59 protein-coding genes (2 of these 59 cut by a window edge) are annotated in these 55377 nt (G+C 63.6%); 41 read left to right on the top strand and 18 right to left on the bottom strand.

Annotation, left to right across the window (positions count from 1 at the left end; genetic code table 11):
* Both NKH59_RS06515 and NKH59_RS06520 read left to right on the top strand, forming a co-directional pair.
* Positions 1-791, top strand: partial view of an SMP-30/gluconolactonase/LRE family protein gene (locus tag NKH59_RS06515; protein WP_352767356.1) — the 3' portion only. It extends 127 nt beyond the left edge of the window; 791 of the gene's 918 nt are visible here — the last part of the coding sequence; the start codon falls outside the window, past its left edge; the stop codon is at positions 789-791.
* A 32-nt stretch (positions 792-823) separates the two neighbouring features.
* Positions 824-1033: a tautomerase family protein gene (locus NKH59_RS06520; protein WP_352491643.1), complete on the top strand. Its 210-nt coding sequence runs from the start codon at positions 824-826 to the stop codon at positions 1031-1033.
* A gap of 107 nt (positions 1034-1140) precedes the next feature.
* Here the strand turns inward: NKH59_RS06520 and NKH59_RS06525 are convergent, their stop codons facing one another.
* The 8 genes from NKH59_RS06525 to NKH59_RS06560 all read right to left on the bottom strand — a co-directional run bounded on the left by NKH59_RS06525 (position 1141) and on the right by NKH59_RS06560 (position 8255).
* Positions 1141-1674, bottom strand: a complete 534-nt coding sequence (locus NKH59_RS06525; protein ID WP_353021424.1) for an NADPH-dependent FMN reductase — start codon at positions 1672-1674, stop codon at positions 1141-1143.
* Positions 1675-1714: 40 nt separating this feature from the next.
* A complete protein-coding gene (locus tag NKH59_RS06530) occupies positions 1715-2335 on the bottom strand; it encodes a pyridoxamine 5'-phosphate oxidase family protein (protein ID WP_353021361.1) in 621 nt (206 codons plus the stop codon).
* Between the two features lie 90 nt (positions 2336-2425).
* Complete coding sequence (locus NKH59_RS06535) at positions 2426-3091, bottom strand: septation protein A (protein ID WP_352493215.1); 666 nt, start codon at positions 3089-3091, stop codon at positions 2426-2428.
* 60 nt (positions 3092-3151) lie between these two features.
* Entirely contained in the window at positions 3152-4741 is a 1590-nt protein-coding gene (gene ftsY, locus NKH59_RS06540; protein WP_353021363.1) for a signal recognition particle-docking protein FtsY, read from the bottom strand.
* A gap of 11 nt (positions 4742-4752) precedes the next feature.
* Positions 4753-6054, bottom strand: coding sequence for a tRNA (N(6)-L-threonylcarbamoyladenosine(37)-C(2))-methylthiotransferase MtaB (gene mtaB, locus NKH59_RS06545; protein ID WP_353021365.1), 1302 nt, complete (start codon positions 6052-6054; stop codon positions 4753-4755).
* Positions 6054-6938, bottom strand: a complete 885-nt coding sequence (gene dapF / locus NKH59_RS06550) for a diaminopimelate epimerase (protein ID WP_352470815.1) — start codon at positions 6936-6938, stop codon at positions 6054-6056. Before dapF ends, mtaB begins: the two co-directional genes overlap by 1 nt.
* 74 nt (positions 6939-7012) lie before the next feature.
* Positions 7013-7174: a DUF1328 family protein gene (locus tag NKH59_RS06555; RefSeq protein ID WP_031195454.1), complete on the bottom strand. Its 162-nt coding sequence runs from the start codon at positions 7172-7174 to the stop codon at positions 7013-7015.
* Between the two features lie 70 nt (positions 7175-7244).
* Positions 7245-8255, bottom strand: coding sequence for an MBL fold metallo-hydrolase (locus NKH59_RS06560; protein WP_352540819.1), 1011 nt, complete (start codon positions 8253-8255; stop codon positions 7245-7247).
* A 306-nt stretch (positions 8256-8561) separates the two neighbouring features.
* On the opposite strand from NKH59_RS06560, the gene NKH59_RS06565 reads away from it, so the two are divergent.
* Together NKH59_RS06565 and zapE are read left to right on the top strand one after the other, a co-directional pair.
* Positions 8562-9101 (top strand): protease inhibitor Inh/omp19 family protein, encoded by a 540-nt coding sequence (locus NKH59_RS06565; RefSeq protein ID WP_352540820.1) that lies wholly within the window; start codon positions 8562-8564, stop codon positions 9099-9101.
* Between the two features lie 144 nt (positions 9102-9245).
* Entirely contained in the window at positions 9246-10448 is a 1203-nt protein-coding gene (gene zapE, locus NKH59_RS06570; protein ID WP_353021368.1) for a cell division protein ZapE, read from the top strand.
* 31 nt (positions 10449-10479) lie between these two features.
* Here zapE and NKH59_RS06575 read toward each other — a convergent pair whose 3' ends face one another.
* Positions 10480-10908: a GNAT family N-acetyltransferase gene (locus NKH59_RS06575; RefSeq protein WP_352540822.1), complete on the bottom strand. Its 429-nt coding sequence runs from the start codon at positions 10906-10908 to the stop codon at positions 10480-10482.
* A gap of 232 nt (positions 10909-11140) precedes the next feature.
* Between NKH59_RS06575 and mdh the strand changes: the two genes are divergently transcribed.
* The 12 genes from mdh (at position 11141) to lpdA (ending at position 23388) form a co-directional block, all read left to right on the top strand.
* Positions 11141-12109, top strand: coding sequence for a malate dehydrogenase (mdh, locus tag NKH59_RS06580; RefSeq protein WP_352456335.1), 969 nt, complete (start codon positions 11141-11143; stop codon positions 12107-12109).
* Positions 12110-12150: 41 nt separating this feature from the next.
* A complete protein-coding gene (gene sucC / locus NKH59_RS06585) occupies positions 12151-13347 on the top strand; it encodes an ADP-forming succinate--CoA ligase subunit beta (RefSeq protein ID WP_353021370.1) in 1197 nt (398 codons plus the stop codon).
* A complete protein-coding gene (locus tag NKH59_RS06590) occupies positions 13347-13838 on the top strand; it encodes a hypothetical protein (RefSeq protein WP_352540825.1) in 492 nt (163 codons plus the stop codon). Before sucC ends, NKH59_RS06590 begins: the two co-directional genes overlap by 1 nt.
* A 32-nt stretch (positions 13839-13870) precedes the next feature.
* Positions 13871-14242 carry a cupin domain-containing protein gene (locus NKH59_RS06595; RefSeq protein WP_352615464.1) on the top strand — a complete coding sequence of 124 codons (372 nt, stop codon included), beginning with the start codon at positions 13871-13873 and terminating at the stop codon, positions 14240-14242.
* Between the two features lie 2 nt (positions 14243-14244).
* Entirely contained in the window at positions 14245-14742 is a 498-nt protein-coding gene (locus NKH59_RS06600; protein WP_353021372.1) for a DUF1579 family protein, read from the top strand.
* A 12-nt stretch (positions 14743-14754) separates the two neighbouring features.
* Positions 14755-15657 (top strand): succinate--CoA ligase subunit alpha, encoded by a 903-nt coding sequence (gene sucD / locus NKH59_RS06605; protein WP_352832377.1) that lies wholly within the window; start codon positions 14755-14757, stop codon positions 15655-15657.
* A gap of 126 nt (positions 15658-15783) precedes the next feature.
* Positions 15784-18771, top strand: a complete 2988-nt coding sequence (locus NKH59_RS06610; protein WP_353021373.1) for a 2-oxoglutarate dehydrogenase E1 component — start codon at positions 15784-15786, stop codon at positions 18769-18771.
* 29 nt (positions 18772-18800) lie between these two features.
* Positions 18801-20102: a 2-oxoglutarate dehydrogenase complex dihydrolipoyllysine-residue succinyltransferase gene (gene odhB / locus NKH59_RS06615; RefSeq protein ID WP_352470805.1), complete on the top strand. Its 1302-nt coding sequence runs from the start codon at positions 18801-18803 to the stop codon at positions 20100-20102.
* Between the two features lie 9 nt (positions 20103-20111).
* Positions 20112-20693 (top strand): hypothetical protein, encoded by a 582-nt coding sequence (locus tag NKH59_RS06620; RefSeq protein ID WP_353021375.1) that lies wholly within the window; start codon positions 20112-20114, stop codon positions 20691-20693.
* A gap of 65 nt (positions 20694-20758) precedes the next feature.
* Positions 20759-21211: a hypothetical protein gene (locus NKH59_RS06625; protein ID WP_353021425.1), complete on the top strand. Its 453-nt coding sequence runs from the start codon at positions 20759-20761 to the stop codon at positions 21209-21211.
* Positions 21208-21963: an SDR family oxidoreductase gene (locus tag NKH59_RS06630; RefSeq protein WP_353021377.1), complete on the top strand. Its 756-nt coding sequence runs from the start codon at positions 21208-21210 to the stop codon at positions 21961-21963. The genes NKH59_RS06625 and NKH59_RS06630 overlap by 4 nt, the downstream gene beginning before the upstream one ends.
* Before the next feature lie 18 nt (positions 21964-21981).
* Positions 21982-23388, top strand: coding sequence for a dihydrolipoyl dehydrogenase (lpdA, locus tag NKH59_RS06635; RefSeq protein WP_353021379.1), 1407 nt, complete (start codon positions 21982-21984; stop codon positions 23386-23388).
* 918 nt (positions 23389-24306) lie between these two features.
* Here lpdA and NKH59_RS06640 read toward each other — a convergent pair.
* Together NKH59_RS06640 and NKH59_RS06645 are read right to left on the bottom strand one after the other, a co-directional pair.
* Positions 24307-25374 (bottom strand): TraB/GumN family protein, encoded by a 1068-nt coding sequence (locus NKH59_RS06640; RefSeq protein WP_352832385.1) that lies wholly within the window; start codon positions 25372-25374, stop codon positions 24307-24309.
* An 85-nt stretch (positions 25375-25459) separates the two neighbouring features.
* Complete coding sequence (locus NKH59_RS06645) at positions 25460-26398, bottom strand: tyrosine recombinase XerC (protein ID WP_352540833.1); 939 nt, start codon at positions 26396-26398, stop codon at positions 25460-25462.
* Between the two features lie 115 nt (positions 26399-26513).
* Here NKH59_RS06645 and rimM point away from each other — a divergent pair, with 115 nt between their 5' ends.
* Together rimM and trmD are read left to right on the top strand one after the other, a co-directional pair.
* Entirely contained in the window at positions 26514-27113 is a 600-nt protein-coding gene (rimM, locus tag NKH59_RS06650) for a ribosome maturation factor RimM (protein ID WP_352540834.1), read from the top strand.
* Positions 27110-27808, top strand: a complete 699-nt coding sequence (gene trmD, locus NKH59_RS06655) for a tRNA (guanosine(37)-N1)-methyltransferase TrmD (protein ID WP_352540835.1) — start codon at positions 27110-27112, stop codon at positions 27806-27808. Before rimM ends, trmD begins: the two co-directional genes overlap by 4 nt.
* Here the strand turns inward: trmD and NKH59_RS06660 are convergent.
* On the bottom strand, positions 27790-28542 hold the full coding sequence (locus NKH59_RS06660) for a sulfite exporter TauE/SafE family protein (RefSeq protein WP_023679781.1): 753 nt from the start codon (positions 28540-28542) through the stop codon (positions 27790-27792). The two genes, trmD and NKH59_RS06660, sit on opposite strands and share 19 nt — an antisense overlap.
* A gap of 366 nt (positions 28543-28908) precedes the next feature.
* Here NKH59_RS06660 and rplS point away from each other — a divergent pair, with 366 nt between their 5' ends.
* The 5 genes from rplS (at position 28909) to leuC (ending at position 33937) form a co-directional block, all read left to right on the top strand.
* Complete coding sequence (gene rplS, locus NKH59_RS06665; protein ID WP_254817835.1) at positions 28909-29448, top strand: 50S ribosomal protein L19; 540 nt, start codon at positions 28909-28911, stop codon at positions 29446-29448.
* 262 nt (positions 29449-29710) lie between these two features.
* Positions 29711-30508, top strand: a complete 798-nt coding sequence (locus tag NKH59_RS06670) for a transporter substrate-binding domain-containing protein (RefSeq protein WP_031212709.1) — start codon at positions 29711-29713, stop codon at positions 30506-30508.
* Between the two features lie 266 nt (positions 30509-30774).
* The gene (locus tag NKH59_RS06675; protein ID WP_352470797.1) at positions 30775-31590 is read left to right on the top strand and encodes an amino acid ABC transporter permease; all 816 of its coding nucleotides are present in this window, start codon (positions 30775-30777) and stop codon (positions 31588-31590) included.
* Positions 31591-31642: 52 nt separating this feature from the next.
* Positions 31643-32278 (top strand): class I SAM-dependent DNA methyltransferase, encoded by a 636-nt coding sequence (locus NKH59_RS06680; RefSeq protein ID WP_352615448.1) that lies wholly within the window; start codon positions 31643-31645, stop codon positions 32276-32278.
* A 249-nt stretch (positions 32279-32527) separates the two neighbouring features.
* Positions 32528-33937, top strand: a complete 1410-nt coding sequence (gene leuC, locus NKH59_RS06685) for a 3-isopropylmalate dehydratase large subunit (RefSeq protein WP_352615446.1) — start codon at positions 32528-32530, stop codon at positions 33935-33937.
* Positions 33938-33995: 58 nt separating this feature from the next.
* Here the strand turns inward: leuC and NKH59_RS06690 are convergent, their stop codons facing one another.
* Complete coding sequence (locus NKH59_RS06690; RefSeq protein WP_023679773.1) at positions 33996-34307, bottom strand: hypothetical protein; 312 nt, start codon at positions 34305-34307, stop codon at positions 33996-33998.
* 161 nt (positions 34308-34468) lie between these two features.
* Here NKH59_RS06690 and NKH59_RS06695 point away from each other — a divergent pair, with 161 nt between their 5' ends.
* Together NKH59_RS06695 and NKH59_RS06700 are read left to right on the top strand one after the other, a co-directional pair.
* Positions 34469-35665, top strand: coding sequence for a GGDEF domain-containing protein (locus NKH59_RS06695; RefSeq protein ID WP_352615444.1), 1197 nt, complete (start codon positions 34469-34471; stop codon positions 35663-35665).
* A gap of 75 nt (positions 35666-35740) precedes the next feature.
* Positions 35741-36961, top strand: a complete 1221-nt coding sequence (locus NKH59_RS06700; RefSeq protein WP_352470793.1) for a GGDEF domain-containing protein — start codon at positions 35741-35743, stop codon at positions 36959-36961.
* Here the strand turns inward: NKH59_RS06700 and NKH59_RS06705 are convergent.
* The gene (locus tag NKH59_RS06705; RefSeq protein WP_352450158.1) at positions 36945-37304 is read right to left on the bottom strand and encodes a hypothetical protein; all 360 of its coding nucleotides are present in this window, start codon (positions 37302-37304) and stop codon (positions 36945-36947) included. The genes NKH59_RS06700 and NKH59_RS06705 overlap by 17 nt on opposite strands.
* Before the next feature lie 256 nt (positions 37305-37560).
* On the opposite strand from NKH59_RS06705, the gene NKH59_RS06710 reads away from it, so the two are divergent.
* From NKH59_RS06710 to NKH59_RS06740, 7 genes are all read left to right on the top strand, one after another.
* Entirely contained in the window at positions 37561-37941 is a 381-nt protein-coding gene (locus NKH59_RS06710; protein ID WP_352470792.1) for a hypothetical protein, read from the top strand.
* Positions 37942-38183: 242 nt separating this feature from the next.
* On the top strand, positions 38184-38603 hold the full coding sequence (gene sdhC / locus NKH59_RS06715; protein ID WP_292663224.1) for a succinate dehydrogenase, cytochrome b556 subunit: 420 nt from the start codon (positions 38184-38186) through the stop codon (positions 38601-38603).
* Position 38604: 1 nt separating this feature from the next.
* Complete coding sequence (gene sdhD / locus NKH59_RS06720; protein ID WP_292663226.1) at positions 38605-39000, top strand: succinate dehydrogenase, hydrophobic membrane anchor protein; 396 nt, start codon at positions 38605-38607, stop codon at positions 38998-39000.
* A gap of 4 nt (positions 39001-39004) precedes the next feature.
* Complete coding sequence (gene sdhA, locus NKH59_RS06725) at positions 39005-40843, top strand: succinate dehydrogenase flavoprotein subunit (RefSeq protein WP_352832396.1); 1839 nt, start codon at positions 39005-39007, stop codon at positions 40841-40843.
* A gap of 1 nt (position 40844) precedes the next feature.
* Complete coding sequence (locus NKH59_RS06730; protein WP_352470790.1) at positions 40845-41285, top strand: DUF3052 family protein; 441 nt, start codon at positions 40845-40847, stop codon at positions 41283-41285.
* Positions 41285-42064, top strand: coding sequence for a succinate dehydrogenase iron-sulfur subunit (locus tag NKH59_RS06735; protein ID WP_292663232.1), 780 nt, complete (start codon positions 41285-41287; stop codon positions 42062-42064). Before NKH59_RS06730 ends, NKH59_RS06735 begins: the two co-directional genes overlap by 1 nt.
* A gap of 251 nt (positions 42065-42315) precedes the next feature.
* Complete coding sequence (locus tag NKH59_RS06740; RefSeq protein WP_352470789.1) at positions 42316-42957, top strand: YceH family protein; 642 nt, start codon at positions 42316-42318, stop codon at positions 42955-42957.
* A 47-nt stretch (positions 42958-43004) separates the two neighbouring features.
* On the opposite strand, the gene NKH59_RS06745 is transcribed toward NKH59_RS06740, so the two are convergent.
* The gene (locus NKH59_RS06745) at positions 43005-43430 is read right to left on the bottom strand and encodes an OsmC family protein (RefSeq protein WP_352470788.1); all 426 of its coding nucleotides are present in this window, start codon (positions 43428-43430) and stop codon (positions 43005-43007) included.
* A gap of 222 nt (positions 43431-43652) precedes the next feature.
* Between NKH59_RS06745 and NKH59_RS06750 the strand changes: the two genes are divergently transcribed.
* The 3 genes from NKH59_RS06750 (at position 43653) to NKH59_RS06760 (ending at position 44922) form a co-directional block, all read left to right on the top strand.
* Positions 43653-43892, top strand: coding sequence for a hypothetical protein (locus tag NKH59_RS06750; protein WP_352450153.1), 240 nt, complete (start codon positions 43653-43655; stop codon positions 43890-43892).
* Positions 43893-43894: 2 nt separating this feature from the next.
* On the top strand, positions 43895-44251 hold the full coding sequence (locus NKH59_RS06755; RefSeq protein ID WP_352470787.1) for a YciI family protein: 357 nt from the start codon (positions 43895-43897) through the stop codon (positions 44249-44251).
* A 143-nt stretch (positions 44252-44394) separates the two neighbouring features.
* Positions 44395-44922, top strand: coding sequence for a hypothetical protein (locus NKH59_RS06760; protein WP_352818400.1), 528 nt, complete (start codon positions 44395-44397; stop codon positions 44920-44922).
* A gap of 136 nt (positions 44923-45058) precedes the next feature.
* Here NKH59_RS06760 and NKH59_RS06765 read toward each other — a convergent pair whose 3' ends face one another.
* Positions 45059-46303 (bottom strand): ubiquinone biosynthesis hydroxylase, encoded by a 1245-nt coding sequence (locus NKH59_RS06765; protein ID WP_352818429.1) that lies wholly within the window; start codon positions 46301-46303, stop codon positions 45059-45061.
* A 100-nt stretch (positions 46304-46403) separates the two neighbouring features.
* Here NKH59_RS06765 and tesB point away from each other — a divergent pair, with 100 nt between their 5' ends.
* The 6 genes from tesB to NKH59_RS06795 all read left to right on the top strand — a co-directional run bounded on the left by tesB (position 46404) and on the right by NKH59_RS06795 (position 54155).
* Positions 46404-47279, top strand: coding sequence for an acyl-CoA thioesterase II (gene tesB / locus NKH59_RS06770; protein ID WP_031212697.1), 876 nt, complete (start codon positions 46404-46406; stop codon positions 47277-47279).
* Positions 47280-47498: 219 nt separating this feature from the next.
* Positions 47499-47837: a P-II family nitrogen regulator gene (locus tag NKH59_RS06775; RefSeq protein WP_023679755.1), complete on the top strand. Its 339-nt coding sequence runs from the start codon at positions 47499-47501 to the stop codon at positions 47835-47837.
* Positions 47838-47886: 49 nt separating this feature from the next.
* Entirely contained in the window at positions 47887-49209 is a 1323-nt protein-coding gene (locus NKH59_RS06780) for an ammonium transporter (RefSeq protein ID WP_502893763.1), read from the top strand.
* Between the two features lie 343 nt (positions 49210-49552).
* Complete coding sequence (locus NKH59_RS06785; RefSeq protein ID WP_352470784.1) at positions 49553-52210, top strand: FtsK/SpoIIIE family DNA translocase; 2658 nt, start codon at positions 49553-49555, stop codon at positions 52208-52210.
* 132 nt (positions 52211-52342) lie between these two features.
* Entirely contained in the window at positions 52343-53026 is a 684-nt protein-coding gene (locus tag NKH59_RS06790) for an outer membrane lipoprotein carrier protein LolA (RefSeq protein ID WP_352818395.1), read from the top strand.
* A gap of 322 nt (positions 53027-53348) precedes the next feature.
* Positions 53349-54155, top strand: coding sequence for an exodeoxyribonuclease III (locus tag NKH59_RS06795; RefSeq protein WP_353021382.1), 807 nt, complete (start codon positions 53349-53351; stop codon positions 54153-54155).
* 12 nt (positions 54156-54167) lie between these two features.
* Here the strand turns inward: NKH59_RS06795 and NKH59_RS06800 are convergent, their stop codons facing one another.
* A complete protein-coding gene (locus tag NKH59_RS06800) occupies positions 54168-55019 on the bottom strand; it encodes a TIGR01459 family HAD-type hydrolase (protein ID WP_352770217.1) in 852 nt (283 codons plus the stop codon).
* A protein-coding gene (locus NKH59_RS06805; protein ID WP_353021385.1) for an FGGY-family carbohydrate kinase crosses the window boundary here: on the bottom strand, positions 55016-55377 show its end. The gene runs 925 nt beyond the window's last position; only the last 362 of its 1287 coding nucleotides appear in the window; its start codon lies off the right edge, out of view; it ends in the stop codon at positions 55016-55018. Before NKH59_RS06805 ends, NKH59_RS06800 begins: the two co-directional genes overlap by 4 nt.

The following is a 55377-nucleotide window of genomic DNA, read 5'->3' on the forward strand; positions in this document are numbered from 1 at the left end:
GCTATGTGGTTTGGTCCGACATCCCGAACAATCGCATGCTGCGTTACGACGAGACCGACGGCAGCGTCAGCGTGTTCCGTCAGCCGTCCGGCAATTCCAACGGCAACACCGTCGACCGGCAAGGCCGGCTGGTTACTTGCGAGCATTCCGGCCGCCGCGTCAGCCGCACCGAGCATGACGGCTCGGTCATCACCATCACCGACAAATGGCGCGGCAAGCGGCTGAACTCGCCCAATGACGCGGTGGTCAAGTCCGATGGCTCGATCTGGTTCACCGATCCGAGCTACGGCATCGATACCGATTACGAGGGCGACAAGGCCGAAAGCGAAATCGGCGCCTGCCATGTCTACCGGGTCGATCCCGGCACCGGCGAGACCGAGGCGGTGATCACCGACATGGTCAGGCCCAACGGGCTCGCCTTCTCGCTCGACGAGCGCCAACTCTATGTCGCGGATACCGGCCGCACGCATGGTGCGCAAAATCCGGCACACATCCGGGTGTTCAATGTCGGCCAGGGCGGCAAGACGGTCTCAGGCGAAAAGGTCTTTGCCGACTGCACCGCCGGCCTGTTCGACGGTTTCAGGCTGGATGCGGACGGCCGCATCTGGACCAGTGCCGCCGACGGGGTCCATTGCTACGATCCAGACGGGACGCTGATCGGCAAGGTCAAGGTACCGGAAGTCGTTGCTAATTGCGTGTTCGGCGGCAACAAGCTGAACTGCCTCTACATCGCCGGCACGACCTCGCTCTACATGGTCCGGCTCATGGTCAACGGCGCCAAAACCTACTGAGCGGCTGCCAAGCATATGCAAGGGAGGGAACCATGCCATTCGTGAATATCCGCCTGGTCAAGGAGGTGATTGCCGACGACCCGGCCGGCAAAAAGGCCGCGATCGCCGCCCAAGTGACAGCGGCCATCACCGGCGTCACCGGCCTGACCAACAACGATGTCTGGGTGGTTTTCGAGGAGGTCGCTGCACGCGACTGGTTCGTCGGCGAGACCGACGTCGAGACGCGGAGGAGCAAGGGATAGTTCCCGGCACAGATTGGCCGCAGCTCCTAGCGTCGTCATCCCGGGGGCGGAGCAGGAGCGAAACTCCGTCGCGGAGACCCTGGGATGGCGAAAGCACGGTCCGGCGTTCACCGCGAGCGGATGAACTCCGCGAAGGCGGATAGGGCATCGCGCATCGTCAGCCGGTTTTCCGGCTGCGATAAGATATCCTCCACCTCCGGCGGCTTCTTGCCGAGCAGCGCTATTTCGAGCGCTGCTTCCTCATGGAGCGCAAAAGACATTGTCCGCACGATCTCGATCAGTGCGGCGCGGGCAAACAGCGAGCGCGGCGAGGCATGCACCAGCATGGCTGGCTTGCCAACGGCGGCATCGCGCGACACCAGCCAGTCAAGCGCGTTCTTCAGGCCGCCTGGCACACCGTGAGCATATTCCGGGCAGGAGACGATGACGCCGTCAGCGGCGGTGACCGCATCGATCAGCACTGCTGCTTGCGGCGGCGTCCGCTCGCCTTCGTCGTCGGGGTTGAAGATCGGCAGCCGGCCAAGTCCATCGTAGACGGAGACGTGACAGTCCGGCGGCGCGTTTTGCGCGAGTGCCGCGACCAGGGCCGAATTGGTCGAGGCGGCGCGCAGGCTGCCGGAGATGGCGACGATGTTCAGCAAAGGAATGGAGACCGGTTTGGGCGATTCGTTGCCGGGCACGCTACCACATGGTCTCCCTGTATTCCTCATCCAGCCAGCGGTCGGTCGCCTCGGCCGAATCGGCGAGCGCCAGCTGGTCGCGCAGGATCTGGCCGAGCGTCGGCAGCGTCGCGCGGTCGTACCAGCTCTCCGGCTTCCACAGTTCGGAGCGCATGAAGGCCTTGGCGCAATGCATATAGGCGGCCTTGACCGTCACCACGACGACGCTTTGCGGCGCCTTGCCGTCGACCGCCAGCCGCTCGCGTAACGCCGCATCGACGGTGATGCGGGCATCGCCGTTGACACGCAGCGTCTCGTTCATGCCGGGAATGAGGAAGAGCAGCCCGACCGAGCGATTGAGAAGGATGTTCTCCAGCGTGTCGAGCCGGTTGTTGCCCGGCCGGTCGGGGATGGCGATGGTCTTCTCGTCGAGCACTGCCACAAAACCCGGCCTGTCGCCCTTGGGCGTCACATCGGCATTGCCGGCGCCGTCGGACGAGCCGATCAGCACCAACGGGCTCTTGCCGATGAATGAACGGCAGTGGCCGTCCAATGTCTTCAATTCCTTGCGGATCGAGCCGTCGGTCAGCCGAGGCGTCTTGTAGATCGTCCTCAACTCGTCGCGCGTGGTGATGAATTCCATGCCCCTCTCCCCTTATTCTGATGCAATTCCCTAGGGAAAACGCTACGCGCTTTTCCCGGGAAAACCGCTACACACTTTCCTGGAATTGCTCTATTTGCCGGCCTTCTCTTCCTTGCCGGCCTTGTCCTCGAGCGAATGGCGCAGGATCAACGGCATTTGGCTTAACGTGAAGACAAGGGTAATGGGAATCGTGCCCCAGACCTTGAAATAAAGCCAGGCTTCCTCAGAAAAGTTGCGCCACACGATCTCGTTCAGCGCAGCCAGAAAAAGGAAGAAGAGTCCCCATCGGAAAGTGAGCTTGCGCCAGCCTTCGGCGTCGAGATTGAAGGCGGAATCAAAGACATAGCCCAACAGCGATCTGCCAAACGCCAACCCGCCAAGCAACGTGATGCCGAACAGGCTGTTGATGATTGTCGGCTTCATGAAAGCGAAGGTCTTGTCCTGCAGCCACAGCGCCAGCGCGCCAAACACAAACACCACGATGGCCGAGACCAACGGCATGATCGGCCAGCTACGCGTCAAAATCCACGAAACGCTGAGCGACAGTGCCGTCGCCACCATAAAGAACGCTGTGGCAATCAGGATAGGCTCGCCGATATGGCCGAGGATCGGAAACTTCCCGACAAGCCACGCGCCGCGGATGGTGGTGAAAAAGAACACCAGGCCAGGCCCGAGTTCGAGCAGGAATTTCAGGCCGGGGTTCAACGCCCTGCGGCGCGGATCGGACGGGTCGCCTTCGAGGATGGGTGGGTTCATAGCGTCCTTCTTACGCATGATCCAATCCAAAGAGCCTGCAACTTTTCGGAATCATGCTCGTCAAGCCACTCCAGCGATCGCCCTGGCGAATTCGCTTGCGGAAAAGGGTTCGAGGTCGTCGACCTGTTCGCCGACGCCGATGAAATAGACCGGCAATTTGTGCTTTGCCGCGATCGCCACCAGAATACCGCCGCGCGCCGTGCCGTCCAGCTTGGTCATTACCAGGCCGTTGACGCCGGCGACATTGCGGAAGATCTCGACCTGGTTGAGCGCATTCTGGCCGGTGGTGGCATCGACCGTCTGCAGCACGGTGTGCGGCGCTTCCGGATCGAGCTTGCCCAGCACCCGGACGATCTTTTCCAGTTCCGCCATCAGTTCGGTCTTGTTCTGCAGCCGCCCGGCGGTGTCGATGATCAGCACGTCGGAGCCGGCCTCCTTCGCGCGCTCGAATGCATCGTAGGCGAGGCCGGCGGCATCGGCGCCGAGCTTCGAGGCAATGACCGGCGAGTTGGTACGCTCGCCCCAGATCTTCAGCTGCTCGATCGCGGCGGCGCGAAAAGTGTCGCCGGCGGCGAGCATCACCGAGAGGCCGCCATCGGTCAGCTTTGCCGCCAGCTTGCCGATGGTTGTGGTCTTGCCGGTGCCGTTGACACCGACGACCAGGATGACATGCGGCTTGTGGCTGAGATCGAGTTCTAGCGGCATGGCGACATGGGTCAGTACCTTCTCTACCTCGGCCGCCATGATGGCGCGGACTTCGGTGTCGGAGACGTCCTTGCCGTAGCGGCTGGCCGAGAGCGCGTCGGTAACGCGCAAAGCCGTCTCCATGCCGAGATCGGCGCGGATCAGCACATCCTCCAGGTCCTGCAGCGTATCCTCGTCAAGCTTCCGCTTGGTGAAGACGCCGGCGATGTTGCCGGACAACTCCCGGGAAGACCGGGCAAGCCCGTCTCGCATGCGCTGGAACCAGGAACGCCTCGGCGCCGGTTCGGGCGCCTTCTGCGGCTCGGCTTTCTGCTCGACCTTCTTGGTTACGGTGACTTTGCCGGGGGCGGGCTTTGGCTCCAGCGCTGGTTGCGGAACGGCTTCCGGCTCGGGCTTTACCTCCCCCTCGATGGGAGGGTGGGGCGCCGGCACGACCTCCGGTTCGGGCGCGATCTCGGTCAAGATCGGTTTCGTCTCGACCGGCGCTGGCTGGCGGATCGGGGGCGGTATTTCGGCGGGCGGGACTTCGTGCACTGGCGCTGCTGAGGGAGCCTCGGTGGGCACTACCGGCACTTCGACGGGTGCAGGTTCCGGCTGGGAGGGGACGATTTCTGGCTGCTGCGGCCCGGCCCGGATCTCCTCCGGTTCCTCAGCAGGCGTTTCCGGCTCGGGTGGAATGGTCGGCGGCGGCTCAGGCTTCTGCTCTTCCGGCGCCGGTTGCGGTGCCGGAGGCAACTCTGGTTCGACTGGCGGTGGAGGTACGGCTTCGACTTCGGGCCGCGATTCTTCGCGTTTCAAAAACTCCGGGACGGCCTGCTCGGCGGCCGGTTTCAGCGCCTCCAGTTCGTCCCATTTGATCGGCGGCAGCGGCGCGGCCTCGTCGGGCCGCTCCTCGACGACTTCCTTCTTGCCGAACGAAAATATCTTCTTGAAAAACCCAGCCATGTCTTGCGCTCTCAGGCGGCGCGGGCGGCAAGCGGCGCGGCGATCAGTCGGATACCGTCATGGCCGGCGATATCAGCCTCGACAATGTCGCCCGGAGCGCCGGCAGAGACCGCGGCCAGCGTAAACCCTTCGGTGCGGCCAAGGCCGTCACGCTCGACCAGGATCGACTGATGCGTTCCAGCGAGCGAGGCAAGATGGCGGCGATAGGCGGCCTCGCCGGCGGCGCGCAGGCGTGCCGCGCGTTGCTTGACGACGTCGCGGCGGAGCTGCGGCATGCGCGCGGCGGGCGTGCCCTGGCGCGGCGAAAACGGGAAGACGTGGAGATGCGTGAGGCCGCATTCCTCGACGATCTCCAGCGAGTTTTCGAACATGGCGTCCGTCTCGGTCGGGAAGCCGGCGATGATGTCGGCGCCGAAAACAATGCCGGGGCGCAGTTTGCGCACATCCTCGCAAAAGCGGATCGACTGGTCGCGGCTGTGCCGGCGCTTCATCCGCTTCAGGATCATGTCGTCACCCGATTGCAGCGACAGATGCAGATGCGGCATCAGCCTCGGCTCGGTGGCGATGGCGTCCAGCAGATCGTCGTCGGCTTCGATCGAGTCGATCGAGGAAAGCCGCAGGCGTTTCACGTCCGGCACCTGCTTCAGGATGGTCTTGACCAATTTGCCGAGCTTCGGTGCGCCCGGCAGATCGGCGCCAAAACTGGTCATGTCGACGCCCGTCAGCACGATCTCGGCATAACCATTGCCGACGAGTCGCTTGATCTGCTCGACCACGGCGCCCATCGGCACCGAGCGCGAATTGCCGCGACCGTACGGAATGATGCAGAAGGTGCAGCGGTGGTCGCAGCCGTTCTGCACCTGGACAAAAGCGCGCGCCCGGCCCTCGATGGCGTCGACCATGTGGGCGGCCGTCTCGCGCACCGAAAAGATATCGTTGACGCGCGCCTTCTCAGTGTCGTTGACGCCGAAATCCGGCAACGCGCGATAGGAATGCGCCTTCAGCTTTTCCTCATTGCCGAGGACGAGATCGACCTCGTCCATGGCGACGAAATCCTGCGGGCCGGTCTGCGCGGCGCAGCCGGTAACGATGATGCGGGCAGCCGGGTTCTCACGGCGGGCTTTTCTGATCGACTGCTTGGCCTGGCGTACAGCCTCGCCGGTGACGGCGCAGGTGTTGAAGATGATGGCGCCGCCTTCGAGGCCGCCGAGGCCCGCACTTTCGGCTTCACGCCGCATCACCTCGGATTCATAGGTGTTCAGCCGGCAGCCGAAGGTGACGACCTCGATATCCTTGTTGCCAAGAGGAGCCATCAGGCGGCGCTTTCGGTGTCGCGCGCCCACGCCCCGGTCGACGGATCGAAGCTGCCGGAAAATTCCCATTCGGCGGCACCGGTGAGGATGACGTGGTCGTCGTCGCGCCACAAAACATGCAGCGAGCCGCCGCCGGGCGTCATCAGCGTGACGCCGCGGCCGGTACGCCGGGTGCGGGACGCGGCGACTACAGCGGCGCAAGCAGCCGTGCCGCAGGCCTTGGTCAGGCCGGCGCCGCGCTCCCAGGTGCGGATGGCCATGGTCTCCGGCGAGGTCACCTGCGCGATGGTGATGTTGGCGCGCTCGGGGAAGATCGGGTGGTTTTCGAGCAGCGGGCCGAAGCGCTCGAGCTCGTACGACCAGACGTCGCGGTCGACCCAGAAGATGGCGTGCGGATTGCCCATCGAGACGACCGACGGCGAATGCAGCACCGGAGCATCGATCGGGCCGATCTGCAGCTCGATCATGCGGGTGTCGCGGAATTCCTCGGCCAGCGGGATGTCCTGCCAGCCAAAGCGCGGCCTGCCCATGTCGACCGAGATCATTCCGTCGGCATGTTCCTCGGCATTGAGGATGCCGGCGACTGTTTCAAAGGCAAATGTCTTCTGGCCGGTCTCGGCGGCGAGCGCCTGGACGACACAACGCATGCCGTTGCCGCAGGCTTGCGCCCTGGTTCCGTCGGAATTCAAGATGTCGATGAAAAAGGCGGTGCCCGGCGTCCTGGGGTCGTGGATCGCCATGATCTGGTCGAACCTGGTCGCCGCATCGGCATTAAGCGCGACGGCTGCCGCAGGCGTCACGCGATCGGCACGGCCACGCATATCGGCAACGATGATTTCGTTGCCGATGCCGTTCATCTTGGCGAAAGGGGCCGCGCTTGCCATCGATCGAAAGGTCTCTTGCCGGTTTGGCGCCTATATGGCGGATAGCGGCAGAAATTACCAGCGCGGCGTGATTTTCAAGTCACCGCGAAGACGCCAAGCACGATCAGCAGGAAGATAATCAGCACGATGCCGATGAGGATGCGTGCGCCGGTGGCAGCGGCTCCGGCCAGTGCCGGCATGCCGAGCAGGCTCGCCGCGGCCGCGATAATCAAAAGAATGATGATCCACCTGATCATGAGAGACACCTCGCAGGCGACAGGTTTGAACACCTACAAACGTCTATGTGATGCCTTAGGTTCCGCCGCGCTAGACCGCCGGCACGTCCCAGACTTCGCCCGGCCGCAAGGCGCGAAAACGTTGCCGCGGCAGGCCGGCAGCATCGAGCGCTTCGCCGAGCTTTCTGGGCGGCTCGTCGATCGGCTCGTTGGTGAGCCGGAACGTGCCCCAGTGACAGCCGGCTGCATAGGCGGCGTTGCACAAAAGCATGCCTTGCACCGCCTCCTCCGGATCCTGGTGATGTGGCGCCATGAACCAGCGCGGCTCGTAGGCGCCGATCGGCAGGATGGCGAGGCGGAAGCCGCCGTGCTTTTGCGCCATCAGCCGGTAATTGATGCCACCGTGGAAGCCGGTATCGCCGGCGAAATAGATCTTTGCGTCGGGTGTCTCGACGACGAAACCCGCCCACAGCGCCATGCGCCGGTCGCGAGTACCGCGGGCCGACCAGTGGTGCACCGGCTCGACATGGACGGCGACGCCATCGCCGATATCGACCCGGTCGCCCCAGTCATGCGCGGAAAGCCTCATACGGGGCACGGCAGCGCCGATGATCGTGTCGTTGCCGAGCGGCGTCAGCAGCAGCGGGTCATGTCTTGTCTTCAGGCGCTTCAGCGTGGCGAGATCGAGATGGTCGTAATGGTTGTGACTGACCAGCACGAGGTCGATCGGCGGCAAATGCGAAAACGCGATGCCCGGCGGATTGACACGTTTCGGCCCGGCGAAGGAGAGCGGCGAGACGCGTCGCGACCAGACTGGGTCGGTCAGGATGTTCAGGCCGGCTGTCTGGACGAGCAGCGAGGAATGACCGACCATGGTGAGGCGCAGCGCAGAACCATCGATGCGCTCGACCGGTCTTGCCGGTGGAAACGGGCTCGGATCCGCCGCCGGCCATTTCGAGCGCTCGCGGCTCAATTGCCATTTCAACAGATCGGCAAAGCGACCCGGCGGCCGTCCGTCGGGATTGAAGAACAAGGTGCCGTCGAAATGATCGCTGGGCGGCCCGCTGTAATAGCGGTTGGCGGCTCTCTTTCTCGCGGCCAAGAAATCGGCTCCCTGCAGTTTGCTGATCGCCAAGAGATAATGCCGGCGCCGGCCCGCACAAGCATTTGAGGTGAACGCCAGGGATTTGGCGCCAGCGCGCCGTATCGAAATCAACCGGAGGTGTCGGCCAAACGGCCAAGGCGTAACGCAATTTCAGGCAATGTGAATTTTGCGATAAATTTGCAACATTACCGGCGCAAACCGTATTTTAACCATATCGGGTTGAAATTTCGCCACCTTCTCCATCTTGGTGAGGGGGACATTGCGCGGACGGCATCCCCAGCCCGATCCGACGGAGGTTGAAGAATGAAATTTTCGAAAACCGGCCCGCTGGCCGTATCGTTGGCCGTGCTCGTTGCGAGCGGCTGTTCAACCTCACGGTTCACATCGATGGACGAGCAGCAGCCGGCGCCGCTGGAAGCTGCGCCCGCCGGCAAGGTGACTGCAAACCAGCTGCCGCCACCGGCGACACCCGGCCCGGCCGACCCGTCGAAATTTCCGACCGCGCCGCAGAACACGCAGGTCGCCTCGCTGCCGCCCGACGGGACGGCGCCGGCCGGTGCAGCCGACCTGACCGCGTCCAGCGTCGCCGGTGTTTGGAAGGCAAGCGTGTCCGGCCAGAGCTGTCAGGTGGCGACGCCGCAGACCAAATTCGGGTCGGGCTACCGCGCCGGACCGCTGCATTGCCCGGCGCCGCTCGATGGCATCAAATCCTGGAACGTCGCCGGCAAGCAACTGACGCTCTACGACGAGAATGGCGGCACGCTGGCACGGCTTTATTCCTCAGGCGGCGAGAAATTCGACGGCCAGACTTCCAACGGCCTGCCGATCTCGCTTACAAGGTAAGAAAACGGCCCCCATTGTTACGCAATTCCGGATGGAAAACCGTTACACACTTTTCTTGGAATTGCTCTCTTTTGTTTTTTACGCAATTCCGGACAGAAAACCGCTGCACACTTTTCTTGGAATTGCTCCGGAACGACGTGACCAATGCATCTGCGTGACGGCCTCCAGACTCATGCGACCGTCAAGCAGCGCTATGACCATCTAGTCGAGACGTGCGCCATCGGGCGCGATCCGGCGCAGGAGCGGATCGCCGCTGCGCTCGACCGGCTGATCGAAGAGATATCGGCAAAGCGGCTGGCGCAGAAATCAAGCGCGCTGGGGTGGTTGTTCGCCCGCAAGCGCGAGGTGCACGAGGCGGTCAAGGGCCTTTATATCCATGGCGGCGTCGGCCGCGGCAAGACCATGCTGATGGACATGTTTTTCGAGCTGCTGCCGGTGCGGCGCAAGCGCCGGGTGCATTTCAACGACTTCATGGCCGACGTGCAGGACCGCATCCAGAAGCACCGACAGGCTCGCAAGAACGGCACGGCCAAGGAGGACGATCCGATCCCGCCGGTGGCGCGCGCGCTGGCCGAGGAAGCCTGGGTGCTATGCTTCGACGAGTTCTCCGTCACCGACATCGCCGATGCGATGATCCTGTCAAGGTTGTTTTCGGCGTTGTTTGCCAATGGCGTGGTGCTGGTTGCCACTTCCAATGTTGCGCCGCAGGATCTCTACCGCGACGGCCTGAACCGTCAGTTGTTTTTGCCGTTTGTCGCTATCCTGGAGCGCCACGCGCAGGTGCTGGCGCTGGACGCCGATAAAGATTACCGCCTCGACAAGCTCAGCCGCATGCCGGTCTACATCACCGCGGCCGATGCCGCCGCCGACCATGCGCTCGACCACGCGTGGGCGGTGATGACGCATGGCAGGCCGACGGCCGAGACGATGTTGACGGTGAAGGGCCGGCACGTCGTGGTGCCGCGTTCTGCCGGCGAGGCGGCGCGGTTTTCCTTCGCCGATCTCTGCGAGAGGCCGCTCGGCGCCCGCGACTATCTTGCCATTGCCAGCCGTTTCTCGACCATCTTCATCGACCGTGTGCCGGTGCTCGGCGAAGGCAAGCGCAACGAAGCCAAGCGCTTCATCCTGCTGGTCGATACGCTCTACGATCATCATGTACGGCTGGTGCTGAGCGCCGCGGCACCGCCGGCGCAGCTCTATACGGCCAAGCGCGGCAACGAAGTCTTCGAGTTCGAGCGCACCGCATCGCGGCTGATCGAGATGCAGAGCCACGACTGGCTGGAGAACTGGGCGGAGAGGCAGGGGGCGCAGGGATCATCGACCGAGGCACGGCAGGCTCAGGCGTGAGGGATAGTACAGAAGGGGTCGCTGCCGCCGGCTATAACCGATAAACATACATGACGAACCCCTCCGCCGGCCCATGCGGCTCTTTTCGCGACTCGTAAAGTGCGCGAGCAGCAACATTGTCCGGCTCGGTGCCGACCCACGCCTCCTCACAGCCATGCTCGCGACCGAGTGCCAACATGGCGCCGAGCATCCTCGTCGCAATGCCCAGGCGTTGAAAGGCCGGCGCCACGCCGACCTCGTCTATGTAGAGTTCGCTCACCTTGTCCGGGTGGCGGTGGATGACGGCTGCGCATTGGCCAACGACGATGCCGTCGGCGACGGCCACGACCATGAAATGACCTGGCTCCGCGAGATAGGCGGAGAGCCGATCCGGCCTGACCGGCTCGTCGAAGACTTCGTCGGCAACCCGCATCACAAGGGCGTCATCGCCAGGAAACAGCCTTCTGATTTCCAGTGCCATTGTGTAGAATTCCTCTAGTCGGCTTCAGAATTTTGACGTTTACGTAATTCCCATTGTTTCTAACCGATTGAAATTACTCACTCCAAAATAATCGTTTGAATTTTTGTGCGGCCGGGGCTATTGCGTGCGGCGAATTTCGCGGTTCCGCAGCATTCCGGCCTCTTCCTCCGACGCCGTCATCAAATCGTCAAGGATTTGGGCGCCGTCATAGTCAAAGGGAAAACATCCTGACATGGCACGCAACAAGATAGCGCTCATCGGCTCGGGCATGATCGGCGGCACCCTCGCCCACATGGTCGGCCTCAAGGATCTCGGCGACGTCGTGCTGTTCGATATCGCCGAAGGCATCCCGCAAGGCAAGGGACTGGACATCGCGCAGTCGTCGCCGGTCGATGGGTTCGACTCGAGGCTGACCGGCGTCAACGACTATGCCGGCATCGAGGGCGCCGATGTCTGCATCGTCACCGCCGGCGTGCCGCGTAAGCCCGGCATGAGCCGCGACGATCTTCTAGGCATCAATCTGAAGGTGATGGAGCAGGTCGGCGCCGGCCTCAAGAAATACGCGCCGAAAGCCTTCGTCATCTGCATCACCAATCCGCTCGACGCCATGGTCTGGGCGCTGCAGAAGTTTTCCGGCCTGCCCAAGAGCCATGTCGTCGGCATGGCCGGTGTGCTCGACAGTTCGCGCTTTCGTTATTTCCTGGCCGAGGAATTCAAGGTCTCGGTCGAGGACGTCACCGCCTTCGTGCTCGGCGGCCATGGCGATTCCATGGTGCCGATGATCCGCTATTCGACGGTTGCCGGCATCCCGCTGCCCGACCTCATCAAGATGGGCTGGACCTCGAAAGAGCGGCTCGACCAGATCGTGCAGCGCACCCGCGACGGCGGCGCCGAGATCGTCGGCCTGCTCAAGACCGGCTCCGCCTTTTATGCGCCGGCCGCCTCGGCCATCGCCATGGCCGAAGCCTATCTCAAGGACAAGAAGCGGGTGCTGCCCTGTGCGGCGTACCTCTCCGGCCAATATGGCGTCAAAAACACCTATGTCGGCGTTCCCGTGGTAATCGGCGCCGGCGGCGTCGAGCGGATCATCGAGATCGAGCTCGCGAAGAGCGAGCAGAAGATGTTCGACAATTCGGTCGCGGCGGTGCAGGGCCTGTGCGACGCCTGCGTCAAGATCGCTCCGCATCTCGCGGCCAAGTAAGCCGGTACCCAAGCCCGCCAAGCAAGCTGGAGACATAGCGCATGAACATCCATGAGTATCAGGGCAAGGCGCTGCTGAAAGGCTTTGGCGCACCCGTGGCCGAGGGCGTGCCGGTGTTCAAGGCGAGCGAGGCGGAAGCTGCCGCCAAGGCGCTGCCCGGCCCACTCTATGTGGTCAAGAGCCAGATCCATGCCGGCGGCCGCGGCAAGGGCAAGTTCAGGGAGCTCGGGCCCGATGCCAAGGGCGGCGTCAGGCTGGCGAAGTCGGTGGCCGAGGTCGTCGCCAACGCCGAGGAGATGCTCGGCCATACGCTGGTCACCAAGCAGACCGGCCCGGCCGGCAAGCAGGTCAACCGGCTCTATATCGAGGACGGCGCCGACATCGAGCGCGAGCTCTATCTGTCGATCCTGGTCGACCGCTCGGTCGGGCGCGTCGCCTTCGTCGTCTCGACCGAGGGCGGCATGGACATCGAGGCGGTCGCCCACGACACGCCGGAAAAGATCATCACCGTCGCCATCGACCCGGAAAAGGGCGTGACTGCGGACGATGTGAGGAAGCTCAACGCGGCGCTGAAGCTCGACGGCGACGCCGCCAAGGATGGCGCCACGCTGTTCCCCATCCTCTACAAGGCCTTTGTCGAGAAGGACATGAGCCTGCTCGAGGTCAACCCTTTGATCGTCATGAGGAGCGGCCGGCTGCGCGTTCTCGACGCCAAAGTGTCGTTCGACAACAATGCGCTGTTTCGCCACCCGGACGTGCTCGAATTGCGCGACACCACCGAAGAGGACGAGAAGGAGATCGAGGCGTCGAAATACGACCTCGCCTATGTCGCGCTCGACGGCAATATCGGCTGCATGGTCAACGGCGCCGGCCTCGCCATGGCAACGATGGACATCATCAAGCTTTATGGCGCCGAGCCCGCCAACTTCCTCGATGTCGGCGGCGGCGCGTCGAAAGAAAAGGTGACGGCGGCGTTCAAGATCATCACCAAGGATCCGGCGGTCAAAGGCATTCTGATCAACATCTTCGGCGGCATCATGAAATGCGACATCATCGCCGAGGGCGTCATCGCAGCAGTCAAGGAGGTCGGCCTGCAGGTGCCGCTGGTGGTGCGGCTGGAAGGCACCAATGCCGAGCTCGGCAAGAAGATCATCAACGACAGCGGGCTAAACGTGGTGTCGGCCGATGACCTCGATGACGCAGCCAAGAAGATTGTCGCGGCGGTGAAGGGCGACTGATGCATCGGTTGCTGGCCATAGCGCTCTGCGGCATGGCCTTTTGGGCCAGCGCTGCTGCGGCCGCGGATAGTTCGAAGTCGCCCGCCTGGATCGGCAAGAGGGTCAATCTCTTCATGAACTTATGTCCGGCAACGGCGCCCAGCTTCGGCCGGTTCAACGCGGTTGCCCGGCAAAGCGGGTTCAAGGCCGGATCCGACGGGCTACAAGTCTACAAGGCTACGGAAATCGTTGCCTCAATCAAGAGTTCGAACGGTCGCTGCGACTGCCTGGTCTCCTTCGGCACCAACGATCCGAAGCTGGCCGCCAACATGATCCTGAAAAGGCTTCTGACCAAATATGGCAGCAGTTTCCAAGCCGATGATGACCCCAAGTCCCTTGGTGAATTGAGAACGTCTGGCGGCAATTTATCGGTGCAGATCGTGACGATCCGGCGCGCCGGGGGCCGATGGATCGGTGCTGTCGTTCACGGAAACCAAAAATGCCCAGCTTGAAAACAGAACTTCAGGGTCAAGGTTGATAGGCGATGCCTCCGCACAAGATAAACCTCGTCGAGGCGGCGGATCAGAAGATCAAGAAGGTCTTCGATCCGCATATCGCCGGCGACGTGAACGACAGCCAGGTCAAGATCGCCAAATTCGGCGATGTCTTCGACTGGCACGCGCATGACAATGAAGACGAAGCATTCTTGGTGCTGCGCGGCCGCATCGCCATCGATTTCCGCGACGGCACGGTTGAGCTTGGCAGCGGCGAGTTCATCGTTGTGCCGCGCGCCGTCGAGCACCGGCCGCGCTCGCTCAGCGAACAGCCGGTGGTGCTGATGTTCGAGCCGGCGACGACGCTCAACACCGGCAACGCTAAGAGCGACCTCACCGTCGCCGATCTCAAGCGGCTCTGACCATGAACGCTGCGCCCTTCTCCTCACTCTCGGCCGATCACCAGCGCCTCCGGGCGCTGGTCGGAGCGTGGCGCGGCGAGGAAGAGGTGTCGGCCACGAAATGGGCCGACGGCGGAACAGCGAGTTCGGAAATACTGGCAGAGGCACAGTTCGGCGGCCTGTTCGTAGTGCAGCGCTATCGCCAGCGCCGCGACGGCACGGTTTCGTTCGGCGCGTACAGCGTGTTCGGCTTCGACCAGCAAAACAAAATCGTCACCATGCACCAGTTCGATTCGATGGGTTTCGTGCCGATGTCGCCGGCCAAAGGCAGCTGGAACGGCACGGAGCTGGTTCTGGAGCGGTCGTCGCAGCGCGGCTCCGCGCGTGTGACTTATATTTTCGAGAATGCCGATGCCTTCGGCATGCGACTGCATTTCAGACCTGCCGGCGGCGATGGCTGGCAAGACATGGTGAGCGGCGTCTACCGGCGCGTCTCGCCTTCCTCGATCAATGGTTTTTAGAAAAGGGCTCCGATGTCCATTCTCGTCGACAAGAACACCAAGGTGCTGGTGCAGGGCCTGACCGGCAAGACCGGCACGTTCCATACCGAACAGGCGCTCGCCTATCACGGCACAAAGATGGTCGGCGGCATCCACCCCAAGAAGGGCGGCGAAACCTGGACCGGCGCCAAGGGCGAGGCGCTTCCGATCTTCGCCACCGTAGCCGAAGGCAAGGCCAGGACCGGCGCCAACGCTTCGGTCGTCTACGTGCCGCCGGCGGGTGCTGCCGAAGCGATCCTGGAAGCGATCGAGGCCGAGATCCCGCTGATCGTCTGCATCACCGAGGGCATACCGGTGATGGACATGATCAAGGTCAAGGCGAGGCTCGACCGTTCGACGTCGCGGCTGATCGGGCCGAACTGCCCCGGCGTGCTGACCCCCGACGAATGCAAGATAGGCATCATGCCCGGCAGCATCTTCCGCAAGGGCTCGGTCGGCGTTGTTTCCCGCTCGGGAACGCTTACCTATGAGGCGGTGTTCCAGACCACCAATGTCGGCCTCGGCCAGACCACCGCCGTCGGCATCGGCGGCGACCCGGTCAAAGGCACGGAGTTCATCGATGTGCTGGAGATGTTCCTCGCCGACGACGAGACCAAGTCGATCATCATGATCGGTGAAATCGGCGGTTCGGCCGAGGAAGACGCCGCGCAATTCCTCAAGGACGAGGCAAAGCGCGGCCGCAGCAAGCCGATGGCCGGCTTCATCGCCGGGCGCACCGCACCGGCGGGCCGCACTATGGGCCATGCGGGCGCGGTCATCTCCGGCGGCAAGGGCGGCGCGGAAGACAAGATCGCGGCGATGGAATCGGCCGGCATCAAGGTTTCGCCATCGCCGGCCCGGCTCGGCACGACGCTGGTCGAGGCGATCAAGGGTTAGGGGAGTAAGGGAGTACGGGAATAGGGGAGTAGGGAACAAGACGAGGGCATTTGCCCTACTCCCTTACTCCCCTATTCCCTTACTCCCCTCCAACAAAGGAGACGAAGCAAAGGCTTCGACAGTGACATGGCAAGACAAGATCAGGCCAACGACCAATTTTCGCTTACCTCTTTCCTCTATGGCGGCAATGCCGATTACATCGACGCGCTCTATGCCGCCTATGAGGACGATCCCGCTTCCGTCGATCCCGAATGGCGGGACTTCTTCGCGGCGCTGAAGGATGACGCCGGCGACGTGCGCAGGAACGCCAAGGGCGCCTCTTGGGCCAAACCCTCCTGGCCGATGCAGGCCAATGGCGAGCTGGTCTCGGCGCTGGACGGCAATTGGGGCCTGGTCGAAAAGCACATCGAAAAAAAGGTCAAGGACAGGGCGGCCGGCAACGGCGCAGCGCTTTCCGACGCCGACGTGCATCAGGCGACGCGCGATTCCGTCCGCGCCATCATGATGATCCGCGCCTTCCGCATGCGCGGTCATTTGCACGCCAATCTCGATCCGCTCGGCATCGCCAAGCCGCTCGAGGACTATAACGAGCTGTCGCCGGAGAATTACGGCTTCACCGAAGCCGATTACGACCGCCCGATCTTCCTCGACAATGTACTCGGGCTGGAATTCGGCACCATCCGGCAGATGCTCGATATCCTGACCCGGACCTATTGCTCGACGCTCGGCGTCGAATTCATGCATATTTCCGATCCCGAGGAGAAGGCCTGGATCCAGGCGCGCATCGAGGGTACCGACAAGGAGATCTCCTTCACCGCCGCCGGCAAGAAGGCGATCCTGCAGAAGCTTGTCGAGGCGGAAGGCTTCGAGCAATTCATCGATGTCAAGTACAAGGGCACCAAGCGCTTCGGCCTTGATGGCGGCGAGTCGCTGATCCCGGCGCTGGAGCAGATCATCAAGCGCGGCGGCCAGCTCGGCATGAAGGAGATCGTGCTCGGCATGGCGCATCGCGGCCGGCTGAACGTGCTGTCGCAGGTGATGGCCAAGCCGCACCGCGCCATTTTCCATGAGTTCAAGGGCGGCTCGGCTGCGCCCGACGAGGTCGAGGGCTCGGGCGATGTGAAGTACCATCTCGGTGCCTCGTCGGATCGCGAGTTCGACGGCAACAAGGTGCATCTGTCGCTGACCGCCAATCCCTCGCATCTGGAAATCGTCGACCCGGTGGTGATGGGCAAGGCGCGCGCCAAACAGGACTATCTGTTCGGCCGCAGCCGCGAGGAGATCGTGCCGCTGGAAGAGCGTGCTAAGGTGCTGCCCTTGCTGCTGCATGGCGACGCCGCCTTTGCCGGCCAGGGCGTGATTGCCGAAATCCTCGGCCTGTCGGGCCTGCGCGGCCACCGCGTCGCCGGCACGCTGCATTTCATCATCAACAACCAGATCGGCTTCACCACCAACCCGCGCTTCTCGCGCTCGTCGCCCTATCCGTCCGACGTGGCCAAGATGATCGAGGCGCCGATCTTCCACGTCAATGGCGACGATCCGGAAGCCGTGGTCCATGCGACCAAGGTGGCGATCGAATTCCGCATGAAGTTCCACAAGCCTGTCGTGGTGGACATGTTCTGCTACCGCCGCTTCGGCCACAATGAGGGCGACGAGCCCGCCTTCACCCAGCCGATCATGTATCGCAAGATCCGCAACCAGAAGACGACGGTGCAGATCTATGCCGACCGGCTGATTTCCGAAGGCCACATCACCCAGGCCGAGTTCGAAAAGATGAAGGCCGATTGGCGGGCGCATCTCGAGCAGGAATTCGAGGTGGGCCAGCATTACAAGCCGAACAAGGCGGACTGGCTGGACGGCGCGTGGTCCGGCCTGCGCTCGGCCGACAACCAGGACGAACAGCGGCGCGGCAAGACCGCCGTGCCGGTCAAGATGCTGAAGGAGATCGGCAAGAAACTGACCGAGGTGCCGAAGGATTTCGAGGCGCACAGGACGATCATCCGCTTCCTCGACAACCGCCGCCAGGCGATCGAGTCCGGCGAAGGCATCGACTGGTCGACGGCCGAGGCGCTGGCCTTCGGCGCCATCCTGCTCGACGGCAATCCGATCCGGCTGTCCGGACAGGATTCGGAGCGCGGCACCTTCTCGCAGCGCCATTCCGTGCTCTACGACCAGCGCGACGAGACACGCTACATTCCGCTCAACAATCTGTCGGCGGCGCAGGCCGGCTTCGAGGTCATCAACTCGATGCTGTCGGAAGAGGCCGTGCTCGGCTTCGAATATGGCTACTCGCTGGCCGAGCCGAAGGCGCTGACGCTGTGGGAAGCGCAGTTCGGCGACTTCGCCAACGGCGCCCAGGTGGTGTTCGATCAGTTCATCTCGTCGGGCGAGCGCAAATGGCTCAGAATGTCGGGCCTCGTCTGCCTGCTGCCGCATGGCTATGAAGGCCAGGGGCCGGAGCACTCGTCGGCCCGGCTCGAGCGCTTCCTGCAGCTTTGCGCCGAAGACAATATGCAGGTCGCCAACGTCACGACGCCGGCCAATTACTTCCACATCTTGCGCCGGCAATTGAAGCGGGACTTCCGTAAGCCGCTGATCCTGATGACGCCGAAGTCGCTGTTGCGCCACAAGCGGGCGGTATCGACGCTGCCGGAAATGTCGGGCGAAAGCGCCTTTCACCGGCTGTTGTGGGACGACGCGCAGCTGCTGTCAGGCCAGGCCATCAAGCTCACCAAGGATTCGAAAATCCGCCGTGTCGTGCTCTGTTCGGGCAAGGTCTATTACGACCTCTACGAAGAGCGCGAGAAGCGCGGCATCAACGACATCTATTTGCTGCGCGTCGAGCAGCTCTATCCGTTCCCGGCCAAGGCGCTGATCACCGAACTGTCGCGCTTTCGCAATGCCGAGATGGTGTGGTGCCAGGAGGAGCCCAAGAACATGGGCGCATGGTCGTTCATCGACCCGTATCTCGAATGGGTGCTGGCGCATATCGACGCAATGCATCAGGGGGTGCGCTATACGGGCCGCCCGGCCGCCGCCTCGCCGGCGACCGGATTGATGTCGAAGCATCTCGCCCAGCTTGCCGCCTTGCTCGACGACGCGCTTGGTGAATAGAACAGAACCGAAAGAAACGGACAGGCACAATGGCAACCGAAATCCGCGTCCCGACACTTGGTGAATCCGTCACCGAGGCGACCATCGGCAAATGGTTCAAAAAGGTCGGCGACGCGATCGCCGCCGATGAGCCGCTGGTCGAGCTCGAAACCGACAAGGTGACGGTGGAAGTGCCGGCCGCCGCCGCGGGCACGCTCGCCGAGATCGCCGTCAAGGAAGGCGAGACGGTCGGCGTCGGCGCACTGCTCGGCACGATTTCGGCGGGCGCCGGCGCGGCAGCCAATGCCGCCGCCGCTCCGGCGGACAAACAGGATGCGGTATCGCAGGCTTCGGCTCCCACCGCAGCCTCGAGCGTCAAGCAGGCCGCTGCCGAGACGGCCAAGATCGCCGGCGACGCCGGCGCGATCGAGACGCGCACAATGCCGCCGGCGCCGTCGGCGGCAAAGCTGCTGGCCGAGCACAATCTCGCGGTCGACCAGGTGTCGGGCTCGGGCAAGCGCGGCCAGGTGCTGAAAGGCGACGTGCTCGACCTTATCGCCAGGGGCGCGCCGTCGCAGCCGGCCGAAATGCCGAAGGCAGCGCCTGTACCGGCACCCGTTGCCGCGCGCGCGCCGTCCCCGGCCGACGATGCGTCGCGCGAGGAGCGCGTGCGCATGACCAAGCTGCGCCAGACGATCGCGCGCCGCCTCAAGGAAGCGCAATCGACCGCCGCCATGCTGACCACCTTCAACGAGGTCGACATGAGCGCGGTGATGGCGCTGAGGGGCAAATACAAGGACGTGTTCGAGAAGAAGCACGGCGTGAAGCTCGGCTTCATGGGCTTCTTCACCAAGGCCGTCACCCATGCGCTGAAGGAGATCCCGTCGGTCAATGCCGAGATCGACGGCACCGACATCATCTTCAAGAACTACGCTCATATCGGCGTTGCCGTCGGTACAGAGAAAGGCCTTGTCGTGCCGGTTGTGCGCAATGCCGACCAGATGTCCATCGCCGAAATCGAGAAGGACATCGGCAGGCTGGGGCTTGCGGCGCGCGACGGCAAGCTCTCCGTCGCCGATATGCAAGGCGGCACGTTCACGATTTCCAACGGTGGCGTTTACGGGTCGCTGATGTCGACGCCGATCCTCAATGCGCCGCAGTCGGGCATTTTGGGCATGCACAAGATCCAGGAGCGGCCGGTGGTGGTCGGCGGCCAGATCGTGATCCGGCCGATGATGTATCTGGCGCTGTCCTACGACCACCGCATCGTCGACGGCAAGGAAGCGGTGACTTTCCTGGTCCGGGTCAAGGAAAGCCTGGAGGATCCCGAGCGGCTGGTGCTCGACCTCTAGGGGGCTCCGGTGGCTGAGCCGATCGACCCGATAGATCTGTTCGAACTATTGTCGACAGGCCGTGCTGGCCCAATCGAGCTCGGCAAGAGCGACCGCGAGACGGTTCGCAGCTTGATAGATCCGGAGGATCTGCGGGCGGACAATCATTATCGCCACGGGGACGCCGGATCGGCGTGGTGCATCTATGGTGCCAATTGCGAGTTCTTCTTCAGTCCCGATTTTCGTCTGAGGTCGATTAGTGTCGAGCCTGTCTTCGGAAGACTGGAATCGGGTGGAACGATGGCGACTTGGTACGGCCATCTTAACGTCGATGTGGGCCGGCATCCCCTGACTTTTGCAGGCACAAAACCGATTGCCATACATACCTTGCCCAAGGCACTGCAGTTCCTGAACAAGAGCGAGTTCAAGTGGGCAATCGGCGGCGGTCGTGAGCGCGACGTCTATATTGAGCTGGCGGAGAGTTCTCGCATCTTGACCCTCAAATACGAGGTGAACGCGGTTCCGGTCGACAGGAATGAAAACGTAGCGTTTGAGATAGACTATTTTCTTTCGACGGTCTTCATCCTCGATCAAGCTGTTCAAGGCGGATAGCAGTGACGATCCGTTCTTTCTTGTCCGAAAGCCTGTCGACCGCATCGATAGCGGTCGGCGCGGCGATGATCCCGGCAGCCGCGCACGCCGCCTGCCCGCTCGAGCTCGCCGTCTATGGCGATCCTGAAAACGCCGCCGAGATCGATTTCAGGCCGACCGGCGAGTCGGCCGCCGTCACCAACAGCTTCAAGATGGTGCTCGACAAGGGCGTCGTGCTCGACGGCATCGTCATGTGGACCGAGAGCGCGGCGCGGCCGCATGGCTCGCTGATGTACAAATGCCCGGCCGGCGACGTCACCGGCGACGAGCTCGCCGCCTGCACCGTGTGGGAGGGCGTCATCTACACTGCCGACGACCAGGGCAATATCGCGTTGCTGCCGGGCGAAGGAAAGGATGCGCCGAAGAAGCTGATCCTGCCCGATCTGGGAGCGTCGTTGCAGATGTCGGCGGCCTACGGCGCCAACGGCTTTTCCAAGGTGCCCTGGGACGTCTTTGCCCTGAAAGGATGTCAGGAATGAGTGCGAGCGGAAAGATCCTGCTGGTGACCGGCGGCAGCCGCGGCATCGGCGCCGCTACATGCAGGCTTGCCGCCAGGGCCGGCTATCGTATTGCGGTCAATTACATGTCGAATGCAAAAGCCGCCGAAACGGTGGTCGCCGACATCGAGGCTGCTGGCGGAGAAGCCTTTGCGGTCAAGGGCGATGTCGGCAGCGAGACGGACGTGTTGGCCATGTTCGAGGCTGTCGATGCCCGTTTCGGTCGGCTCGACGCGCTCGTCAACAATGCCGGCGTGGTCGACCAGAGCGCGCGCGTCGACGAGCTGAGCGCTGCGAGGCTGGAGCGCATGATGCGCATCAATGTGATCGCGCCGATGCTTTGCGCCCGCGAGGCGGTGAAGCGGATGTCGACCAGGCATGGCGGCAAGGGCGGTGCCATCGCCAATGTTTCTTCGATCGCGGCAAGGCTTGGCGGGCCGGGTCAATATGTCGACTACGCCGCCTCCAAGGGCGCGGTCGATTCCTTCACCGTCGGGCTTGCCCGCGAAGTGGCCGGCGAAGGCATTCGTGTCAACGCGGTCAGCCCGGGCATCATCGACACCGAAATTCATGCCTCCGGCGGTCAGCCGGATCGGGCCGAGAGAATGAGCAAGGTGGTGCCTATGCAGCGCGTCGGCACCGCCGAGGAAGTCGCAGCCGCAATTCTCTGGCTGCTGTCGGACGAGGCGTCCTACACAACCGGCGCCAATCTGGAAATCGGCGGCGGCCGCTAAAGCAAAAGGGACAGTATCATGGCCTATGACGTCGTTATCATCGGATCGGGACCAGGCGGCTATGTCTGCGCCATCAAGGCGGCGCAGCTCGGTCTGAAGACGGCGGTGGTCGAAAAGAACCCGACCTTCGGCGGTACCTGCCTCAACATCGGCTGCATCCCGTCAAAGGCGCTGCTGCATGCGTCCGAGATGTTTGCCGAGGCCGGCCATTCCTTCGAGGCGCTCGGCGTCGAGATCGGCGCGCCCAAGCTCAACCTTGGGAAGATGATGGCACACAAGGATGCGACGGTGACGGCCAACGTCAATGGCGTCGCCTTCCTGTTCAAGAAGAACAAGATCGACAGTTTTCGTGGCACCGGCAAGGTGGCTGCGGCCGGCAAGGTGTCGGTGACCTCCGATGACGGCAAGGTCGAGGAGATCGAGACCAAGAACATCGTCATCGCCACCGGCTCCGACGTCGCCGGCATTCCCGGCGTCAAGGTCGATTTCGATGAGAAGGTGATCGTCTCGTCGACCGGCGCGCTGTCGCTGGACAAGGTGCCGGGCCATCTGGTGGTGGTCGGCGGTGGTGTCATCGGTCTGGAGCTCGGCTCGGTATGGGCGCGGCTCGGCGCCAAGGTCACCGTGGTCGAGTTCCTCGACACCATCCTGGGCGGCATGGATGGCGAGGTCTCCAAGCAGTTCCAGCGCCTGCTGTCGAAGCAGGGCTTTGAATTCAGGCTGGGCGCCAAGGTGACCGGCGTCGCCAAGGCCAAGAAGGGGGCGACGGTTACCTTCGAGCCGGTCAAGGGCGGAGCAGCCGAGACGATCGAGGCGGACGCGGTGCTGATTGCGACGGGACGACGGGCCTATTCGGACGCTCTCGGGCTGAAGGAGGCCGGCGTCGACGTCGACGAGCGCGGCCGGGTCAAGACCGACGGCCATCTCAGGACCAACGTGCCCGGCATCTACGCCATCGGCGATGTCATCGCCGGGCCGATGCTTGCCCACAAGGCCGAAGACGAGGGCGTGGCGGTGGCCGAGACCATCGCCGGCCAGGCCGGTCATGTGAACTATGACGTGATTCCGAGCGTCGTCTACACCACGCCGGAAATCGCCACGATCGGCAAGACCGAAGAAGAATTGAAGAAGGCCGGCATCGACTACAAGGCCGGAAAATTCCCGTTCAGCGCCAATGGCCGCGCGCGCGCCATGCTGCACACCGACGGCTTTGTGAAAATCCTGGCCGACAAGGCCAGCGACCGTGTACTCGGCGTCCACATCGTCGGCTTCGGCGCCGGCGAGATGATCCATGAGGCGGCCGTGCTGATGGAATTTGGCGGCTCGTCGGAAGACCTTGCCCGCACCTGCCACGCCCATCCGACAATGTCGGAAGCGGTGAAGGAGGCGGCACTGGCGACGTTCTTCAAGCCGATCCATATCTGAGCGGTTGAATCGCAGGCGACGGTGGCGATTGGCGAAATAGCCAATCTCCCCCAAGTGGCCCCAAGTGGGGAGATGTCCGGCAGGACAGAGAGGGGCGCGAAGGATCACCACAGACGGCTTCCATTCTCAACCGCAGATGGATTCCAGGGTCTCCGCGATGTCGCTTCGCTCCTGCTCCGCGCTGGATGACGAAGATGAAGTTGGCCCATGGCTAATCGCAGCTCAGAGCATCGACGGCTGCTCCCCAAAACGGCCCGCCTTTCAGCGGACCGTTCATATATTAAATCAGCAGTCTGATTACTGAGCCGGTGCCGGCGCTGGTGCTGGTGCCGGGGCTGGCGCAGGGGCCGGAGCCGGAGCCGGTGTTGCCGGGGCCGGAGCCGGAGCGGGCGTTGCCGGAGCTGGCGCAGGAGCCGGTTCGGCTGGTTTCATCGGCTCGGCCGGCGCTGGGGCGGGAGCTGGTGTGCTGGCTGCGGGCGGTTCGGCAGGCGCAGGTGCCTCGCTACGTCTTCCAAAAACATAATAGGCGACAATTGCCAGGATAACGACGACCAGGGCAATCAGCCAGCCGCTGCCGCCGCCGCTTGGCCGTGCGGAGCCCGGCGAGGTGAATGGGTCGTTCGGATTGGGTGTGTTCGCCATAAAAGTGTCCTCCGTGGATGAAAAACATCAAGTAATAGCCATCAACGTACAATCGTTGAATCGGTTTCACATTAGGCGTTGAAAACGCCGAAAACAGGGCAATTCTGATCCGGAATCGCTCGCAGGCATGCATTTCCACCGCAAAATGGGTTCGATCGAGCCAAACCGAACCTTTTTCGGTTTCTTGGTACGAAGCGCGGCTGGTCCGCCGTCGCGCCACGCGTAAGGGCTGGTCCCGCCTCGGCAATGATTCGGTGTGCAACTCCGCCGTGTCGTTCAGTTGACGGCGGTCACCGTATAGCCGGTCTTGCGGAAACCCTCGACCAAGCCTTGCGCTCCGGGAAGGTGCATGGCGCCGACCGCCATGAAGACATTGCCGTGGGCGAGGATCGGCGCTGCACGATCGACCATCACCTTGTTGCGGCTGGTGATCATGGTCTGCTCGAATTCGGCGTAACCCGATTGGTCGTCTACCTGTTCGGGGACGATAGCCCGAAACAGCGGTACATACATGCCAGTGTCGCCACGCCGGTAAAGCACGATCATGGTTTCGTTGACGTCGTTCACCTTGTCGCCAAGCTTCAGCGTATCGACCAGTCCCTTCAGGTGAAAGGCGATCGGCAGCGAAGCCATGGCGCGCAGCTGGTCGGCGATTGTCTCCAGCCCCTCGACCGATTTGCCCGAAGCCTCGGCGTCCTTGGCAAGCTTGACGTCGAGCACTGGCGCACCGCCAGCCTGGCGGGCGACTTCGCATGCAGGTAGCGCCACCATCGCCGACAGCAACCAAGGTTTCATCTTGGCGACGGTCGCTGGCGGGATGCCACGCGCATCGAGCGCCTTGTTGACCACCGCCGCATCCTCCGGCGACAGCAGCGACGAAAGCGTCGTCTTGTCGGTGAACATCATCAGATCCGGCTCTTTCAGCATTGCTGCCATCATCTTCTGCTTGTCGAGCACTTCGGTGGTCTCGATGATGACGGTGCCAGCCGCATCGAATGCCTTCTGTGCGGCGGGTGGCAGCGTGGTGACGCGCGGGTCGGTAACGTGCATGGTGCCGAACAGGAAGGACGGTTTTTCGCCCGATTTTTCGAGCTTCCACAGCAGGCCCTTGCCGTTCGGCGTCGCTGCCGCCTCCGCCTCGATCTTGCGGTAGGCAGCCGGGTCGTCCTTTTGCAGCGCGCTCAGCATATCGCTACCGGTGCAGGCCGAAGTCTCGGCGCGTGCCTTGCCCGCCGCGAGCAGCGCGACGATGAGGAAAGAGAGGAAAAACAGGGCGTTCAGCGCGACGAGCAGCTTCAGCGACACATGGGTCGCGCGGTCGGCGATGGCGATGAGGCGTTTCATGCTGCGGTTCTAGGCGCAAAAAGCGGCAAAACGGTTAACCGGCGCATCAAAATTGTTGCGAGATGGCCACCGACACATGCATCGATCACGCACGAGGATGAGCTGCTTCGTAAATCTCGAGCAGCCTGGCGGTGTCGACGCCGGTGTATATCTGGGTTGTCGACAGGCTGGCGTGGCCGAGCAACTCCTGGATGGTGCGCAGGTCGCCGCCGCGCCCTAGCAGATGCGTGGCGAAGGAATGGCGCAGCGCATGCGGCGTCGCCGTGTCGGGCAGGTTGAGCGCCGAGCGCAGCTTGGCCATGTCGCGCTGGACGATCGCCGGGTTGAGCGGGCCGCCGCGGGCACCGCGAAACAGCAGGCCCTTGGGATCGAGATACCAGGGGCAGAGGCGGCGGTATTCAGCAATCGCCCGCAGCGCCACCGGCAGAACCGGCACCAGCCGGGTCTTGCCACCCTTGCCGGTGACGCGCAGCACGGTATCACCAGGCGAGGACAGATCGGCGCTCGACAGGCCGAGCGCCTCGGAAATGCGCAGGCCCGAACCGTAAAGCAATGTCAGCACGGCAGCGTTGCGGGCGGCGATCCACGGCTCCTCCGCCACCTGGCCTTCCACCGAGACGACGTGTTTTGCATCGCTTGCCGTCAGCGGCTTGGGCAGTGATTTCGGCTGCCGCGGCGCCCGCAAGGCCGCCGCACCCGCCGCATTGGCGAGGCCGCGCCGTTCCAGGAAACGCAGCAGCGAGCGGATGCCGGCCAGCCCCCGCCCGAGCGTACGCGGGCCGGCGCCTCCGGCACGGCGAGCAGCGAGAAAGCCGCGCAGATCGGCGGGGCGCAGATCGGCGATGTCGGAAATGCCGGGCGAGCCGCCGCAATGGCCGGTGAGGAAATGCAGGAACTGGCGCGTGTCGCGCTCATAGGCCTCGACGGTTTCGGGCGACAGCCGGCGTTCTCGCGCCAGCATCTTCAGCCAGGCCTCGCGCGCCGCCTGAAGGTCGGGTTTTGCCGGGATGAGGAATTCCTGCATTGCGCTCTTCCAATTCCCCACCATCTTCCGGCACTCGGGTTAGGAAGCGGTGAAGAGCGGCGTCATTGAAATGACGACGGGCTGGGGTTAGAGCAAGGCAAAGGATTTTCCGCAGATGAGCAAGCCGCAAAACCCCGTCCAGATGGCCGTGATCGGTGCCGCGCATGGCATCAAGGGCGAGTTGCGCGTCAAGAGCTTTACCGGCGATCCGCTGGCGCTGGCCGATTACGGTCCGCTCTATGCCAGGGACGGCCGCGCCTTCCAGATCGTCGACATCAGGCCCGCCAACACCGTGGTGGTGGTGCGCTTCAAAGGCATCAGCGATCGTAATGCCGCCGAGGCGCTCGCCGGCACCGAATTGTTCGTCGACCGTTCGGTGTTGCCGGACGAGGGCGAAGAGAACGAATTCTATCATGCCGACCTCGTCGGGCTGGAGGTCAGGGATGACACGGGTGCCGCCATCGGCGAGGTCGTCGCCGTGCACAATTTCGGCGGCGGCGACATTCTCGACGTGACGCTGGCGGGGCGCAAAGGCGTGCTTATTCCGTTTACGCAGGCCGCCGTTCCGGAAGTGTCGATCGCCAGTGGCTTTGTCCGCGTCGATCCGGCCGCGGCAGGGCTGGTCGAGGACGACGACGGAGCGTCTGCCGACCGCGACAGCTTCGACCCCAAGGGCAGGCCGCGCGGGCCGAAGGACGCCGGAGGCAACCGGTGAGCTTTTCCGCTTCGGTGCTGACGCTCTATCCCGAGATGTTTCCCGGCGTGCTTGGGCTGTCGCTGGCCGGACGCGCGCTGGAGACCGGCATCTGGTCGCTCGAAGCAATCCAGATCCGCGACTTCGCCAGCGATCGCCATCGTACCGTCGACGACACGCCGGCCGGCGGCGGCGCCGGCATGGTGATGCGGGCGGACGTGCTGGCCAGCGCCATCGACCATGCCTCGCCGCCGGGCGATCGGCGTCCAAAACTGCTAATGAGTCCGCGTGGAAAACCGCTGACACAGGCGCGAGTGCGCGAGCTCGCCGCCGGGCCGGGTGCGGTGATCGTCTGCGGTCGCTTCGAAGGCGTCGACCAGCGGGTCATCGAAGCGCGGGGGCTCGAAGAAGTGTCGATCGGCGACTTCATCCTGTCCGGCGGCGAGCCGGCAGCACTTGTGCTGCTCGATGCGGTGGTGCGGCTGTTGCCCGGCGTCATGGGCAATGCGGAATCGGGCGAGGAAGAGAGCTTTGAAAACGGCCTGCTCGAACATCCGCATTACACACGGCCGCAGGAATTCGAGGGGCGGCCGATCCCCGAAGTGCTGATTTCGGGCAATCACAGGAAGATCGCGGCGTGGCGGCGGGCCGAAGCGGAGAGGCTGACGAAGGAGCGACGCCCGGATCTGTCAGCCGCTCAGCCCTTATCGAAATAGTAGAAAGCCAGGAACAGGCCGACGGCGATGACGAAGCCGCGCACCGCGTTCTGCGGCACGCGCCTGGCGATCCAGACGCCGGCATAGCCACCCAGCGCGCCACCCGGGATCATGATGATCGCCTGCAGCCAGGCAATGACGCCGCCCGAGACGAAGACGAGGATGGCAACCGCAGCAATGACCACGGCCAGCATGTTCTTCAATGCGTTCAGCCGGTGATAGTCGCCGGACTGGGTGAGACCGAGCGTCGCCAGCATCATGACGCCCATGCCGGCGCCGAAGAAGCCGCCATAGACGGCGGTGGCGAACTGCGCCAGCGACCCGACCAGCGAACCTACCGCGGCCTCATGCTCCGGCTTGGGCGCCGGCTTCAGCCATGGCCCGGCAGCGAACAATGCGGTTGCCGCCAGCAGCAGCCACGGCACCAAGGCGCGGAACGACGGGTTGTCGAGCCCTAGAAGGATGAGCGCGCCAGACAGCGCACCGAGAGCCGAAATGAGGCTGAGCAGCAGTGCGCCACGCCAGAAATGCTTGATGTCGTGCCAATAGGCGAGCGTCGAGGTGATGTAGCCAGGAAATTGCGTCACCGACGATGTCGCATTGGCGACGATCGGCGGCAGGCCGGCCAGGGTCATGGCGCCAAAGGTTATGAACGTGCCGCCGCCGGCAACGGCATTGACCGCGCCTGATAGAAAGCCGGCGAGAAAGAGCAGGACCGCGTCCAAGATTGGCATGAGGGTGTCGTCGCTGGAGGAAAATGCTTATCTTCCGGCTTAGGAAGCTTGACGCGCGGGCGCAACCCCCTGGACCACAAGCGATCACGGGATTGCCACAGCGGCCTCAGCCAAAAAGAAACAGCGCCAAAAAAGAAACAGCGAAGGCGTGACAAAGCGCCGAAATAGCTGTATGTGCGCGCCGAACCGGAAGAAAATATGCCAAGAGCGATCTTCTGGCCCGTCAACAATGACGGTGTAGTCGCCCCTGCCCGATGTTCTCGAACAGAAGTTCTCGAACGAAGGGCATAGCCGAGCGGTCGATGCGACTGCAAGGCGAGTGTCGGACGCTCTGACTGTCGGAAGAACAAGAAGTGGATTATTGAGATGGACATCCTCCGTCAGCTCGAGGCCGAGCAGGCCGCCAAGATCGAAGCCAAGCGCAAGCTCCCCGAATTCCAGCCCGGCGATACCGTGCGCGTCCAGGTCCGTGTGACCGAAGGCACCCGCACCCGCGTCCAGGCCTATGAGGGCGTCGTCATCGCCCGCGCCGGCGCCGGCTTCCAGGAAAACTTCACCGTCCGCAAGATCTCCTACGGCGAAGGCGTGGAGCGGGTGTTCCCGGTCTATTCACCGATGGTCGAAGGCGTCGAGATCGTGCGCCGCGGCAAGGTGCGTCGCGCCAAGCTGTACTATTTGCGTGACCGTCGCGGCAAATCGGCCCGCATTTCGGAAAACACCGGCGTGCGCGCCCGCAAGCTGAACGACGAAGAGCGCGATGCGCTGAACGCCGAGAAGGCGCGCATCGAGGCCGAGAAAGTGGCCGCCGCCCAGGCGCTGGCCGCCGAGAAGGCCGCGCAGGACGCCGCCGAGAAGAAGGCCGCCGACGAGGCCGCCAAGGCCGCGGAAGCAGCTGCCGCCGAATAAGGCTCTTCAAGAACGTATTTTCGGAAAGGCGGCTTCGGCCGCCTTTTTGTTTCGCGAGGCGGATTCTATTTTGCCGGGCTGCATCGGCCGCAATCGATACGGATCGTTCCGTAATGCCGCCGTTGAAAGCATTGAAATCCATTTTCGTGCCGAACGCCGCATCGGAGCGGCTTGCAAGGCGCCGGCGGAAAGCTAAAGTCGGCGCCGGATTTCCTGCATGCCTCGGCCGATCGAGGCGGTTCAGTTCCTGGGGAGCATCGTCATGATCAATTCGAAACTGCTGCTGGCCGGCCTGCTGGCTTGCCTTCTCGTGCCTGTCGCGGCTCTGGCGCAGGCGCTGCCCGACCTCGGCGGCAAGAAAGTGGTGGTGGTGACCGAAAACGCCTATCCGCCGCTGCAGTTCATCGATGCCAAGACCGGCAAGCAGATCGGTTGGGAATATGACGCGATGAACGAGATCGCCAAACGGCTGAATTTCAAGGTCGAGTACCAGAATACCTCCTGGGACGCGATGATCCAGGCGGTTTCCGACAATCAGTACAACATCGGCATGACCGGCATCACCATCAAGGACGACCGCAAGCAGAAGGTCGATTTCTCCGATCCGTATATGCGCTCGGAACAGTTCATGCTGGTGCGCGGCGACGAGAAGCGCTTCACCGATGCAAAGACGTTCGCCGCCTTCAAGGACGGGCTGATCGGCGCGCAGGCCGGCACCACGCCCTTCTACACCGCCGTCTACAGCGTGCTCGACGGCAACGAGCAGAACCCGCGCATCAAGCTGTTCGAGACATTCGGCGCGACGGTGCAGGCGCTGAAGGCCGGCGACGTCGACGTCGTGCTCACCGACGGCACTGCCGGCAAGGGCTATGTCGATGCGTCCAATGGCGGCCTTAAGCTGATCGGCGGCCCACTCGGCACCGAGGATTTCGGCTTCATCTTCCCCAAGGGCTCCGACCTGGTGAAGCCGGTCAACGCGGCAATCGCCGCGCTCAAGGCAGACGGTACGCTCGACGCGCTCAACAAGAAGTGGTTCCTTGATTACAAGATGGGGCAGTAGGCCCGCTTGTTGCGCGCATTTCATGACGATTGTGCGCGGGAACTCGCGCTGACTCTGCGCTCGTACACCCCCCTCTGTCCTGCCGGACATCTCCCCCTCAAGGGGGGAGATCGGATTTCGCATCGGCTTTCGCCAATTTTCAGTGTTGCAGAACGGGCCGCGAGGTCAAAGCTGCCGATCTCCCCCCTTGAGGGGGAGATGGCCGGCAGGCCAGAGGGGGGTGTGACAGAACGCTGCCTTCGTGACTCTGTTATCGGTACCGCTTGATGCCGTCGGCGCCTCTCGCCTCAGCCAAATCCGACTTCCCGTGGTGGCTTGCCGTGGCCGTGGCGATCGCCTTGGCCGCCGCCATCTTCATCGCTGCCAGCGACGTCTATGCCCAGGTCTTCGCAACCGTCGCCAAGGGCATCGGCGTCACCATCTTCGTCACGGTGGTCGCCTTCGCGCTGGCTTGCGCGATCGGCCTCGGCGTCGCGCTGATGGGCCTGTCGGGCTCACGCTGGCTCAGCCAGATCGCCCGCTTGTACGTCGAGATCATCCGCGGCGTGCCGATGCTGGTGCTGTTGTTCTGGATCGCCTTTGCCGGCGCGCCGGCCTTCGTCGCGGCATGGAACGCGCTGATGGCGCCGCTGCAAAGCGCCGGCCTCTTCGGTGAGCTGCTGGTACGCGACGTGTCGTTGCTTTGGCGCGCCGTCATGGCGCTGACCATCGGCTATTCGGCCTTCATCTCGGAGGTGTTCCGCGCCGGTATCCAGGCGGTCGAGAAGGGGCAGATCGAAGCGGCCAAGGCGCTCGGGCTGACGCGCACCCAGCGCTTCCGGCTGGTCATCTTTCCGCAGGCGATCCGCACTATCCTGCCGCCGCTCGGCAATGATTTCGTCGCCATGGTCAAGGATTCCTCGCTGGTCTCGGTGCTCGGCGTCGCCGACATCACCCAGATGGGCAAGATCTACGCCGCCGGCTCGTTCCGCTTCTTCGAAACCTATTCGATCGTCGCCTATATCTATCTCATCCTGACCGTCGGCCTGTCGTTGGCCTTGCGGGCGCTGGAGAAGCGGCTGCGCCACCAGCATGGGGAATAGAAGGCAGGCGAAAACGGCGCTACCATCGAGCGGACGCGACCGGGGAGGACCCATGATCATCGACAAGGCCAATGCGGCGCTGGAAGCGGTCTATACGGCCGACACGCCCGAGACGCTCGCCAAGGCCTATGCGCAATGGGCCGCGACCTATGACGGCGAAACCGCGGCGCTCGGCTATCTCCTGCCGTTCCTGATCACCGCCTGGGTGGCGCGCCATGTGCCGCCGGGCGAAGGGCCGCTGCTCGACGCCGGTTGCGGCACCGGCCTGTCGGGGCCGTCGCTCAAGGCACTCGGCTACCACGATATTGCCGGGCTCGACCTGTCGCAGGACATGCTGAAAATCGCCGGCAGCCGGCAGGCCTACAGCGAGCTGAAACAGGCGATGCTCGGCGGGCCATTGCCTTGGGCGGACGGGTATTTCCGCGCCTTTTTCTCGACCGGCGTGTTCACCATCAGCCACGCACCGGCGTCGGGCCTGCATGAACTGATACGCATCACCAGGACGGGCGGCCACGCCATCTTCACGGTCCGCGACCAGGTGTTTGAAAGCGGCGGGTTCAAGGCCGTGTTTGGCGAACTGGAGCAGGCGAAAAAATGGCGGCCGGTCGAGGAGAGCCCGTGGTTCCGCTGCTATGCAATCGCCGAGCCCGACGCGCTGGTGAAGACCTTCGTGTTCAAGGTGCTGTGAAGCGCCTGCGAAGGCAGACGCGATTGCTGAAAAGCCAAAACATTGATATGAGCAGCGCCATGGAAGAGCTTTTTGGCGATCCGGCCTATAAAGGTTTCGTGCTGCAGGACAGGAAACGCCTGCCGTCGCGATTTTCCGCGCGCGTTTCCGGCGCTCTGACCAGCCGACTTCGCTAGGGCAGACTCGCCAGGCTGCTTCGCCGGGCCGACCGGCGTCCTTTTCCCTTTTTAAATCGACGGATTTACGCACATGAGCGCACCGCGCACCCTCTACGACAAGATTTTCGACGACCATGTCGTCGACCGCCAGGACGACGGCACCTGCCTGCTCTATGTCGACCGCCATCTGGTCCACGAAGTCACCAGCCCGCAGGCTTTCGAAGGCCTGCGCATGACCGGCCGCAAGGTTCGGCATCCGGAAAAGACGCTGGCCGTGGTCGACCACAATGTGTCGACCTCGCCCGAGCGCAAGTTCGGCATCAAGAACGAGGAAAGCCGCATCCAGGTCGAGGCGCTGGCCAAGAACGCCAAGGATTTCGGTATCGAATATTATTCCGAGAAGGATATCCGCCAGGGCATCGTCCACATCATCGGTCCCGAGCAAGGCTTTACGCTGCCCGGCATGACCATCGTCTGCGGCGACAGCCACACCTCGACGCATGGCGCGTTCGGGGCGCTGGCGCATGGCATCGGCACCTCGGAAGTCGAGCATGTGCTGGCGACGCAGACGCTGATTCAGCGCAAGGCCAAGAACATGCTGGTGCGCGTCGACGGCGCACTGCCGGAAGGCGTCACCGCCAAGGACATCATCCTTGCCATCATCGGCGAGATCGGCACGGCCGGCGGCACCGGCTATGTCATCGAATATGCGGGCGAGGCAATCCGTGCGCTGTCGATGGAAGGCCGCATGACGATCTGCAACATGTCGATCGAAGCCGGCGCGCGCGCCGGCCTGATCGCGCCCGACGAGACCACCTTCGCCTATGTCAAGGACAAGCCGCGCGCCCCCAAGGGCGAAGCCTGGGACGCCGCGCTCGCCTACTGGAAGACGCTGCAGTCCGACGAAGGCGCGCATTTCAACAAGGTGGTCGTGCTCGACGCGGCAAAGCTGCCGCCGATCGTCTCCTGGGGCTCCTCGCCCGAGGACGTGGTCTCGGTGCAAGGCATCGTGCCGAACCCGGACGACATCACTGATGAGAACAAGCGCACCTCCAAGCAGCGCGCACTCGACTATATGGGCCTGAAGCCGGGCACCAAGATCACCGATATCGAACTCGATCGCGTCTTCATCGGCTCCTGCACCAATGGCCGCATCGAGGATCTGCGCGCCGCCGCCAAGGTGATCGAGGGCAGACAAGTCAATCCGCGGGTCAGTGCGATGATCGTGCCGGGCTCCGGCCTGGTCAAGGAACAGGCAGAGGCCGAAGGCCTCGACAAGATCTTTGTCGCCGCCGGCTTTGACTGGCGTGAGCCGGGCTGCTCGATGTGCCTTGCCATGAACGACGACCGGCTGAAGCCGCATGAGCGCTGCGCCTCGACCTCGAACCGCAATTTCGAAGGGCGCCAAGGCTTCAAGGGCCGGACGCATCTGGTGTCGCCGGCAATGGCCGCGGCGGCGGCGATCGCCGGCCATTTCGTCGACATCCGCGAGTGGAAATAGGGCAGGCGCGCGCAGTCGGATATGAGGAGCCCGAGCCGCAATGCGGTTCGGGCATTCTTCAGTCGGGCCGCCTGACGAATTCGTGGAATCCCTCACGACGGCCGGGTTGGTCCTTTGCGACGACCAGCGCCAGTTGGCGCTCGTCGAAGAGTTTGAACCATTCATCCCATTCGACCAGTTCGTAGCCGCCGGCATTGACCGGACGTTCGGCCTCATCCTGGTCCTGATAGGCATGCTGGCCGAAGACCAGCCTCAGCATGGGCTGCGTTCCGGCTTCGGGCGACACGTCGACGATCGCCGGAAAGCCGGCGCGTGCCGCGGCCCATGAGCGAATTGCATCGTGATCGGTCAGCATGATCGTGTCGGCCATCGGAGCGTCTCCTGGTTGCCGTCGTGAAACGCCGCTCGCCGTTCGCGGTTCCGCCCAGCGGCTTTGTCGACGCACCTGTCGTATATTCGCTTTCGCTTAACCGCTTGTTTGGGCTTCCGCTCTAAGGTCCTCCAAGGGGAAGCGAGGGGAAATTACAGCGCTTGGACACCGGCCTGCTCATAGCGCTGCTCAATCCAGGCATCGCCCTCACACTCGGCGCGGCATTTCTCGTGCTGTGGTTCTATCAGCGCCACCGTCCCTATCTGGCTGTGCTGGCGGCGGGCTACTCGGCCTCGGCCGCAGGCTTCCTGCTCCAGTATTTCACGCTGCCGGTCGGCATGGCGCCGACCAAGCTCATCTCGATCCTGTGCTTCACCTTCGCCACCTGCTGTCTCGCCGGCGCGGTCATTGCGCGCTATGGGCGGCGCGTGCCTTACCCGGCGGTCGGCATTCTGGCCTGCGGCGGCCTGGCCGCGTTCTCGTGGTTTCTTTTTGCCCGGCCGGATCTCACCTGGCGCATCCTTGCCATCAATTTCAGCTTCGGCGGCATCAGCCTGGTTGTCGCCGCCGAGTTGCGCGTGGTGCGCAACAACGGCCCGACGGAAATGATCCTGTTCGTGCTGTCGCTGCTTTCCGGCCTGAACTTCCTGGGGCGGACGCTTGCCGTCGTCATCGCGCATGGGCCGTTCACCAGCTATGAAGGGCTTTACTCCTCGTCCTACTGGACGACGGCTCTGCTGTCGCATGCATTGCTGTCGCTGCTTATTGCGCTTTGCCTGTTCGGCGCCGCCGCGCTCGATGTGATGAAGGCCCTGAAGACCGAAACCCTGACAGACCCGCTGTCGGGCCTGCTCAACCGCCGCGGCTTCGAGGAGCGCGCCATGCTTGTCCTGCAGCACTGTGCCACGGCGCAATTGCCGGTTGCTCTGGTGCTTGCCGATCTCGATCATTTCAAGGCGCTCAACGATCAACATGGCCACGCGGCCGGCGATCGCGTCATCGCCGACTTCGCTGCCAAGCTTCTGTCGGCTGCAGGTACGCGCGGCGTTGCCGGCCGCATCGGCGGCGAAGAGTTCGCCGTGCTTTTGCCGCTCAGCGACCTTGGCGCGGCAAGACTGTTTGCCGAAACCATTCGCACGCTCTATTCGGCGGACAGAATCGACGGGCTTCCGCCCGAGACAAGAGTGACCGCCAGCTTCGGCGTGGCCGCCCGCGCCAGCGACGAAGGGCTGGACCCGCTGATGCGCCGCGCCGACGAAGCGCTCTACAGAGCCAAAAGGAGTGGCCGCGACAGCGTATGCCTGTCCTATCAGCGGCCTGAGACGGTCGTCCTTCCCAATAGGACCAGTGCTGGCTGAGCGTCAGCGACGGCTTCGAATTAACGTCTTTTTCGCGCGTTGGTGATTTGCTGTTCGGGGGAGTGCCAAAACGCCATGGGCAGCGCTAATTTCATCCTGCTGATCAACCTGTTCGTTGCCGGGCTGCTGGCGGCGGCCTTCATGACGATCGCGGTCTATGACGCCGGCCGGGTGTCGGCACGCTGGCTGGCGTTCGGCTATGTGCTCGGCACGGCTTATTTCGCGATCGAGTTCAGCATTCCTGCCTTCGACAATGCGCGCCCCGTGGTTGTCGCCGCCTTTGCCGCCTTCCTTGGCGCTACCGTCGCCTTCAATGGCGGGCTTGCCCATAAATACCGCGTTTCGCCGCCTTGGCCGCCGATGCTGTTCTTCCTGGTCTTCGCCACCCTCGCGGTCTACTTCGTGCAGGACCTGCCACGCCAATCGTTCGTGCGAATGGCGGCCTACCAGCTTCCCTATGCGGCCATGCAGTTCACCGGGCTGGCGATCGTCTTGTCGTCCAGGCAAAGACGCGAGCGGCTCGACTATATGCTGATGGCTGTCCTTGCGGCCAGCACCTTGCAGTTCGCCAGCAAACCCTTCATCGCCCATGCGCTTGGTGGCTGGGGCGCCAACCCGCAATCTTATGCGCAGACCAGCTATGCGTTGGTGTCGCAGTCGGTCGGCACCGTGTTCGGCCTGGCGCTTGCGCTGGTGACATTGGCTATCCTGGTCCGCGACGTGCTCGCCGAGGCGACGTCGAAATCGGAAACCGACACGCTTTCGCGGCTGCTCAACCGTGGGGGCTTCGAGCGCCATGCCGAGATCGCACTGCGTGACGCCATGCGGCGCGCCGTTCCAGCCGCACTGGTCATTGCCGATCTCGACCATTTCAAGCGCATCAACGATACTTACGGCCACGCGTCGGGCGATCGGGTCATCGAGACCTTTGCCGGTTTTCTCCGCGATGCCGCGGCCGACCATCATGTCGCCGGCCGCATCGGCGGCGAGGAATTCGCGATTTTCCTGCCGGGGACCAATCTAGCCGCCGCCCGGCTCTTTGCCGAGGGCACGCGGAGCGCCTTCGGTGCCACGCCGATCGACTGCCTGCCCGCGGATCACCGCTGCAGCGCCAGCTTCGGCGTTGCCGAGCTTGGTCCGGGCGAAAGCTTTTCCGACCTGTTGCGGCGCGCCGACAAAGCGCTCTATCAGGCGAAGGGCAGCGGTCGCGATTGCGTGCGTGTCTCGGTGGGGCCGGCTGTTGCCCTGCCGGCGCCGTCAACCAAGGGCGGCGTGGCCGTCAGCGGCAGGGGCTGAGCTCCGGCATTTCGCCGTCGGAGAGGCCGTACATATAGCTGCGGCCCTTGACGAAAACCGGCGGCCTATAGCAGTCGCCGCCGCGGACATCGTCCGATTCGTTTTCGTAGATCACGTCGGGCTGGCCGGCGCTGGTGTAGTCGGACAATTCCTTGGCCAGCTTGCCCTCGCCAACGAGGATACGCTTGTAGCCGGCGGCGCTGTCGATGACGAGATTGCCGAAGGAATCGGCATAGACGCGGTCATGATGGCGCGTCCCGGCGAATGCCGGTGCGACGACGCCGACGGCGAGCGCCGCCAATAGGAACCAGGGAAGGCGCGATCCTGCTGAATTCGAATGCATGGCGTGCTGCTCCAGTTGCTGAGAGGCAAGCCTCCTCGAATCAGAAATTAACCTTTTATTAACCTTTGTTAAGAGGGCAACCGCAGCACGGGCGAGGTCTCGGAAAATATGGTTAATACCCGATCGCCCACCGGCCATCATTCGGCCACGCCTTGTTCCCACCATTCCCAGCATCGGGCGCGACTCAAAAAGCATGAAATCCGGTGGCTTGCCGGAGCATCGCGGCGGGCTCGATACGCGGTGGGGAAGGCAGCAAATGAGATTACGCCGCACGTTTCGGATGGCGCTGGCCATTCCGCCGCTGCTGGCTGCAGCCGCCTGCGCGCCGCAGACCAGCGCGCCCAAGCTCGGCAACACGGCCGCCGCTTCCGTGTCGCTTGCTCCGGCTGCTAGCGAACCGACGGCACCGCAGCCGCGCACAGCTACTTACAACTGCGCCGACGGCAGCGTGATGACCATCGAGAATCTCGGCACGTCGGTGCGCGTCCTCGGCCAGAACGGCGCCAGCGCCGAGCTGCCGGCCTCACCGGCCAATCAGACCAGCCGTTACGGCGAGGCGCATGACGCAATCGTGATCGATGGGCGTGAGGCGCTGGTGATGAAGGGCGGTGCACCACCGCTGGCCTGCAAGCGCTGATCCGCCCCTTGCGCCAGCCATATTTTGCAGTGCGACGACATTGTGCCGGCGCAAGGCGACAGCCCTAATCGATTGAAGCTGAAAGCCTCGCTTTCATCAGACTAAATTACGTTTTCGAAACGGTTTTCCGGCTTTGACGCGGTGCAAAAAGAGCATTAGAAACCGGCTGTCCGAAGTCGCAACCGGAAGCGGTAATGCCGCATTCCCACCTGAGGCTCCAGAGACGCCGAACTGGGGGAGCCATGAGCAAATCACCAGCCACCCGCGAATTTGCCAGGCGTGAACGGCCGCTTTCGCCGCATCTGACCGTCTATCGGCCGCCGATCACCATGACGATGTCGATCGTCCACCGCATCACCGGCGGGGCGCTCTATTTCGGCACGCTGCTGGTCGCGCTGTGGCTGATGGCGGCGGCGAGCTCGGAGGCGACCTTCAACGCCGTAAACTGGGCCTTCGGCTCGTGGCTGGGACGGCTGGTGCTGTTCGGCTACAGCTGGGCGCTGATGCACCACATGCTGGGCGGTGTGCGCCATCTTATCTGGGACACTGGGGCAGGGCTGGAAAAGCATACGGCATCGAGGATCGCCTGGGCGACGCTTGCCGGCTCGGTCACGCTGACGCTGCTGATCTGGATCGCCGGCTACATGGCGCGGGGAGCCTGACATGAACGGCAAGAACACCGACATGCGCACGCCGCTGGCCAAGGTCCGCGGCCTCGGTTCCGCCCGCGAGGGCACCGGCCATTTCTGGCGCCAGCGGCTGACGGCGATCTCCAACATCCCGCTGGTCCTGTTCTTCGTCGGCTTCCTGATCGCACTCAACGGCGCCAGCTATCTCGAGGTGCGCGCCGCACTTGCCAATCCGTTCGTTGCACTGGTGCTGGCGCTGGTGCTGTTGTCGGTGCTCTACCACATGCGGCTCGGCATGCAGGCGATCATCGAAGACTATGTGCATGGCGAAGGCACCAGGCTGGCGCTGCTTGCCCTCAACACATTCTTTCCCGTAGTCGTCGGCGTCGCTTCGGTCTTCGCCCTGCTTAAACTGGCATTTGGAGGCTGATTTTTTGGCCAAGGACGCGAAGAACGCCAACACGGCTTCCGCCTATAGCTATGTCGATCACAAATTCGACGTCGTGGTCGTCGGCGCCGGCGGCGCCGGCCTGCGCGCCGCGCTCGGCATGGCCGAGCAAGGCCTGCGCACCGCCTGCATCACCAAAGTGTTCCCGACGCGCTCGCATACGGTTGCGGCGCAGGGCGGCATCGCCGCCTCGCTCGCCAATATGGGGCCCGACAACTGGCAGTGGCATCTCTTCGACACCGTCAAAGGCTCAGATTGGCTGGGCGACACCGACGCTCAAGAATACATGGTGCGCGAAGCGCCGGCGGCGGTCTACGAGCTCGAGCACTACGGCGTTCCCTTCAGCCGCACCGAGGACGGGAAAATCTACCAGCGGCCGTTCGGCGGCATGATGATGAATTTCGGCGAGGGGCCGCCGGTGCAGCGCACCTGTGCGGCCGCCGACCGCACCGGCCACGCCATGCTGCACACGCTCTACGGCCAGTCGCTGAAGCACAATGCGCAGTTCTTCATCGAGTATTTCGCGCTCGACCTGATCACGGAGCCGGACGGCACCTGCACCGGCGTGGTCGCCTGGAACCTCGACGACGGCACCATCCACCGCTTTTCGGCCAAGATGGTGGTGTTGGCGACCGGCGGCTATGGCCGCGCCTATTTCTCGGCCACCTCGGCGCATACCTGCACCGGCGATGGCGGCGGCATGGCCGCACGCGCAAGCCTGCCGCTGCAGGATATGGAGTTCGTGCAGTTCCACCCGACCGGCATATACGGCGCCGGCTGCCTGATCACCGAGGGCGCGCGCGGCGAGGGCGGCTATCTCGTCAATTCCGAGGGCGAGCGCTTCATGGAGCGCTACGCGCCGTCAGCCAAGGATCTGGCTTCGCGCGACGTGGTCTCGCGCTGCATGACGCTGGAAATCCGCGAGGGCCGCGGCGTCGGCCCGAAGAAGGATCACATTTTCCTGCATCTCGACCATCTCGACCCGGCCGTTCTGCACGAGAGGCTTCCGGGTATTTCGGAATCGGCAAAGATCTTTGCCGGCGTCGACCTGACCAAGGAGCCGATCCCGGTGCTGCCGACGGTCCACTACAATATGGGCGGCGTGCCGACCAATTACTGGGGCGAGGTGCTGAACCCGACGGCGTCGAATCCGGACCAGGTGTCGCCCGGGCTGATGGCGGTCGGCGAAGCCGGCTGCGCCTCGGTGCACGGTGCTAACCGGCTGGGCTCCAACTCGCTGATCGACCTGGTGGTGTTCGGCCGTGCGGCGGCAATCCGGGCCGGCCAGGTGATCGACCGCACATCGGCGATCCCTTCGCCCAACGAGGCCGCCGTCGAAAAGATCATGGACCGCTTCGACCGGCTGCGTCACGCCAACGGCTCGACGCCGACCGCGGTGTTGCGCGAAAAGATGCAGAAGGCGATGCAGGAGGACGCGGCGGTGTTCCGCACCCAGGACTCGCTGGAAAGCGGCTGCAGGCGCATTTCCCAGATCTGGGGCGAGCTCAAGGACGTAAAAGTGTTCGACCGCTCGATGATCTGGAACTCCGATCTGGTCGAGACGCTGGAGCTGGAAAACCTGATGGCCAACGCCATTACCACCGTCTACGGCGCCGAGGCGCGCAAGGAAAGCCGCGGCGCGCACGCGCGGGAGGACTTTTCGGCCCGCGACGACGCCAACTGGCGCAAGCATACGCTGGCCCGGCTCAACGAGGCCGGCGAGGTGGCGCTCACCTACCGGCCGGTGCACACCGAAACGCTGCTCAAGGAAGCAGACGGCGGCATCAACCCGGCCAAGATCGCGCCGAAGGCCAGGGTGTATTGAGATGAGGCTGCTGGCGGTTGCGGGATATTCCGGCACGCCCCTTCCGGCCAAGCTCGGCCTGAAGGACGGGATGATTGCCGCTTTCGTCGCCTTGCCGGCCGAACTCGAGGATTTGGCCGAAGCCGTGGATTTTGCCGAGCTCGATCGGCTGGCCAACTGGTCGGCGATTTCGGGCGTTCATGAGAAATACGATGCCGTACATGCTTTCACCCGGCAGCGTGTCGAGATCGAGGACCGTCTTGGCGACGTCGAAGCGGCAATCAAGCGGGACGGCATGGTCTGGGTGTCATGGCCGAAGAAGGCATCGAAAGTGCCGACCGACGTCACCGAGGACGTTATCCGCACAGAGGCGCTGAAGCTCGACCTTGTCGACGTCAAGGTCGCCGCCGTGAACGAGATCTGGTCCGGGCTGAAGCTCGTCATCCGAAAGGACCTGAGGTAATGGTCGAACTCACGCTTCCGAAAAACTCGAAGATCATGGCCGGAAAAACTTGGCCGAAGCCGGAGGGCGCGACCAACCTGCGCGAATATCGCATCTACCGCTGGTCGCCGGACGATGACGAGAACCCGCGCATGGATACGTATTTCGTCGACATGGACGATTGCGGGCCGATGGTGCTCGACGCGCTGCTCTGGATCAAGAACAAGATCGATCCGACGCTGACGCTGCGCCGCTCCTGCCGCGAAGGCATTTGCGGCTCGTGCGCCATGAACATCGACGGGTCGAACACGCTGGCCTGCACCAAGGGCTGCGACGACATTTCCGGCGCGATCAAGGTCTATCCGCTACCGCACATGGCCGTGGTCAAGGACCTGGTGCCCGACCTCACCAATTTCTACGCCCAGCACGCCTCGATCGAGCCGTGGCTGAAGACGGTGTCGCCCGAGCCGGCCAAGGAATGGCTGCAGAGCCATGAGGACCGCGAAAAGCTCGACGGGCTCTACGAGTGCATATTGTGCGCCTGCTGCTCGACCTCCTGCCCGAGCTACTGGTGGAACGGCGAGCGCTATCTCGGCCCGGCGACGCTGCTGCAGGCCTATCGCTGGCTGATCGATTCCAGGGACGAGGCGACGGGCGAGCGGCTCGACAATCTCGAAGACCCGTTCCGGCTCTATCGCTGCCACACCATCATGAACTGCGCCCAGACTTGCCCCAAGGGGCTCAACCCGGCCAAGGCGATCGCCGAGATCAAGAAGATGATGGTGGAGCGACGGGTTTAGGCGGCGGGCGGGTTGCAGCCGAGATCGTCTCGTCCGCAGCGATCCTTCGCGCCCCCCTCTGTCCTGCCGGACATCTCCCCCCTTGAGGCCCCTTGAGGGGGGAGATTAGCAGCTTGGAGGACAGCGCCCTTTCTGCAGCCTTGAAAAGTGGCGAAGCGGTGATGACAGCCAATCTCCCCACTAGAGGGGGAGATTGGCCGGCAGGACAGAGGGGGGCGCTGTCCCGCCGAGTTCGAAAGGATAGCAAACTTATGACCGATTCCGACCTTCCCATCCTCTCTCCCATCGAAGCCCGCGTGCTCGGCTGCCTGATCGAGAAGAAGGAGCTGACGCCGGACGTCTATCCGCTGACGCTCAATGCGGCACATGCGGCGGCCAACCAGAAGACGGCGCGCGAGCCGGTAATGTCGGTCGAGCTTGCCGAGGTCAGGCGGGCGCTTGGCCAGCTGGAGCAGAAGGGCCTCGTCAGGCAAGTGTTCGCGTCGCGCGTCGAGCGCTACGAGCATATCGTGGCGCAGCGCTTTTCCCTGACCTCGGCGCAGATCGCGCTGCTCGGCCTGTTGCTGCTGCGCGGCCCGCAGACGGCCTATGAATTGCTGGCGCGAAGCGAGCGCATGGCGCGGCTGCCGTCGATCGACGAGCTTCGCGGCAATCTCGATCTGCTGATCGGCCGCCGGCCACCGCTGGTGCAGCAGATCGATCGCGGCCCAGGCCAGCGCGAGGATCGCTACGTCCATCTGCTCAGCGGGCCGCCGCAGCTGTCGGCTGCCGCAGCACCCCTGCAGTCGTCCTCGCCGGCGTCGGATATGGAAATGCGCGTGCGGGCCCTCGAGGAGGAGGTCGCGGCATTGCGCGCCCGCCTCGACGCGCTCGTTGGCGAAAAAAGCCAATAATCATTCGAGAGGGGGCGCGAAGGATCGCCCGCTTCGCAGACCAGCTCTCACCCGAGCCTGGCGTCGAGCGATACTTTGATGGCGCCGAGCGCTTTCGAGACCGGGCATTCGGCCTTGGCCTTCTCGGCCAATTCCTTGAACTTGGCGGCATCAATGCCCGGTACCTTGCCGACCAGCGTGATCGCGCTGCCGGTGATGCCGGTGCCGGGGACCAGCGTTACCACGGCCTTGGCGTCGAGCTCGGCAGCCGGAGTGCCGTTCTCGGCGAGAAAATGCGAAAGCTGCATGGCGTAGCAGCCGGCATGGGCGGCGGCGATCAGCTCTTCCGGGTTTGTGCCGGATTTGCCGCTTTCATCCTCGAAACGCGTCTTGGCCGAATAGGGTGTGCCCTTCAGCACCCCGCTCTGGGTTTCGAGTGTGCCCTTGCCTTCCTTGAAACTGCCTTTCCAAACGGCGTTGGCGGTGCGGTCCATCAATTCCTCCTTGATTGTCGTGGCTGAGCCCGTGATCGGCATCCAGTCGACTATAGCGCGCGCGGGAGCGAAGGCCACCCACGCTTTCGTATCGGCGGCGGCGTGACACATCATGTCGAGCGAAAAAAATTCGAAAAAAATATGCGTGCAAAAATGTCGACTTCCATCTGTCCCGGCCGTCCTGCGGGCGGCCATGGACTTGGTGGCCGGATGGAGGACCACATGAACAATCTGTTTTCTGCTCACTGGACAAGCACCGGCCACAGGGCCGGTGAACAACAAGCCGACTGGTCGCGCCTGCAGCCTTCCGGCTTCGGCCGACTGCTTGCGGCGATTGCCATCATTGGGATTGCGGTATCTCTTCTCGACTATGCTGCGGCCGGTCTCGATTCTGCGGCAGGCAAGGGCTCCGCGGAGATTTCCGTAGCCTCGTCTTCGGCTTCAAGCCAGGAATGGAGATAAAAATGAAGTATGTTTGCCTAGTCTATGGTGAAGAAAAAGATCTCTACGCAATGACCCCCGAGAGGCTGGCCAAGCTCGACGCCGATTCGATGGCCCATGACCGGTCATTGGACCAACGCGGGATGCTGATCATCGCGCAGGCGCTGCAATCGGTGAAAACGTCGAAAACCGTTCGCAGGCGCAAGGGCAAGCGGCTGGTCACCGACGGCCCCTTCGCCGAAACCAAGGAGCAGTTGCTCGGTTTCGTCATGATCGAGGCCGAGAGCCTCGACGAGGCGCTGGGGATCGCGGGCGAGATTCCGCTCGCCGAAATCGGCACGATCGAGGTGCGGGCGATCTACAAGGTGCCCGGGTCATAGAGATGTCTCGATAAGTTCCTCCGCGGAGCGGTGGCGACCAACGACTGGCGCAGGCTGTCGTTTTCTTCAATCGGCGCAACTTTTGCGTGTTGAAGCGAAGCAATACTTCTCCTATCGTCGCCCGAGATTGGGGGATCTTGGGCATGCATATATTGATTGCTGCAATCGGCCTGCTTGGGGCGGCGGCGTTCTGGTGGTACCGGCTGAAGATCATGAACGACGCGGCGCGTGAGGTTGCCGACGTGGTTGGCCGCGTCCAGGGCAACGTCCGCCGCAAGAAACTGCGCAAGCAGGCGGCGCTCTCGCCGCTGACAGCGATCGACGATCCGGTCGTCGCCGCCGCGACGCTGATCACCGCCATCGTTTCCGAACATGGTCCTGCGCTGCCGCAACGCGAAGCTGCCATTCGATCGGTGATCTCGGAGATTGCCGACAAAAAACAGACCGATGAAGCGGTGATCTACGCCAAATGGGCGGCATCGCAAATCGACGACGCCACGGTCGTCATCGACAAGCTGGCACCGTTCCTGCGCGAACGGCTCGACGCGGTCGAAAGGAGCGATCTGCTGCGGATGGTCAGCCGTGCGGCGGAAGCCGGCGGACAAAACCTGCAGATTCCCGACCAGCGCATGCTGCGGCTGCGCCAGAAGCTGGGCTTCGAGGTCAACTAAGTCCCCTGATACGAAATTCGGCAGACCGCATGGCGATTAAGCCGAGACGCCTGATCGCTTCGTCATCCTGGGTCTTCTCTCCGCTTCGCGTCGCTACGCCCAGGGATGACGAAGTTGGGGAAGCTTCAGGGCCTGTTTAGATCGCCTCGCCCTTCAACAATTTCGGCGTGTCGCCGGACAGACCCGACGCCTGGCGGATGAAAAACCCCTTCAGCCGGGGCATGCGCTCGACGAGGCCGAGGCCGATGTCGCGCAAAGTGCGCAGCGGGCCGAAATCGTTGGAAAACATCCGGTTCAGCACATCGGTGGTGATGCCCATCTGCACCGTGTCGAAACGCCGCCATTGCTGGTAGCGCTCGAGCACGTCGAGCGCGCCGATGTCCTGGCCGAGCCGGTCGGCCTCGACCACCACTTCGGCCAGCGCCGCCACGTCCTTGAAGCCGAGATTGAGACCCTGGCCGGCGATCGGGTGGATGCCGTGGGCGGCGTCGCCGGCCAAGGCGATGCGCGGCGCGACGAAGGCGCGCGCAATGATCAGCCCGAGCGGCCAGGCACGCGGCTTGTCGGCGAGATGGATTTCGCCGAGTTTCAGGCCAAAGCGCTGCTCGAGCTCATATTCCAGGACCAGCGTGTCGCCACTGACCAGTTTCTCGGCATCCTGCGACCGTTCGACCCAGACGATCGACGAGCGGTTGGTGCCGTCCTTGCCCGGCTTGAGTGGCAGCGTGGCAAACGGGCCTGCGGGGAGGAAATGCTCTTCGGCGCGGCCGTTGTGCGGCCGCTCGTGCGCCACCGTGCAGACGATGCCGGACTGGCCATACTCCCATTTCACCGTCTTGATGCCGGCCATGTCGCGCAGCTTCGAATTGACGCCGTCGGCGGCAACCAGCAGCCGCGCCTTCAGCGTCGCGCCGTCGGCAAGATGCACGGTGATGCCGGCGCCGTTGATGTCGAAGGCGCTGACGGCGACGCCTTCGATGATGCCGATGCCGAGTTGTTCGGCGCGCCGGCGCAAGGCGCCGTTCAAATCCTTGTTGGCGACCATATGCGCAAAGGGTTCGCCGGGCGCGACCTCGCCGTCGAAGGTGAGGAACACCGGGCGGACCGGATCGGATGTGCGCGAATCGGTGACGATCATTTCGGTGATCGCCTGCGCCCCCGGCGCGATCTCGTTCCAGACGCCGAGCTGGTCGAGCATGCGGCACGCGGCGGCGGCAATCGCCGAGGCGCGGCCGTCCTTCTGCCAGACCCTGGCGGGTGCTGCATCGACGACGGCGACGGCGAGGCTCGGCCGCGCCTGCTTCAGCGACACGGCGGCGGCCAGGCCGACATAACCGGCGCCGGCGACCAGAACGTCGAGCGAATTCTTGCTGTCGAGCATGGCAATTCCTTTCGCAGCCTGACTGTCGCCGGGCATTCCGCCCTTGACTGCCCGCTGTTCCTGTCGGAAACCGCCATGGTAATTTTGCGGCGAGGTCAAGATGACGGCAGCCATGGACGAGCTTCTCGGCATTCTCGACCTCGAGCAGCTGGAACACAACCTGTATCGTGGTCGCAGCCCCAAGCTCGATTGGCAGCGCATCTTCGGCGGCCAGACCATCGCCCAGGCGCTGGTCGCCGCGCAGCGAACGGTCGAGCCCGAGCGCCACGTGCATTCGCTGCATGGCTATTTCATGCGGCCGGGCGACACCAAGGTGCCTATCATCTACGAGGTCGACCGCATCCGTGACGGCGGCTCCTTCACCACGCGCCGCGTCGTGGCGATCCAGCACGGCCAGGCGATCTTTTCGCTGGAAGCCTCGTTCCAGCAGGATGAGGTCGGCCTGGAACATCAGGTGCCGATGCCGCAGGACGTGCCGGCGCCCGACACGTTGCTGTCGCAGCGCGAATTGCTGGGCAAGTTCGGCGAAGCCGTGCCCGACGGCATCAAGCGCTATTGGGAGCGCGACCGGCCGATCGAGATGAAGCCGGTGATGCTGAAGCATTATACCAGCCGGGAAAAACTCGAGCCGAAGCAGAACATCTGGATCCGCACCACCGGCCCGGTGCCGGCCGACCGCGCCACGCAGGCGGCCGTGCTCGCTTACCTCTCGGATATGACGCTGCTCGACACCTCGACCTTTGCTCATGGCCGCGCCATTTTCGATCGTGATATCCAGGCAGCCAGCCTCGACCACGCCATGTGGTTCCACCGCAGCCATCCGCTCGACGACTGGATGCTGTACACGCAAGACAGTCCGTCGACGCAAGGATCGCGTGGCTTTACCCGCGGCTCGCTGTTTGCCCGCGACGGCACCTTGATCGCCTCGGTTGCCCAAGAAGGACTCATCCGGCTGAAGCGGCCGCCTGCGGAGTAGGCATTTTTCGAAATTTGCCTATTTTTTAAGCATATGCACTGCCGCGCCTGTGAACAGGCAGCTGCCAGACCTTCTCGATTTCGTTGTTTAACAACAGCTTAACACCCTGCTTCGGCAATTGGCACGGAGCTTGAATCCTAGCGGGCACTCTCCGGCTCTCATGGGGATCGGCGAAGTCGTGCAAACGCGGGGACCCGCAACAGCAAAGGGTGAAACCTTATGAAGATCGTGATGGCAATCATAAAGCCGTTCAAGCTCGACGAGGTGCGCGAGGCGCTCACCGCAGTCGGCATCCAGGGCCTGACCGTCACCGAAGTAAAAGGCTACGGACGTCAGAAGGGTCACACGGAAATCTATCGCGGGGCGGAATACGCGGTCAGCTTCCTGCCGAAGATCAAGATCGAAGTCGCGGTCGCTGTCGACATGGTCGACAAGGCCGTCGAAGCCATCACCGCGGCGGCCAAGACCGGCCAGATCGGCGACGGCAAGATCTTCGTTTTCGGCATCGACCAGGCGGTGCGCATTCGCACCGGCGAAACAGACACCGACGCGCTTTGAGCTGCGGATACGTATTCCAATGGAGAGTTCAATGAATATTCCTTCTACCTTGAAGATAACGGGACGCGCGGCCGTTTTAAGTTCGCTCGCTCTCGCTGCACTGGGCACGGTTGCTGCGTTCGCGCAGGAAGCGGCACCGGCGGCACCGGCAGCCCCTGCGCCCGCGCTCGACACCGGCAACACAGCCTGGATGCTGACCTCGACGGCGCTGGTGCTGATGATGACCGTACCGGGCCTGGCGCTGTTTTATGGCGGCATGGTGCGCAAAAAGAACGTGCTCGCCACCATCATGCAGAGCTTTGCCATCACCTGCCTGGTGACGGTGCTGTGGTTCATGTTCGGCTACTCGCTGGCCTTCTCGGATGGCGGCGGCATGAATGCCTATCTCGGCGGCTTCTCGAAGTTCTTCCACAACGGCATCACCACCTCCTCGCTGTGGCTGCCGGGCGTGGCGAACATTCCTGAGTTCGTCTTCTCGATGTTCCAGATGACCTTCGCCATCATTACGCCGGCGCTGATTGCCGGCGCCTTCGCCGAACGCATGAAGTTCTCGGCGCTGCTCATCTTCATGGGCGCGTGGCTGCTGGTGGTCTACGCCCCGATCGCGCACTGGGTGTGGGGCGGCGGCTTCCTCGGCACAGCCGGCGTTCTCGATTTCGCCGGCGGCACGGTCGTTCACATCAACGCCGGCGTTGCCGGCCTGGTCTGCGCGCTGGTTCTCGGCAAACGTGAAGGCTACGGCACCACCAACATGGCGCCGCACAACCTCGTCTACTCCGTCATCGGCGCTTCGCTGCTGTGGGTCGGCTGGTTCGGCTTCAACGCCGGCTCGGAACTGGCCGCCGACGGCCTTGCCGGTGCCGCGATGCTGAACACCCAGGTTGCCGCTGCCGCTGCGGCGCTCGCCTGGATGTTCGCCGAATGGATCGTCGCCAAGAAGCCGAGCGTGCTTGGCATCATCTCGGGCGCCGTCGCCGGCCTGGTCGCGGTGACGCCGGCTTCCGGTTTCGTCAATCCGACCGGCGCCTTCATCGTCGGCATCGTCGCCGGCGTGCTCTGCTACGTCTCGGCCGTCAAGCTCAAGCACGCGTTCGGCTATGACGACTCGCTCGATGCATTCGGCGTGCACGGCATCGGCGGCATCATCGGTGCATTGCTGACCGGCGTGCTCGCCGATCCGGCGATCAACAGCCTTGGCTCGGGTGCCTCTGTCGGCAAGCAGCTCTACGGTATCGTCTTCACCATCCTGTGGACGGCGATCGCGAGCTTCGTGATCCTCTATATCGTCAAGGCGCTGGTCGGCCTGCGTCCTTCCACCCAGGAAGAGGTCGAAGGCCTCGACATCAGCCAGCACGGCGAAGTGGTGCCGTGAGGTTTATCGGCTGGCACCGGCGTTTTGCCGGTGCCGGGAAGATCCCGTCGTGATGCTCCCGAAAGGGCTCACGCCTTGAGGCCCGGAAACCTTCCGGGCCTCTTTTTTGTGTGCAGGCGGCCGTTATGGCTCGATCATACAATCGCTTGATCAAGGTGGCTCGATCCGCCGGCGGCGTGAAACAGCGGCCGCAACGCTCCGAACTGTGGTGGCGGTCGCCCGTTCCGGTGACGCAGAATGCCCATGGTTAATGCGCCCTTAACCTTCCCGCCGCTAGTCTGACAGCCGAATCTGCCGTGTTGCGCGTCCGCGCCCGGCCGGGCAACGACAGACGAGGAAAAGCATGCGTTCAGGGGCTTCAGCACCGCTTGCGCTGGCCGATACGGAGCACGGCATCCGGTCGTTCGCGAGGCGCCAGGTCGGGCGGCTGGTCGGTGCCGGGCTGTTTGCTCTGGTTGGTTTCGGCGTCGCCGCCCTTGCCACCTGGAACGTCGCCGATCCGAGCTTTTCGCACGCCACCGACAATATCGTCACCAATGCAATGGGTTATGCCGGCGCCGTCTTTTCCGACATTGCCATGCAGTTCTTCGGACTTGCCGCCGTTGCGGCGCTGGTGCCGGCGGTGATCTGGGGATTTCTGCTGTTTACCGCGCGCGGCGTCGACCGGCTGCCGAAACGGGCACTGGCCTGGTTCGGGTTTTCGCTGCTTGGCGCGGCAATTGCCGGCTGCGTGGTGCCGCCCAAGACCTGGCCGCTGCCGACCGGCCTCGGCGGCGTCTTCGGCGACATGGTGCTCAATATCCCGGGCCTGGTCATCGGCGGCTATCCGACCGGCCTCGTCGCCAGCGTGCTCGCCGTGCTCCTGGCAGCGCCGGCGCTGTGGGTATTCTTGTATGGCTCGGCGCTGATTTCGCGCAAGAACGGCTTTGCCGTCCTCGAACAGCCCGCAGTGCCCGATCCGCAGGACGACCTGCTTTTCGACAATGAAGAGGACGAGGGCGACGAAGGTATATTGGCGCTTGGCGCCATCACCCACTGGTGGCTGTCGCTGCGGGCCTATCTGCGCCGCCGCGCCGCGCGCCGGCGCGAGCGCGACGATTTCGAGCCGGAGATGGAACCGCGCCCCAGCGCCTGGCGGCGGGCGGCCGAACGGGTCGAATCGGCCGAGTTCGCCGAGGCGCGGATGAGCCCGGGCGGGCGCGCCCGCGTCGAGCCGGAATTCTTCGCCGCCATGGTCAACGACCGCAGTGCCTCGATCGACCCTGACGATGCCGACGTCTTCGATAACGACGACAATGACGACGACATGGATTTCGCGCCCGAGCCGGCCGGCCAGCGCCGCGCCGCGCCAACGGCCAGGGTGCAGAACTTCCGTTCCGACGCGGCGACACGCGTCGAGGCGCCGGCGCCGCGGCCGGCCCCCGGCGCCCGCGTCCAGCGCGAGGCGCAGACTTCGCTGATCGGCTCGGAAAAATTCGAGATGCCGTCGCTGCACTTCCTGTCGGAACCAAAGAACGTGGTGCGCGACGCCAGCCTGTCCAAGGATGCGCTGGAGCAGAACGCCCGCCTGCTTGAGGGCGTGCTGGAGGATTTCGGCGTCAAGGGCGAAATCATCCATGTGCGTCCGGGTCCGGTCGTCACGCTCTACGAGCTGGAACCGGCGCCCGGCATCAAATCGTCGCGGGTCATCGGCCTGTCCGACGACATCGCCCGCTCGATGAGCGCCATCGCCTGCCGTGTCGCCGTGGTGCCCGGCCGCAACGCGATCGGCATCGAGTTGCCGAACGCCAGGCGCGAGACGGTCTATTTGCGCGAGATCATGGCCAGCCGCGATTTCGAAACCACCAAGGCCAAGCTGGCGCTGGCGCTGGGCAAGACCATCAATGGCGAGGCGGTGATCGTCGACATCGCCAAGATGCCGCACGTGTTGGTCGCCGGCACCACCGGCTCGGGCAAGTCCGTCGCCATCAACACCATGATCCTGTCGCTGCTCTACCGGCTGACGCCGCAGGACTGCCGGCTGATCATGATCGATCCAAAGATGCTGGAGCTCTCGGTCTATGACGGCATTCCGCATCTTCTGACGCCGGTCGTCACCGATCCGAAGAAGGCGGTGGTGGCGCTGAAATGGACCGTGCGGGAGATGGAGGACCGCTACCGCAAGATGTCCAAGGTCGGCGTCCGCAACATCGACGGCTTCAACGCGCGCGTGCAGCAGGCCGAGAAAAAGGGCGAAAGGATCTCGCGCACCGTGCAGACCGGCTTCGACCGCCAAACCGGCGAGGCGATCTACGAGACGGAGAACCTCGACCTCGAGCCGATGCCCTACATCGTCGTCATCATCGACGAGATGGCCGATTTGATGATGGTCGCCGGCAAGGACATCGAAGGCGCGGTGCAGCGCCTGGCGCAGATGGCGCGCGCCGCTGGCATCCATGTCATCATGGCGACGCAGCGGCCGTCGGTCGATGTCATCACCGGCACCATCAAGGCGAATTTCCCGACCCGCATCTCCTTCCAGGTGACATCGAAGATCGACAGCCGCACCATCCTGGGCGAGCAGGGCGCCGAACAGCTGCTCGGCATGGGCGACATGCTCTACATGGCCGGCGGCGGCCGCATCCAGCGCGTGCACGGTCCCTTCGTCTCCGACGACGAGGTGGAGAGGATTGTCGCGCATCTGAAATTGCAGGGCGTGCCGGAATATCTCGACGCCATCACCGAGGACGACGACAAGGATGACGATGAGCCGACGGGCAAAGGCAGTGGCGGCGGCGACGGCGGTAATTTCGAGGATTCCGACGATCCCTACGACCAGGCGGTCGCGGTGGTGCTGCGCGACGGCAAGGCCTCTACCAGCTACATCCAGCGCCGGCTCGGCATCGGCTACAATCGCGCCGCCTCGATCATCGAGAAGATGGAGAAGGAAGGCATTGTCGGCCCGGCCAACCATGCCGGAAAACGCGAAATCCTGGTGCCGACGGAGGACGACAAGTTCTAGAGCGCGTCCGCGCCGGCAACTTTGAACCTTTTGGCGCGTTGCAACGACGGGCGCCGTGCGGCCGCCAAACTTAAGCCCAACTGGGGGGCCAGACCAATATAACGAGCAAGCAATCAGATGATGGTGACCGGCATGAAAAACGCAACTCTCGCCCCAAGCAGGGATTTCGCCCCAACCCGCCGGCAGGTGCTCGGCCTCGGCCTGGTCCTGGCCGGTGCGGCGGCCGCCAATGTCGTGCCCGGCTTCCAGTTGCTGGCGTCGGCGCAAGCAGCGGTTCCGGCGACGGCGCAGAAGATCGCCGATCATTTCTCCTCGGTCAAATCGATGAGCGGCGAGTTCGTGCAGTTCGGACCCAAGGGCGAGCAGACCGGCGGCAAGTTCTTTCTGGAACGGCCGGGCAAGATCCGCTTCAATTACGACGGCGCCTCGAATTTCAGAGTGATTTCCGATGGCAAGTCGGTGGTCATCCTCAACAAGAAGCTGCGGACCTCCGACCTCTATCCGCTGTCGAAGACGCCGCTGAAGCTGCTGCTCGACGACAAGATCGATCTGTCCGGCGGGCGCGTCAGAAGCGTCAAGGAAGAGGACGATCTCACCACCATCCAGCTTGCCGACAAATCGGTGTTCGGCAATTCGAAGATCACCATGATGTTCGATCCGAAATCTTATGAATTGCGGCAGTGGACCATCACCGATGCGCAAGGCAAGGACACGACGGTGATGATCTTCAACACCAAGGAGGGCGTCAGCTTCGCCCCCGACACCTTCGCCATCGACTATACGGCGAACCGCGAGCTGAACACCAAGACGCGGTAAATTCTCTTCGGGCGTCAGCGCCGCCCCTCACCTGCCTGCCGGCATCCTCTCCCCGTATAGTGACGGGGAGAGGGGCGCTCTCATCGTCGGTTTCGCCAATTTTTCGCATTGCAAAAAGAGCACCAAGCGTGCGGCCAGCCCCTTCTCCCCGTCACTATACGGGGAGAAGGTGTCGGCAGACGGATGAGGGGCAGCACCGGACTCGACCATGACAGGCTCGGCCAAGCGCCGGCTTGTTTTTGCGGTGCGCGGCTGGCAGTAGTTTCCGCGATTGACTTCCGTCGGAGCCATCCGGCGGATCTTGCGTTGTCCGGAACCCCACATGCCGTTTTCCGTCGCTACCTGGAACATCAACTCCGTCCGGCTGCGCATGCCGATCGTCGAGCGCCTGCGGGCCGCGCTGGCGCCGGACGTGCTCTGCCTGCAGGAAACCAAGGTTCCGGACGAATTGTTTCCGGAGAAGGCGTTCCGCAAGCTCGGCTACGAGCACATCGCCTTCCATGGCCAGAAGGGCTATCACGGCGTTGCCACCATAGCGCGGCGGCCGATCGAGGTGGTCGAAAAGCGCCGCTTCTGCGAGATCGACGACAGCCGGCATCTGTCGGTCACCGTCAACGCCGGCGGCAAAACGATCCTGCTGCACAATTTCTACGTTCCGGCCGGCGGCGACGAGCCCGACCCGGCCGTCAACCGCAAGTTCAAGCACAAGCTCGATTTCGTTGCCGAGATGAACGCCGTGCGGGCCGAGCATGACGAGCACTCCGGCTCGATCCTGGTCGGCGACCTCAACATCGCGCCGCTCGAGCACGATGTCTGGTCGCACAAGCAGCTCCTCAATGTCGTCAGCCATACGCCGGTCGAGACGGAAAACTTCGAGGCAATGCGGCTCGCCGGCGACTGGATCGACCTGATGCGGCTCAATGTGCCTTACGAGGAGAAACTCTACACCTGGTGGAGCTATCGCGCCCAGGATTGGCAGGCCTCAAATCGCGGCCGCCGCCTCGACCATGTCTGGTCGTCGCCAAACCTGGTGCCGCATTTTGCCGGCTATGAAATCCTGCGGCCGGCGCGCGGCTGGGAACGGCCCTCGGACCATGTGCCGGTGATCGGGCGTTTCAACCTGGATTAGCTTTGTCTCGCCTCAGCGAAACCTGAAGCTATCCGCGATGTAGTCGGGACGGGCGTTCAGCGTGGCGAAAACGTCCTCCAGGTCAGGCGCCCCCGCCAATATGCCCGACAGGACCAGCGTCGTCGCGACACCGACGCCGTTGCCGCCGGCGATGTCGTGCTCGACGCTGTCGCCGACGCAGACCACGCTGTCGCGCTCCGGGTGGCCCGCCAGTGCCAGCGCTGCCTCGAATATCTGCGGATTGGGCTTGCCAATGCGCACCACGCTGCCGCCGAGGCTCTCATAGAGATCGGCGAGCCGGCCGGCGCCGAAGCGAGGGCCGACGGCAGTCAGCATGATCTTGTCGGGATTGGTGCAGAAGCATGGCACCCGCCGCGCCGCCGCCGGACCAAGAAGCCGGCGATAATGGTCGAGGTCGTAGCGATCGCCCTCGCTGGCGGAAATCAGCACCAGTTCGGCATCGTCGCCGTCCTTGGCCAGGACGAAGGGCAGGCCGTCGACAGCCGAACGGTCATTGTCGCGGCGGATCAGCAGGCATTTTGTCTGCGGGCGCAGGGCTCCGGAGGCTGCCATTTGGTGGAAGGAGCGCCACGCCACCTCGCCGGAGGAGACAAAGTGATCCCAGCTTCCCGGTTCGAAGCCGAGCTTCAGCAGGCGGTGCTCATTGGGTTGCGCCCGCTTGCCGGAATTCGAGATCAGTACGATGGTCTTGCCGGCGCGCTTGAGTGCCGACAACGCTTCGACAGCACCTGGATAGGCGCTGGTGCCGTCGTGCAGCACACCAAATTGGTCGAGCAGGAACACCTGATAGCGGTCGGTCAGCGCGGCGATGCCGTCGAGGTGTTGAATTGCCTTGGCCGTCATAAAAGCCCCGCTGCGCTTGCGCCCATCAGCGCCAGCCGCGCCGTGCCGGCAGCGGCCTCCTCCGAAAGAGCCGGCACGAGAGCGACGCCAAGCTTGCGCTGCCGGATCGCTGTCCAGGCCGGATTGGCCGCACCGCCGCCGACGCTCCTGACCGATGTCAGCCGGGGGGCGCCGAGTTCGGCAAGCCGGCGATAGCCGAGCGCTTCGATCGCCGCAATACCCTCGAACATCGCTTTCAGATAGTCGGCGTCGTCGGCGGGCCGCGGCTCGAGGCGCGGCGGCAGCGCCGGATCGGCTATGGGGAAGCGTTCGCCCGGCGCCGGCAGCGGGTAATAATCGAGGCCGGTCTTCGTCGCCG

The organism is Mesorhizobium sp. M0998, assembly GCF_040318885.1.
Classification (GTDB): Bacteria; Pseudomonadota; Alphaproteobacteria; order Rhizobiales; family Rhizobiaceae; genus Mesorhizobium.

Coding starts and splice junctions, on each gene's coding strand:
- NKH59_RS06520 (WP_352491643.1), top strand. CDS start 824: ATGCCATTCGTGAATATCCGCCTGGTCAAGGAGGTGATTGCCGACGAC.
- NKH59_RS06530 (WP_353021361.1), bottom strand. CDS start 2,335: ATGGAATTCATCACCACGCGCGACGAGTTGAGGACGATCTACAAGACG.
- NKH59_RS06535 (WP_352493215.1), bottom strand. CDS start 3,091: ATGAACCCACCCATCCTCGAAGGCGACCCGTCCGATCCGCGCCGCAGG.
- ftsY (WP_353021363.1), bottom strand. CDS start 4,741: ATGGCTGGGTTTTTCAAGAAGATATTTTCGTTCGGCAAGAAGGAAGTC.
- mtaB (WP_353021365.1), bottom strand. CDS start 6,054: ATGGCTCCTCTTGGCAACAAGGATATCGAGGTCGTCACCTTCGGCTGC.
- dapF (WP_352470815.1), bottom strand. CDS start 6,938: ATGGCAAGCGCGGCCCCTTTCGCCAAGATGAACGGCATCGGCAACGAA.
- NKH59_RS06555 (WP_031195454.1), bottom strand. CDS start 7,174: ATGATCAGGTGGATCATCATTCTTTTGATTATCGCGGCCGCGGCGAGC.
- NKH59_RS06565 (WP_352540820.1), top strand. CDS start 8,562: ATGAAATTTTCGAAAACCGGCCCGCTGGCCGTATCGTTGGCCGTGCTC.
- zapE (WP_353021368.1), top strand. CDS start 9,246: ATGCATCTGCGTGACGGCCTCCAGACTCATGCGACCGTCAAGCAGCGC.
- NKH59_RS06575 (WP_352540822.1), bottom strand. CDS start 10,908: ATGGCACTGGAAATCAGAAGGCTGTTTCCTGGCGATGACGCCCTTGTG.
- mdh (WP_352456335.1), top strand. CDS start 11,141: ATGGCACGCAACAAGATAGCGCTCATCGGCTCGGGCATGATCGGCGGC.
- sucC (WP_353021370.1), top strand. CDS start 12,151: ATGAACATCCATGAGTATCAGGGCAAGGCGCTGCTGAAAGGCTTTGGC.
- NKH59_RS06590 (WP_352540825.1), top strand. CDS start 13,347: ATGCATCGGTTGCTGGCCATAGCGCTCTGCGGCATGGCCTTTTGGGCC.
- NKH59_RS06595 (WP_352615464.1), top strand. CDS start 13,871: ATGCCTCCGCACAAGATAAACCTCGTCGAGGCGGCGGATCAGAAGATC.
- NKH59_RS06600 (WP_353021372.1), top strand. CDS start 14,245: ATGAACGCTGCGCCCTTCTCCTCACTCTCGGCCGATCACCAGCGCCTC.
- sucD (WP_352832377.1), top strand. CDS start 14,755: ATGTCCATTCTCGTCGACAAGAACACCAAGGTGCTGGTGCAGGGCCTG.
- NKH59_RS06610 (WP_353021373.1), top strand. CDS start 15,784: ATGGCAAGACAAGATCAGGCCAACGACCAATTTTCGCTTACCTCTTTC.
- odhB (WP_352470805.1), top strand. CDS start 18,801: ATGGCAACCGAAATCCGCGTCCCGACACTTGGTGAATCCGTCACCGAG.
- NKH59_RS06625 (WP_353021425.1), top strand. CDS start 20,759: ATGATCCCGGCAGCCGCGCACGCCGCCTGCCCGCTCGAGCTCGCCGTC.
- NKH59_RS06630 (WP_353021377.1), top strand. CDS start 21,208: ATGAGTGCGAGCGGAAAGATCCTGCTGGTGACCGGCGGCAGCCGCGGC.
- lpdA (WP_353021379.1), top strand. CDS start 21,982: ATGGCCTATGACGTCGTTATCATCGGATCGGGACCAGGCGGCTATGTC.
- NKH59_RS06640 (WP_352832385.1), bottom strand. CDS start 25,374: ATGAAACGCCTCATCGCCATCGCCGACCGCGCGACCCATGTGTCGCTG.
- NKH59_RS06645 (WP_352540833.1), bottom strand. CDS start 26,398: ATGCAGGAATTCCTCATCCCGGCAAAACCCGACCTTCAGGCGGCGCGC.
- rimM (WP_352540834.1), top strand. CDS start 26,514: ATGAGCAAGCCGCAAAACCCCGTCCAGATGGCCGTGATCGGTGCCGCG.
- NKH59_RS06660 (WP_023679781.1), bottom strand. CDS start 28,542: ATGCCAATCTTGGACGCGGTCCTGCTCTTTCTCGCCGGCTTTCTATCA.
- rplS (WP_254817835.1), top strand. CDS start 28,909: ATGGACATCCTCCGTCAGCTCGAGGCCGAGCAGGCCGCCAAGATCGAA.
- NKH59_RS06670 (WP_031212709.1), top strand. CDS start 29,711: ATGATCAATTCGAAACTGCTGCTGGCCGGCCTGCTGGCTTGCCTTCTC.
- NKH59_RS06675 (WP_352470797.1), top strand. CDS start 30,775: ATGCCGTCGGCGCCTCTCGCCTCAGCCAAATCCGACTTCCCGTGGTGG.
- NKH59_RS06680 (WP_352615448.1), top strand. CDS start 31,643: ATGATCATCGACAAGGCCAATGCGGCGCTGGAAGCGGTCTATACGGCC.
- leuC (WP_352615446.1), top strand. CDS start 32,528: ATGAGCGCACCGCGCACCCTCTACGACAAGATTTTCGACGACCATGTC.
- NKH59_RS06690 (WP_023679773.1), bottom strand. CDS start 34,307: ATGGCCGACACGATCATGCTGACCGATCACGATGCAATTCGCTCATGG.
- NKH59_RS06700 (WP_352470793.1), top strand. CDS start 35,741: ATGGGCAGCGCTAATTTCATCCTGCTGATCAACCTGTTCGTTGCCGGG.
- NKH59_RS06705 (WP_352450158.1), bottom strand. CDS start 37,304: ATGCATTCGAATTCAGCAGGATCGCGCCTTCCCTGGTTCCTATTGGCG.
- NKH59_RS06710 (WP_352470792.1), top strand. CDS start 37,561: ATGAGATTACGCCGCACGTTTCGGATGGCGCTGGCCATTCCGCCGCTG.
- sdhC (WP_292663224.1), top strand. CDS start 38,184: ATGAGCAAATCACCAGCCACCCGCGAATTTGCCAGGCGTGAACGGCCG.
- sdhD (WP_292663226.1), top strand. CDS start 38,605: ATGAACGGCAAGAACACCGACATGCGCACGCCGCTGGCCAAGGTCCGC.
- NKH59_RS06730 (WP_352470790.1), top strand. CDS start 40,845: ATGAGGCTGCTGGCGGTTGCGGGATATTCCGGCACGCCCCTTCCGGCC.
- NKH59_RS06735 (WP_292663232.1), top strand. CDS start 41,285: ATGGTCGAACTCACGCTTCCGAAAAACTCGAAGATCATGGCCGGAAAA.
- NKH59_RS06740 (WP_352470789.1), top strand. CDS start 42,316: ATGACCGATTCCGACCTTCCCATCCTCTCTCCCATCGAAGCCCGCGTG.
- NKH59_RS06745 (WP_352470788.1), bottom strand. CDS start 43,430: ATGGACCGCACCGCCAACGCCGTTTGGAAAGGCAGTTTCAAGGAAGGC.
- NKH59_RS06750 (WP_352450153.1), top strand. CDS start 43,653: ATGAACAATCTGTTTTCTGCTCACTGGACAAGCACCGGCCACAGGGCC.
- NKH59_RS06755 (WP_352470787.1), top strand. CDS start 43,895: ATGAAGTATGTTTGCCTAGTCTATGGTGAAGAAAAAGATCTCTACGCA.
- NKH59_RS06760 (WP_352818400.1), top strand. CDS start 44,395: ATGCATATATTGATTGCTGCAATCGGCCTGCTTGGGGCGGCGGCGTTC.
- NKH59_RS06765 (WP_352818429.1), bottom strand. CDS start 46,303: ATGCTCGACAGCAAGAATTCGCTCGACGTTCTGGTCGCCGGCGCCGGT.
- tesB (WP_031212697.1), top strand. CDS start 46,404: ATGACGGCAGCCATGGACGAGCTTCTCGGCATTCTCGACCTCGAGCAG.
- NKH59_RS06775 (WP_023679755.1), top strand. CDS start 47,499: ATGAAGATCGTGATGGCAATCATAAAGCCGTTCAAGCTCGACGAGGTG.
- NKH59_RS06785 (WP_352470784.1), top strand. CDS start 49,553: ATGCGTTCAGGGGCTTCAGCACCGCTTGCGCTGGCCGATACGGAGCAC.
- NKH59_RS06790 (WP_352818395.1), top strand. CDS start 52,343: ATGAAAAACGCAACTCTCGCCCCAAGCAGGGATTTCGCCCCAACCCGC.
- NKH59_RS06795 (WP_353021382.1), top strand. CDS start 53,349: ATGCCGTTTTCCGTCGCTACCTGGAACATCAACTCCGTCCGGCTGCGC.
- NKH59_RS06800 (WP_352770217.1), bottom strand. CDS start 55,019: ATGACGGCCAAGGCAATTCAACACCTCGACGGCATCGCCGCGCTGACC.